Origin of the sequence: Duncaniella sp. (assembly GCF_029056165.1) — a bacterium.
Lineage (GTDB): Bacteria > Bacteroidota > Bacteroidia > Bacteroidales > Muribaculaceae > Duncaniella.
This window is the reverse complement of record NZ_JAIDBW010000042.1, coordinates 1-57671: the sequence shown is the minus strand read 5'-3', so window position 1 is coordinate 57671 and position 57671 is coordinate 1. Positions and strand designations below refer to the sequence as shown.

At 49.0% G+C, this 57671-nt stretch carries 41 protein-coding genes and 2 tRNA genes (1 of these 43 running past the window's edge); 23 read left to right on the top strand and 20 right to left on the bottom strand.

The genetic code is table 11. The features are described from left to right. Window positions 1–214, top strand: the 3' portion of a protein-coding gene (locus K2G41_RS10130) for a succinate CoA transferase (protein WP_300117821.1). It extends 1286 nt beyond the left edge of the window; only the last 214 of its 1500 coding nucleotides appear in the window; the start codon falls outside the window, past its left edge; the stop codon is at window positions 212–214. A gap of 199 nt (window positions 215–413) precedes the next feature. Here K2G41_RS10130 and K2G41_RS10125 read toward each other — a convergent pair whose 3' ends face one another. Then, complete coding sequence (locus tag K2G41_RS10125; RefSeq protein WP_300117835.1) at window positions 414–2744, bottom strand: transglycosylase domain-containing protein; 2331 nt, start codon at window positions 2742–2744, stop codon at window positions 414–416. 594 nt (window positions 2745–3338) lie between these two features. Here K2G41_RS10125 and aspT point away from each other — a divergent pair. The 4 genes from aspT to K2G41_RS10105 all read left to right on the top strand — a co-directional run bounded on the left by aspT (window position 3339) and on the right by K2G41_RS10105 (window position 8935). Continuing rightward, complete coding sequence (aspT, locus tag K2G41_RS10120; protein WP_300117819.1) at window positions 3339–5039, top strand: aspartate-alanine antiporter; 1701 nt, start codon at window positions 3339–3341, stop codon at window positions 5037–5039. Window positions 5040–5188: 149 nt separating this feature from the next. Beyond that, on the top strand, window positions 5189–6793 hold the full coding sequence (locus K2G41_RS10115; RefSeq protein ID WP_300117817.1) for a sigma-70 family RNA polymerase sigma factor: 1605 nt from the start codon (window positions 5189–5191) through the stop codon (window positions 6791–6793). Between the two features lie 73 nt (window positions 6794–6866). Further along, a complete protein-coding gene (locus K2G41_RS10110; RefSeq protein ID WP_300117816.1) occupies window positions 6867–7673 on the top strand; it encodes a DUF4377 domain-containing protein in 807 nt (268 codons plus the stop codon). Window positions 7674–7690: 17 nt separating this feature from the next. Further along, window positions 7691–8935, top strand: a complete 1245-nt coding sequence (locus K2G41_RS10105; RefSeq protein ID WP_300117814.1) for a serpin family protein — start codon at window positions 7691–7693, stop codon at window positions 8933–8935. A gap of 139 nt (window positions 8936–9074) precedes the next feature. Here the strand turns inward: K2G41_RS10105 and galK are convergent, their stop codons facing one another. From galK to K2G41_RS10090, 3 genes are read right to left on the bottom strand one after another with little or no spacing between them, the layout of a single operon-like run. Further along, complete coding sequence (galK, locus tag K2G41_RS10100) at window positions 9075–10217, bottom strand: galactokinase (protein ID WP_300117812.1); 1143 nt, start codon at window positions 10215–10217, stop codon at window positions 9075–9077. 50 nt (window positions 10218–10267) lie between these two features. Then, a complete protein-coding gene (locus K2G41_RS10095; protein ID WP_300117810.1) occupies window positions 10268–11173 on the bottom strand; it encodes a sugar phosphate nucleotidyltransferase in 906 nt (301 codons plus the stop codon). Window positions 11174–11215: 42 nt separating this feature from the next. After that, on the bottom strand, window positions 11216–12256 hold the full coding sequence (locus K2G41_RS10090) for an aldose epimerase family protein (protein ID WP_300117808.1): 1041 nt from the start codon (window positions 12254–12256) through the stop codon (window positions 11216–11218). Between the two features lie 563 nt (window positions 12257–12819). Here K2G41_RS10090 and K2G41_RS10085 point away from each other — a divergent pair. Beyond that, window positions 12820–13905 (top strand): hypothetical protein, encoded by a 1086-nt coding sequence (locus K2G41_RS10085; protein ID WP_300117806.1) that lies wholly within the window; start codon window positions 12820–12822, stop codon window positions 13903–13905. A gap of 298 nt (window positions 13906–14203) precedes the next feature. On the opposite strand, the gene K2G41_RS10080 is transcribed toward K2G41_RS10085, so the two are convergent. Together K2G41_RS10080 and K2G41_RS10075 are read right to left on the bottom strand one after the other, a co-directional pair. After that, window positions 14204–15382 carry a PatB family C-S lyase gene (locus tag K2G41_RS10080; protein ID WP_300117804.1) on the bottom strand — a complete coding sequence of 393 codons (1179 nt, stop codon included), beginning with the start codon at window positions 15380–15382 and terminating at the stop codon, window positions 14204–14206. A gap of 84 nt (window positions 15383–15466) precedes the next feature. Then, on the bottom strand, window positions 15467–16639 hold the full coding sequence (locus K2G41_RS10075) for an aminotransferase class V-fold PLP-dependent enzyme (RefSeq protein ID WP_300117802.1): 1173 nt from the start codon (window positions 16637–16639) through the stop codon (window positions 15467–15469). A gap of 171 nt (window positions 16640–16810) precedes the next feature. Between K2G41_RS10075 and K2G41_RS10070 the strand changes: the two genes are divergently transcribed. Beyond that, window positions 16811–18430 (top strand): ATP-binding cassette domain-containing protein, encoded by a 1620-nt coding sequence (locus K2G41_RS10070; RefSeq protein ID WP_300117800.1) that lies wholly within the window; start codon window positions 16811–16813, stop codon window positions 18428–18430. Window positions 18431–18827: 397 nt separating this feature from the next. Here K2G41_RS10070 and K2G41_RS10065 read toward each other — a convergent pair whose 3' ends face one another. The 5 genes from K2G41_RS10065 to K2G41_RS10045 form a co-directional block, all read right to left on the bottom strand. Next, complete coding sequence (locus tag K2G41_RS10065) at window positions 18828–21566, bottom strand: helix-turn-helix domain-containing protein (protein WP_300117798.1); 2739 nt, start codon at window positions 21564–21566, stop codon at window positions 18828–18830. 116 nt (window positions 21567–21682) lie between these two features. Then, a complete protein-coding gene (locus K2G41_RS10060; RefSeq protein ID WP_300117796.1) occupies window positions 21683–25555 on the bottom strand; it encodes a pectinesterase family protein in 3873 nt (1290 codons plus the stop codon). Between the two features lie 50 nt (window positions 25556–25605). Next, complete coding sequence (locus K2G41_RS10055; protein WP_300117794.1) at window positions 25606–27516, bottom strand: GDSL-type esterase/lipase family protein; 1911 nt, start codon at window positions 27514–27516, stop codon at window positions 25606–25608. Between the two features lie 194 nt (window positions 27517–27710). Then, on the bottom strand, window positions 27711–28634 hold the full coding sequence (locus K2G41_RS10050) for an MlaD family protein (RefSeq protein ID WP_300117792.1): 924 nt from the start codon (window positions 28632–28634) through the stop codon (window positions 27711–27713). A 92-nt stretch (window positions 28635–28726) separates the two neighbouring features. Then, window positions 28727–29866, bottom strand: coding sequence for an N-acetylmuramoyl-L-alanine amidase (locus tag K2G41_RS10045; RefSeq protein ID WP_300117790.1), 1140 nt, complete (start codon window positions 29864–29866; stop codon window positions 28727–28729). Between the two features lie 135 nt (window positions 29867–30001). Between K2G41_RS10045 and K2G41_RS10040 the strand changes: the two genes are divergently transcribed. Both K2G41_RS10040 and K2G41_RS10035 read left to right on the top strand, forming a co-directional pair. Continuing rightward, window positions 30002–30988, top strand: coding sequence for a hypothetical protein (locus K2G41_RS10040; protein WP_300117788.1), 987 nt, complete (start codon window positions 30002–30004; stop codon window positions 30986–30988). Between the two features lie 41 nt (window positions 30989–31029). Next, on the top strand, window positions 31030–33522 hold the full coding sequence (locus K2G41_RS10035; RefSeq protein WP_300117786.1) for an ATP-binding cassette domain-containing protein: 2493 nt from the start codon (window positions 31030–31032) through the stop codon (window positions 33520–33522). A 156-nt stretch (window positions 33523–33678) separates the two neighbouring features. Here K2G41_RS10035 and K2G41_RS10030 read toward each other — a convergent pair whose 3' ends face one another. Beyond that, window positions 33679–34302, bottom strand: a complete 624-nt coding sequence (locus tag K2G41_RS10030; protein WP_300117784.1) for a porin family protein — start codon at window positions 34300–34302, stop codon at window positions 33679–33681. 234 nt (window positions 34303–34536) lie between these two features. Here K2G41_RS10030 and K2G41_RS10025 point away from each other — a divergent pair, with 234 nt between their 5' ends. After that, window positions 34537–35733 (top strand): C1 family peptidase, encoded by a 1197-nt coding sequence (locus K2G41_RS10025; RefSeq protein ID WP_300117782.1) that lies wholly within the window; start codon window positions 34537–34539, stop codon window positions 35731–35733. 226 nt (window positions 35734–35959) lie between these two features. On the opposite strand, the gene K2G41_RS10020 is transcribed toward K2G41_RS10025, so the two are convergent. After that, the gene (locus tag K2G41_RS10020) at window positions 35960–36955 is read right to left on the bottom strand and encodes a DMT family transporter (protein WP_300117779.1); all 996 of its coding nucleotides are present in this window, start codon (window positions 36953–36955) and stop codon (window positions 35960–35962) included. 261 nt (window positions 36956–37216) lie between these two features. On the opposite strand from K2G41_RS10020, the gene K2G41_RS10015 reads away from it, so the two are divergent. Further along, window positions 37217–38299, top strand: a complete 1083-nt coding sequence (locus K2G41_RS10015; protein WP_300117777.1) for a hypothetical protein — start codon at window positions 37217–37219, stop codon at window positions 38297–38299. Between the two features lie 25 nt (window positions 38300–38324). Here K2G41_RS10015 and K2G41_RS10010 read toward each other — a convergent pair whose 3' ends face one another. After that, window positions 38325–38915: a Maf family nucleotide pyrophosphatase gene (locus tag K2G41_RS10010; RefSeq protein WP_300117775.1), complete on the bottom strand. Its 591-nt coding sequence runs from the start codon at window positions 38913–38915 to the stop codon at window positions 38325–38327. A gap of 125 nt (window positions 38916–39040) precedes the next feature. Between K2G41_RS10010 and K2G41_RS10005 the strand changes: the two genes are divergently transcribed. The 8 genes from K2G41_RS10005 (at window position 39041) to K2G41_RS09970 (ending at window position 44068) form a co-directional block, all read left to right on the top strand. Next, window positions 39041–39424 carry an MmcQ/YjbR family DNA-binding protein gene (locus tag K2G41_RS10005; protein WP_300117773.1) on the top strand — a complete coding sequence of 128 codons (384 nt, stop codon included), beginning with the start codon at window positions 39041–39043 and terminating at the stop codon, window positions 39422–39424. Window positions 39425–39524: 100 nt separating this feature from the next. Then, window positions 39525–39695, top strand: a complete 171-nt coding sequence (locus K2G41_RS10000) for a hypothetical protein (RefSeq protein WP_300117771.1) — start codon at window positions 39525–39527, stop codon at window positions 39693–39695. A 1-nt stretch (window position 39696) separates the two neighbouring features. Then, window positions 39697–40209 (top strand): GNAT family N-acetyltransferase, encoded by a 513-nt coding sequence (locus K2G41_RS09995; protein WP_300117770.1) that lies wholly within the window; start codon window positions 39697–39699, stop codon window positions 40207–40209. 70 nt (window positions 40210–40279) lie between these two features. Continuing rightward, on the top strand, window positions 40280–41272 hold the full coding sequence (locus K2G41_RS09990; RefSeq protein ID WP_300117768.1) for a hypothetical protein: 993 nt from the start codon (window positions 40280–40282) through the stop codon (window positions 41270–41272). A 146-nt stretch (window positions 41273–41418) separates the two neighbouring features. After that, window positions 41419–41919, top strand: a complete 501-nt coding sequence (locus tag K2G41_RS09985; protein WP_300117766.1) for a sigma-70 family RNA polymerase sigma factor — start codon at window positions 41419–41421, stop codon at window positions 41917–41919. 2 nt (window positions 41920–41921) lie between these two features. Then, on the top strand, window positions 41922–42461 hold the full coding sequence (locus K2G41_RS09980; protein WP_300117764.1) for a hypothetical protein: 540 nt from the start codon (window positions 41922–41924) through the stop codon (window positions 42459–42461). A 57-nt stretch (window positions 42462–42518) separates the two neighbouring features. Next, on the top strand, window positions 42519–42956 hold the full coding sequence (locus K2G41_RS09975) for a DUF6108 family protein (RefSeq protein ID WP_300117762.1): 438 nt from the start codon (window positions 42519–42521) through the stop codon (window positions 42954–42956). 68 nt (window positions 42957–43024) lie between these two features. Beyond that, a complete protein-coding gene (locus tag K2G41_RS09970; RefSeq protein WP_300117760.1) occupies window positions 43025–44068 on the top strand; it encodes a hypothetical protein in 1044 nt (347 codons plus the stop codon). A 222-nt stretch (window positions 44069–44290) separates the two neighbouring features. Here the strand turns inward: K2G41_RS09970 and K2G41_RS09965 are convergent, their stop codons facing one another. The 5 genes from K2G41_RS09965 to lepA all read right to left on the bottom strand — a co-directional run bounded on the left by K2G41_RS09965 (window position 44291) and on the right by lepA (window position 54491). Then, window positions 44291–45688, bottom strand: coding sequence for a RagB/SusD family nutrient uptake outer membrane protein (locus K2G41_RS09965; RefSeq protein ID WP_300117758.1), 1398 nt, complete (start codon window positions 45686–45688; stop codon window positions 44291–44293). Window positions 45689–45704: 16 nt separating this feature from the next. Further along, window positions 45705–49145, bottom strand: coding sequence for a SusC/RagA family TonB-linked outer membrane protein (locus tag K2G41_RS09960; RefSeq protein WP_300117756.1), 3441 nt, complete (start codon window positions 49143–49145; stop codon window positions 45705–45707). 109 nt (window positions 49146–49254) lie between these two features. Continuing rightward, window positions 49255–50643: a TlpA disulfide reductase family protein gene (locus K2G41_RS09955; protein WP_300117754.1), complete on the bottom strand. Its 1389-nt coding sequence runs from the start codon at window positions 50641–50643 to the stop codon at window positions 49255–49257. A gap of 301 nt (window positions 50644–50944) precedes the next feature. After that, entirely contained in the window at window positions 50945–52612 is a 1668-nt protein-coding gene (locus K2G41_RS09950; protein WP_300117752.1) for an AraC family transcriptional regulator, read from the bottom strand. 91 nt (window positions 52613–52703) lie between these two features. After that, window positions 52704–54491, bottom strand: coding sequence for a translation elongation factor 4 (lepA, locus tag K2G41_RS09945; protein ID WP_300117750.1), 1788 nt, complete (start codon window positions 54489–54491; stop codon window positions 52704–52706). A gap of 237 nt (window positions 54492–54728) precedes the next feature. On the opposite strand from lepA, the gene K2G41_RS09940 reads away from it, so the two are divergent. The 3 genes from K2G41_RS09940 (at window position 54729) to K2G41_RS09930 (ending at window position 56570) form a co-directional block, all read left to right on the top strand. Then, entirely contained in the window at window positions 54729–55541 is an 813-nt protein-coding gene (locus K2G41_RS09940) for a hypothetical protein (RefSeq protein ID WP_300117748.1), read from the top strand. A 54-nt stretch (window positions 55542–55595) separates the two neighbouring features. Beyond that, complete coding sequence (locus K2G41_RS09935) at window positions 55596–56378, top strand: hypothetical protein (protein ID WP_300117746.1); 783 nt, start codon at window positions 55596–55598, stop codon at window positions 56376–56378. A gap of 118 nt (window positions 56379–56496) precedes the next feature. Continuing rightward, window positions 56497–56570 (top strand) — tRNA-His (locus tag K2G41_RS09930). 80 nt (window positions 56571–56650) lie between these two features. Here the strand turns inward: K2G41_RS09930 and gpmA are convergent. Next, on the bottom strand, window positions 56651–57340 hold the full coding sequence (gpmA, locus tag K2G41_RS09925) for a 2,3-diphosphoglycerate-dependent phosphoglycerate mutase (protein ID WP_300117744.1): 690 nt from the start codon (window positions 57338–57340) through the stop codon (window positions 56651–56653). A gap of 254 nt (window positions 57341–57594) precedes the next feature. On the opposite strand from gpmA, the gene K2G41_RS09920 reads away from it, so the two are divergent. After that, window positions 57595–57667, top strand: a tRNA-Gly gene (locus tag K2G41_RS09920). The last annotated feature ends 4 nt before the right edge of the window (window positions 57668–57671 follow it).

Here is a 57671-nt window from a genome sequence, read left to right as displayed (position 1 = left end):
CGCCGATCTCCGTGGTCTTGATCCGGTTGAACGCGCTCACGTCATCATCGACAACTGCGCCCACCCCATCTACCGCGAACTCCTGCGCGATTACCTCAAGTTGAGCACCCGTGGCGGCCAGACTCCCCACACTCTTAACGCGGCCCTCGCCTTCCACACCGAGTTCCTCTCGTCAGGCGATATGCGCAACGTAGATTGGTCGAAATTTGCCTGATACCCTGCCGATCCGAAAAGCCTACAATCCGGACGGCCGGTCTGAAAGGCTGCTAATTTAGAATAGCCGGGGGGCGTAGAACCCCGGTCCATACGTCCCCAAATTAGGATCATCCATCAGGCTGACACACATATAAAATTTACGGGCTTCGGAACAACAACATTCCGAAGCCCGTAAATTTTATCATAAATTGCCTATATCAATCAAACACACCCTCCATTGTCGTATCCTCGGCATTAGTGTCCGCATTTACTTCCTCCTCATACTGACCGTAGAATTCCTTTTCACAGAGATTCACATCCGAAGGGAAGTCAAAGCGTGTGCTTTGCGAGTAATCCAACGACTTATCACCATAAACCTTTTGCATGAAACGTCCATAGATTGGTAGGGCCATTGATGCACCCTGACCATAGGCCATGGTATTGAAGTGGATGAAACGCTCATCGCCGCCGACCCACGTACCGGCCACGAGATTAGGCGTAAATCCCATGAACCAACCGTCGGCATTATAGTTGGTCGTACCGGTCTTACCACCCATTTCAGCAGTAATTCCGTAGCGCGAGCGCACTCGGTAAGCCGTACCTTCATTGACCACGTTGAGCAGCATCGAGAGGATGCGGTAATAAGCCTTTTCGCTGATTACCTCCGTGTGGCGCGGTGAGAATTCCGATATGATACTACCGTTATTGTCTGCAATCGCTGTGACAAACATCGGATCGACACGCATACCGTTGTTGGCAAACGCCGAATAGGCTGTCACCATCTCCTTGACCGAGACATCTGCCGGACCGAGACAGAGCGACATCACCGGAGGCAGTTCAGCAGTGATTCCGAAATTATGCATGGTCCTGACAAGAGAAGGAGGCGACAGCTGCGAGATCAGGCGGGCCGAGATCCAGTTGTTTGAATTGGTAAGAGCCCATTTCAAATCCACCATCTCTCCGACACGCGCCGACCCGGCATTTCGTGGAGCCCACACATTGCCGGCTTCATCCGTAAGCACAGGTTGAGTGTTAGAAAATTCGTCGCATGGCGTATAACCCTCCTCCATAGCGTAGGTGTAGAGGAACGGTTTCACTGTCGAACCGATCTGTCGGCGACCGGTCGATACCATGTCATACTGGAAATAAGAGAAGTTCGGACCCCCGACGTATGCCTTGATGTGACCGTTGAGTGGATCCATGGCCATGAACCCCGTACGTAGGAAATGCTTGTGATAAAGCACCGAGTCAAGCGGAGTCATGACAGTATCGACTGATCCGTTATAAGTGAATACCTTCATTTCACGCGGAGTATTGAACGCACGGTCAATCTCCTCACGCGAAGCTCCGGCTTTAGTCATCGTGCGATAACGGTCTGTGTTCTTCATCGCATTCCTCACAAGGTGATTCCTGCGTATTTCCGAAAGTTCCGCACGGTCCGATGTATAAGGCGCACCCTTCGTCCCGCGTTTCTCACGGAAGAATGCCGGCTGGAGATAACCGCCGAGATGTTCGGCCACAGCCTCCTCAGCATATTCCTGCATACGTGAATCGATCGTTGTATAGAGTTTCAGACCGTCAGTATAGATATCATATTTCGACCCGTCAGGCTTTGGGTTCTTCTCGATCCAGCCGTAAAGCGGATTGGTCTCCCAAGCTATAGAGTCATCAACGAACTTCTGATTTTCCCACCCTCGGTAATTCTCGCGTTCAGGCTTCTGCGCACGGAGCATACGGCGAAGTTCCTCACGGAAATACGGCGCGATACCATCCTTTGCATCCACGCGGTTAAACGTAAGGTTCAGCGGGAGGGCAGAGAGCGAGTCGAGTTCTGCCTGCGTGATCTTTCCGGCTTTCTCCATCTGCGAGAGCACCACATTGCGTCTCTGACGGGTTCGCTCATTCTGACGCACCGGATTATAGTAGGCCGGATTCTTCACCATACCAACAAGCGTAGCCGCTTCTTCAATGGTAAGATCCTTAGGAGCTTTATTGAAATAAACATGCGCAGCCGACTTGATGCCTACAGCATTGTAGAGGAAGTCAAACTGGTTGAGATACATTTTGATGATCTCTTCCTTGGAATAGTAACGTTCGAGCTTCACGGCAATCATCCACTCGATGGGCTTCTGCATGGCACGTGAGATCAACCCCGAACTGTTGGGCGAATAGAGCTGCTTTGCGAGCTGCTGTGTCAGCGTCGAACCACCACCTGCATTCTTATTGCCGAGAAGGACGGTCTTGAACAGCACACGTCCGAGACCGATCATATCGATACCCGAATGGTCCTCGAAGCGCACATCCTCGGTCGAGATAAGAGCATCTATCACGTGCGGTGACACTTCATCGAAGTCAGCATACACGCGATTGCCCGTACCGACAAAGTATCGGCCGATCTCCTTGCCATCTGACGAATACAACACGGAGGCAAAGCGGTCAGTAGGGTTCTTCAGCTCCTCGACAGGAGGCATGTAGCCTATCACACCATTATATATAAAGAAAAGGAAGAGGAAAATTCCGACTATTACCGATGCGAATATTATCCACATCGTTGCGATCAGTCCGCGATGACGACGGGGATTCTTCCCCTGCTTACCTTGCCCCTTGCCTTTGGCCGGACGCTGAGACTGATTCTGCTGCGGTCGGGATTGCTGAGATTGGCCTGACTGAAACTGCCCCGGCTGCTGATTGTATGGCTGCTGAGGTTGTTGGGGATTATGCGACTGCCCGCCGTTGATATTCCGATAATTGTTTTCTTGCTGTTGCATTGACGGATTGATTGGGAGAGATAAACAGATTATTGAATGAGAGATAAATATTATCAGCGTATTTCAAACTGCAAATTTACGCATTTTCCCTGAAAAAATAAAATTGACATTCGCCACCTTTTCCTTTTCCGCGCTTCATCACACATTAAGGACTCATCTGCCATGGTTAGTAACGATTTTTAACAATGAACTGATCTAAATTTATTACAAATTGATCTTTTATTGCATCAAATGCTTTAACATTCCGTAATAAGTTTAGATTAGCTCAATAACCGTCTTTTCTTTAAAACAATACGTCTCGTCCTCACGTTTTTATTAGAAATACATCTATTTATTAGAAATACAACTCTCGTTTCATCGCTAACACTTGTATCTATGCTGGATTATTTCGGTGACATATTACGCAACTACCCTACCCTTGCCGTGTTTCTCACCGTAGGGTTGGGATTCCTATTGGGTCGTCTCCGGATCGGCTCATTTTCGCTCGGTAGCGTCACGGCAGTCCTGCTCATCGGTGTTGTCATCGGACAGTTCCAGATATCCGTCTCCGGCCCGTTGAAGACAGTCTTTTTCATGATGTTTCTCTTTTCGATCGGCTATAGTGTCGGACCGGAATTCTTCAAATCGCTGCGCGGAACGGGTCTGAAACAAGCGTTTTTTGCCGTCCTGATGAGTTTCAGCTGCTTTGCTGTCACAGTTGCCATCGCCTACATTTTCGCCTATAATAAGGGCGAGACTGTCGGACTCTTTTCCGGATCGCAGACATGCTCCTCACTCATCGGTGTCGGAGGTGAAGCGATATCCAAACTCCCGCTTGATGCCATAACTAAAAATGCCCAGCTCGCAATCATACCGGTCTGTTACGCCGTCACATACATTTTCGGCACACTCGGCACTGTGATCATACTCGGAAATATAGGCCCGCGACTGCTCGGAGGACTCGAAAAAGTGAAACTCAGTGCTGCCGAACTTGAAAAGAGTCTTTCTACGGACTCATGGCGGTCTGATCCAGCCAAACTCAATGCTCACCGTGGCGTTTCATTCCGGGCCTACAGAGTTAAGAACCAACTGTTCAAGGATGGGGTGAGTGTAGCGGATGCCGAAGCCCATCTCGCATCGCAGAATATCCACATCTACATCGGCCGTGTTCAGCACGATGACATTATCTTTACCCCCAAACCGACAGATATCATCTACCTCAACGATCAGATAGTGGTCTGCGGAACGCGTAATTTCATGGTCAAAGTAGGTACTCACATCGGCAGGGAAATCGACAATGGCAACCTTCTTACCTATCCGGTCGATCGTATTCCCGTACTTGTTACCTCCAAAAACATCATTGGTCTCTCTATCAATGAACTGATGGAAAATCCGTTCATGCACGGAGTATCTATCCGTCGTATTACCCGTGATGGAAAAGACATCAAAGTAAAAGGCACTACCGCCATTGAACGGCGCGACACCGTCACTCTCATCGGCGCACCCGATCGCGTGGCTCAAGCGTGCAAGGAGATCGGTCATGCCGACCGTCCGACAATTTCAAGTGACCTCATGTTTCTCGGACTCGCCATCTTCATCGGCGGATTCCTCGGCGCACTCACCTTTTGGATCGATGGTGTCCCCTTGAGTTTCGGGACGAGCGGTGGCGCACTCGTAGCCGGAATATTCTTCGGCTGGCTCCGCACCAAACATCCGACGTTCGGTCAGATACCAAAGCCTGCATTGTGGATCATGAACAATCTCGGTCTCAATGTATTTATCGCTGTAGTAGGTATCGAGGCCGCTCCGTCATTTGTCTCCGGACTGCGCGAAGTTGGCTGGATGCTATTCGTAGCGGGGGCCATCGGGACAATGATCCCGCTCTTTTTCGGGTTATGGCTCGGTCATAGGGTGTTCAAATTCAACCCTGCAATCACCCTCGGCTGCTGTGCCGGCACGCGTACATGCACCGCATCACTCGGTGCGGTGCAGGATGCCATCGGGAGCACAGTTCCTGCCATCGGCTATACTATTACCTATGCTGTCAGCAACATCCTCCTTGTCGTATGGGGTATGGTGACTGTCATGCTTGTCTGAAACCATATAGGACTGACCAATCCAAGAGAAATTTCTTGGAAAAAATTCTCTTTCCCCATGCAGTCTTTTGACTGTTAGCCACTCATTACCATTGAGCGATGGACACAGCAACGATAATAGAGCATTGTGCGGCAGGACATAGGGATGCTATGTCCTCGCTTTATCGTGCCTATTCCCCGCGTATGCTCCGTCTAATCCTGCGCTATGTCAACGATCCCGCAGCTGCTGAAGATATCCTTCACGACGGTTTCATCATCATCCTCTCCCACATTTCCGAAGTACGCAATCCCGAACGGCTTGAATACTGGATGGGCACCATAATGAAAAATCTTGCTATCCAGTATCTGAGCCGCATTGAAATAGCAACAATTCTCGAAGAGGAGGATGAGCCTATCGATACCCCCGATCTGAACGACATCCTTTCCTACGAGGAACTTGAAATTATCATCAACAAACTACCTGAGGGCTACCGGACGATCTTCAAACTCGCGGTTTTTGAAAACAAATCGCACAAGGAAATCGGACGTATGCTCGGCATCGCTCCCCACTCCTCATCATCGCAACTCGCCCGCGCGAAAGCAATGCTCCGCAAACTCATAGCCGAGCGTCAGGCCACCCTCGGAATAGGCATATTGCTGATCGCTGCGACAATACCTCTCTTCTTTACGGAACGTTTGACTGAATCCATGCCGATTGCTATGGCGGTAAAGGAGAGTATCCTGATGGAAACCAAAACCGAAATCAAGAGTGATGGTGAGAGTAAGAACGTGAAAGCGATTTCAGACAGCACTAATTTCTATGCTTACAATGTTACTGCCATAAAACCGCAGACCACATGCCGTATAACGCCGGTGAATGTGGTTATTGATACTACCGGTCAAGATAATGTGCAGATAGAGTCCAATACTGAATCCACCACCGGATATCACGAATATGAAGTCAATGATGGTGAGACTGACATTTCATCTGTCGAACCCTCCGATAATGATATTATGAACGCAAATAATCCCGATGATGGTAATGTCGTCGTAGCAGTGACTGACCATGTAAATGAAGTCGTCGAGCCTGCAACCATAACCACAAAATCATCACGACGATGGAGCATCGGCGTGAATTATGATGTCAGGTCTCTACGTCCGGATAATAATGGAAATCATGATGGATTGAGCAGCAGTTCTCCAAGTGATGATATGACTGATAATGAGGAGAATAAGTCCAATACTCCTCCTGAGGATACCAAATCGGGGTCAGTTGACTCACAGACAAATGAAACACGCCACTCTATGCCAATCACACTTGGTGTGACTCTGAATCATCAGTTGAATCGATGTATAGGAATCGAGACCGGCCTCAATTTTACATACGCGAGAAGCGAAGTAATTGAACGGACTAACGATAGAATCACATCCGAAAGAGACATTAAGACATATTATATCGGAATACCGCTAAAGTTAAATTTCAGGATAGCTACATACTATCCCATATCGTTCTATGGCAGTTGTGGTGTCGGCCTCGACATACCGATATACCACTACGACCGTGTAGATTATGGAGGGGGAGTTTATTCTGAACCTTCAATACAGTTCTCGGTATCGGGAGGACTCGGTCTGGAATATCGTCTGTCACCAACCGTGAGCATCTATGCCGAGCCATCGGTAAAATACTATCCCGGCAACGGTTCGTCATATTCCAACTTCCGCAGCGAGCATCCTTGGGATATCAGCGTCCCTGTCGGATTCCGTTTTAATTTGTAGTTTTTTGTTGCAGCGATGCAGTCTTTGGCCATTTCCCTTATCATTAGGATAAAACCTGAAACATCCTGCAAATATGAAATTGACATCCACTATCACTTTTCTCTTTCTGGCAGCTTCTACCATGACCTCCTGCCTGAACGACGATGAACCGAAGGACAAGGTTCGTACTACTGATGTTACCGTCCTCTCCGAAACACATATCACGTTCCCATTCATGGACAGCCACCGGCAGATGCCTGTGGAAATGCTCGTGATTGTTGATGATAATGGCCAACAGGATCTTGTCCATCCGACAGAAATTAAAGGTTTCGACTGGGAACGTGGCTACAGCTACCGTCTGAGCGTCGATAAGACTACACTTGCGAATCCACCTATGGATGCAGGCAATGTCACCTACCGTCTCCGCAAGATACATTCCAAACAGAAGGACAATTCCTTCAACCCATCCGACATAAAAGTTTCAACCGAAACTGATGTCGCGTATGCACCTGAAGCACCGGCGGAAATATATGTCCCGGACTGGAGCGGCTTTTCTATAGATGATTCAGGGGAGATCTCCGGAGTCATCCATAATACACTGACTCAAGAACTTTTCCACGAAACCATATTCTTCATATATTCCCTTCCCAAATCCTCTTCGTTATATTGCCGGTGGAACTATCTCGCTGAAAAAATTTATGTCAGCTCTCCATTTTCCACGCAACTGCGACAGATAACCTATCATCCCTCCCTACAGATCTCCGAAATAATTCCGGAGTCGGAACAAAAACGGATCGTAAAAGAGTTTCCTCACGGTGAAACCATCTGTTATGACCTCTACTTCTATAATGCTGAAAACCTCGCCATCCAAAAATACTCAATCTCCCTCACGCGAATCTAAATTACTTTAATCAACTTATGAAAACAGGAATATTTTCTAAAATCGCCACGAGTCTTATACTTGGGATGCTATCACCATTCATCATCGTATCATGCAGCAGTGATGACGATGGAAACGGCAATAACCTACGCAAGAAGATTGCGTTGACACCCGAAGAAGCCATGATAGCGTCCGACGGCCAATCGATGGCCTTGAATATGCTGAAATACTTTGCCGTAAATTCTGAAAACGACAACTTCATGGTGTCGCCTCTAAGTGCACAATTTTGTCTCGGTATGCTTGCAAACGGTGCCAGTGGTAATACGCTGAAGGAATTTGTGACCGCGCTCAACGTCACATCGCTCAGCGAACTCAACTCGCTTAATCAACGCCTTTCAACCGAGCTTCCAAAAGTCGATAAAAAGACCACCTTCCGGAATGCCAATTCTATGTGGCTGAACAAGGATTTCCAAGTACTACCCGATTATTCCTTGATTCTTTCCAAAGTCTATAATGCTGATGCGACATCGCTTGATCTCACCACAATGTCGGCTGTCAATAAAATCAACCGCTGGTGTTCGGATAAGACCAACGGCATGATTTCTAAGATCTTTTCTGAGCCATTAAGCGATCAGGTAGATATGCTGCTGATTAACGCTTTGTATTTCAAAGGTGAATGGAGCAAGCCATTTGAAAAGGGAAACACATCTGACAAGGAGTTCACCAATGCCGACGGTTCAAAGGTTAAAGTACCGATGATGCAAGATTCCCAGACAATCAGATGCTTGAGATCTACGGATCACTATATGTTCTCGCTCAATTATGGCAACGAAGCCTACCGTATGATAGTAATCCTTCCTTACGAAGGCTATAATCTTGGGGGAGTCCTCGAATCATTCAGCAAGGATGACTGGGCTAAATGGAAGAGGGAAGGCCAAGTTATGGAGTGCTCATTGTGGATGCCTAAATTCAAGATTGATACTGATCTCAGACTGAATGATTTTCTTCTGCATCTTGGAATCAAGGATGCGTTTAATCCCACAAATGCAGATTTCAGCAACTTGTCACAAAAAAATGTCCTTTTGTCTGATGTCTGGCAGCTGACAAGCATAGAGGTTGATGAGAAAGGCACAGAAGCAGCTGCCGTAACTATCGGTGGGATTATGGACTCACTTCCCATAGGGCCCGATATGGAAATTCATGTCGATCGTCCCTTTGCATTTTTGATTGAAGAAACATCGACAGGAGCAGTTCTGTTTGCCGGACGGATCAACAAAATGTGATTGGACTATTACGAACAATGTACGAAGAGAAATAATGGTGATCTAAACTAATGATAAATATAAATGGCAGAGCCGCCACGGAAAAAATTTTTTCCGTGGCGGCTCTGTTATTTTCCGTCTGTTTCAGTGTCAGCGCGGATTATTCCTCGATCTTACGCGCTCCGTCGGAGATAATCACGTCGTAGATCTTGGGCTCATGGCCGTAACGCTCGTTGAACTTCTCGGTCACTGTCTTGATGAACGAGTCATGGAGCGAATCAGGAACAAGGTTGATGGTACAGCCGCCGAAACCGCCGCCCATGATACGTGAACCGGTCACACCGCATTCCTTGGCCACATCGTTGAGGAAGTCAAGCTCCTCGCATGAAACCTCATAGTCCTTCGAAAGACCTTCGTGAGTCTCATACATCAGACGACCTACGGTCTCGATGTCGCCACGATTGAGGGCGTCGCAAACACCGAGCACACGATCCTTCTCACCGATGACGAACTTGGCGCGCATATAGTCCTCGGCAGATATGTCGGACTTCACAGCATCAAGCATAGCCATGTCGGCATCGCGGAGAGTCTCGATGCCGAGACGCTTGGCGACACGTTCACATGACTCACGACGCTTGTTGTAAGGCGAATCAACGAGTTCATGCTTAACTACCGAATCCACGAGCACGAGTTTATAACCGTCGATCTTGAAGGGGAAATACTCGTATTCGAGCGAACGGCAGTCAAGACGGATAAGGCAATCTTTCTTGCCGAATACAGATGCAAACTGGTCCATAATGCCGCAGTTCACTCCGCAGTAGTTGTGCTCGGTCGATTGACCGATCTTGGCAAGCTCGAACTTGTCGATCGAATTACCGTTGAAGAGGTCATTGAGCGCGAAAGCGAAACATGATTCAAGAGCAGCCGACGATGACAGACCTGCGCCGAGGGGCACATTGCCTGCAAAAACTGCATCGAACCCCTTAACAGTGCCACCACGCTTGATGATCTCGCGGCAGACACCGAACACGTAGCGTGCCCACTGCTCTTTGGGAGCATCGGCCTCGTTAAGACCGAAGCTTGTGCTTGCGTCCATATCCACCGAGTAAAGATTTACCTTATCGGTATCGTTGGGACGGATCTCAGCCATGATCACTTTGTCAATCGCACCGGGAAAAACGAAACCGCCATTATAGTCAGTGTGTTCGCCGATAAGATTGATGCGTCCTGCCGAGGCATATACAGTGCCCTCGCCGCCGAAGTGAGCAGCGAAAGCCTCGTTGATTTTTTTCTTTAATTCCATGAGTATTTTATTGGAGGGTAAGAATTTATTTAAAGTATGAAAATGCTTTTTTAGAACATTTTATCGGGATAGACACCATCGGCATGGAGCTGGGCGAACTTCTCGACCACTCCGGGACGGTCGGCTGCGTAGGTCACGCCAAACCAACGTGAATCAGTGTCGAGGACCTTGACGGTAGCTTCGCCTGAGTGGATGAGGGTATCGATCACGAGAGGGATGAAAAATTCAGCCTTCGGAGTGTTGAGATCCTTGTCAAGGAAGTTGCGGAACTCGCGCTCTGAATAGTCGAAATAGTCGGGAGTGAAACCCCAGAGGTTCATTGACACCGGAGTCATGGGATCGAGCGTCTGCTCAACGCCGTTTTCATCCGTAAACACGATGTCACCGTTGGGAGCGTAAGAGATAGCCGTACGTTCAACCACACCGGTCAGATTACCGTCATCGCCCTTCGAGCATACGCCACGAGCCACAGATCCGTTCTCGGTCATTGTATTGCCCACGCGGAAACCGACCATCGAATAGTCACCCTTGCGGTCACGCGGACGCATCAGATCCTCGGCCATAACGCGGAATGCATCGCGACCATAGAAATCATCGGCATTGATCACAGCAAAAGGTTCTTTGATGACCTCGCTTCCCATCATCACCGCATGGTTTGTGCCCCAAGGTTTGGTGCGGTCAGCCGGGCAAGTGTAACCCTCAGGAAGTTTATCGGTGGATTGGAACACGACCTCCACAGGAATGTGTCCCTCATATTTTGAAAGAATCTTTTCACGGAAATCCTTCTCGAAATCTTTGCGGATCACGAAAACTACCTTGCCGAAACCGGCCTGAATTGCATCATAGATAGAATAGTCCATGATGGTCTGACCCTGAGGGCCTAACGGATCGAGCTGCTTGAGACCGCCGTAACGGCTACCCATACCGGCAGCGAGTACGAAAAGTGTTGGTTTCATTATAATTGATACTTTATACTTGATTCTATTAACTCTAAAATTTCAAACACCGAAATTAAATACGATCGTCTCGTCATACTTATCGCCGGGCCGGAGCACTGGCGACGGAAATTCCGGTTTGTTGGGAGCATCGGGGAAACCCTGACACTCTATGGCGACACCGTCATAGTCGTTATACGTTCCGCCTGAAATGCTTTCAGGACATCCTGCAAGCCAGTTACCGGTATAGACCTGCATACCGGGCTGAGTAGTCGAGATGACGAGCGTGCGGCCTGACTTGGCGGAACGCAGTTCGGCCACTTCTTTCAGCTGACCTTTCTCATAGCCGTCGATCACCCAACAGTGGTCATAACCCTTGCCGACCTTGAGAGGATGGAAGTCAGCAGCGATATCGCGCCCGATGGATTTGAACTCCGTGAAGTCCATGGGTGTACCTGCCACGGGTGCAAGCTCACCTGTCGGGATCTGAGTGTCGTCGGTCGGGAGATAGCGCGAAGCCTTCATGCACAGTTCATGGTCGAGCACACTGCCTGAATTTTCACCGTCAAGGTTGAAATAAGCATGATTTGTCAGATTGACCACGGTGGCCGCGTCAGTTTCTGCGGTGATGTGTAGGCTAAGCTCATTGTCATCGCTCCAAGTATATTCAGCCTTTACAGTTAGATTACCCGGATAACCCTCCTCACTGTCAGCCGCACAGTAGGTGAAAGTCACTTTGTTACCTTCGGCACTGCTGTCCCAGATACGGTTCATGAAACCGGTGGGGCCGCCGTGGAGGGCATTCGGACCGTTGTTTATAGCAAGATCATATTCCTTACCGTCAAGCGTGAACTTACCGAGGGCGATACGGTTAGCGAAACGACCCGGAATCTTGCCCGCACAGGGTCCGTCACCTATATATGAGGCAGTATCTTTGTAGCCGAGAGTTACGTTGTCGAGTTTGCCGTCACGGTCAGGGACACGGACAGCCACGATTCCCGCACCGAGACTAGAAAGAGTGACCGATGCGCCGGAAGCATTGGTGAGCGTATAGAGTGTGATATCTCCTGCAGGAGATGCTGAAGTCTGAGTCTGGATTTCCATGTCTGTTCTTTGAATTGATGAGCCTTTCAGGGCAAAAATGATTTACACAGGTAAGATAAGCAAGAGCCGACATCTTGATCTCCGTCTGCTTTCGCTTCTGCAAATATAATCAATGTAAACCGTTCCACCAACCTCTTTCAATCCAAAAACTCAATTATGGGTCGATTTGGGACAGTTTTACATAACTTTGACACGATTCTTTTATTTTTAACTTGACTCTCCCCCGGAGAAATCATCAAATCAATAATCATCAAATTGTATGGACGCTGCATATAGCGCATACAGGTTTGTTTGTAGGGACGCTGCGTGCAGCGTATGCCGGATTGAATAGTATAGCCTAAATCTTTCAGGCACATCCATTCTTCTGTTTCAGATGGATAGATTCCTGCATTTCAGGCCAATGTATTTCATCTGGCATACGCTGCACGCAGCGTCCCTACAAACAAATCCCCTATGCGCTGGAAACTTTGATCTATATTTTCATCAATTTTCTACAAAAAATACAATTTATCACAAAACAATATTTATATTTGCAAAATCATAATTTTATAATTATAAACACCATGAAACAATTAGTGCTCATAATTTTGTCCTGCTGCCTTGCTCTCAATACATTTTCAGCTAACAAGAGTGCTACCATCAAGAAAGTGTGGATTGAACACGGAGTTACAATCAACAATAAGAAAGCAATGAAAGTCCATTGCAACTTCACAGTTCAAGGCATGAAGGGACTGAAGGGATCTATGGGGATATGGCTTAAAAATTCAAAAGGCCAGTGGCATAAAGTTAATGGGAATGCAACTTCCTCTTCATCGACTCCATATTTTTCATACGCCTTTACTCCGGGTTACGATGATACACGTTATGATGATTATTGGTATGCCCCATACGTGGCGGATCTTAACCTTGATGAGGGTAGGAATGAGTATGAAGTTATTGTCACTCTACATGATAATCAAGGAAAGATTCTTGCGGAGAGCGCAGGTCATAATATCGTTGCAACAGGATCGGCAAAGAAAAACTCTCCGACGCCAAACAATGGCTCTAATGCCGTTAAGACGTGGCGTGAAGAATTAGGCTACGGCGGATTCGTAATCTGTAATCAATATCCCTCAGGAATGATACAGAGAACCCGTTATCGCTCCTGTCCTAACTGTCATGCAAGTGGTAACTGTGGAGGCTGTTATGGAAGTGGAAGATGCGGAATATGTCATGGACAAGGAGGAATCGTGACGGCGGGATACGGAACATATATACCATGCATGGCTTGCGGACAGAGCGGACGCTGCTCCCTATGCAAAGGATCAGGAAAATGTTTCTGCACGACTATGGATAATAATCCTTACCCCGGCTATGTGATAGGTTCTACTTCAACGATAATGCCGGATGGTACTACTCAAAGGGAAACTGCCGATTATAATAATTATAACAGTCAGTCAAACTCTAAATCGTCAACGAAACGATCATCGTCAACCTGTCCTGATTGTGACGGGACGCGATTATGGCATAAGGGGACGTCACCCGAATATGCTCAACCACGATCGGAACTTGTTGGGTATTTCAATTCAGCCGGCAACAAATGTCCTCATTGCGGTAATTACACAAAACATTGGCATAGTAAGTGCATAACATGTAAACCGCACCTATAAAGGATCCACCTCATGTTTTACCTTCAGCATGAAATTCCCCAATAATATCTGTAGGGACGCTGCGTGCAGCGTATGCCGGATTGAATAGTATAGCCTAAATCTTTCAGGCACATCCATTCTTCTATTTCAGATGGATGGATTCCTGCATTTCAGGCCGATGTATTTCATCTGGCATACGCTGCACGCAGCGTCCCTACAAACAAACCTGTATGTGCTATATGCAGCGTCCCTACAAGTATATTTCGATAAGGAATTGTTATTTTTCGATAAGAAGTTGTATCCGAATTAACCTGCCCGTCTATTTCTTATCAATGGCATCGCGCAGGCGGTCGAGGGCTTCTTTCAGGACTGAGCGTGGCGACCCGACATTGAGGCGCATGAAGCCTTTGCCTTCCTTGCCGAACATCTCACCGTCGTTGAGCGCGAGACCGGCTTTCTCCACAAATAGCTCCACCAGCTCCTCATGATTCAGACCGAGACCACGGCAGTCGAGCCACACGAGGAACGATGCCTGCGGACGCAGTGGCTTTATGGCAGGAATATGCTCACGGCAATAGTCGATGACAAAGTCAATGTTAGCCTGCACGTAGTCGAGCATCTCCCTGCGCCACTCCTCACCTTTACGGAAAGCAGCAATCGTGGCGATTGGGGCGAAAATCGTCGGATCGTTAAGCTCATTGGCCATCAGCCAGCCGTAGAATTTATCGCGCAACTTCTCATCCGGCACAATAGCATAGGAGCTTACGATGCCGGCAATGTTGAATGTCTTTGACGGCGCACCGAAAGTGATACTGCAAGCAGCGGCTTCGTCCGAGACGGACGCAAACGGAATGTGCTTGTTGTCCCACAGAGCCATGTCGCTATGGATCTCATCGGAAATGACGATTATCCCGCGCTTATGACAGAACTCGGCAAGACGGCGCAGTGTCTCCCTGTCCCAAGTGATACCAGCCGGATTGTGGGGGTTGGAAAGTATGAGCAGACGGCACTTGTCATCGGCGACCTTTTCGAGATTTTCGAAATCCATGCTATAACTTCCGTCCTCATTCTCGCGCAGAGGATTATAGACCACCTCTCGCTTGTTTCCCTCCGGAGTCAGGCGGAAAGGATGATAGACCGGAGGCTGTATGATCACCTTTTCGTCCTCCTTGACAAAGACATTGATCACCATGCCTATGCCCTTCACGATACCCGGAATAAAGGTGAGCCACTCACGCTTGGTCTCCCAACCGTGGTGCTCACGGATCCAGTCCATCACCGCAGGCCAGTAGTCAGCCGGCTCGACAGTATAGCCGAACAGCGAGTGATCGAGACGCTTGCGCAACGCCTCTGTAATGAAATCGGGAGTCTCGAAGTCCATATCGGCCACCCAAAGCGGTATGAGGTCAGCCCTGCCATAGCGTTCGGCGAGCACATCAAGTTTCAGCGCACCCGTCCCACGGCGGTCTATCACTTTATCAAAATTATATTTTCCCATTGATATTGCGGATTAAGAATGGTAAATTGCAAATGGATAATACTTAACGGAAATGACGGAATATTATGAATTATGCATCAAGAATCAACCCAACGCCTGCCTTATATCCTCGAAAAGATCTTCCACATCCTCCAGTCCGATGGACAGACGGATGGTTGTATCAAGAATATCCATGCTCTTGCGCTGTTCGTCGGTAAACGGACCGAAGATCGTACTTGCAGGATGGATGGCAAGAGACTTGCTATCGAAAAGATTTGTCGCACGACGGAAAAGCTTCAGACGGTTAATGAAATCATAGCATGCCTCGCAGTCAGCCAGATCTATAGTGATCATAGCTCCGGCCGTAGGACCGAACTGACGCCTTGCGAGATCATGGTAAGGATTATCCTTCAGCCCGACATAGTTCACTTTCTTAATGGCAGGAAGCGTCAGTAGCTTCTCGGCGAGCGCAGCAGCATTGGCAGCTTGAATACGGTAACGCGCGTCAAGCGTTTCGAGACCGAGAGTCTGCATATAGGCCACATGAGGAGTCATGTACGCACCTAAATTGAGGAGCATCTCCGTGCGCATCCGCTTGGCGAAACCATCCACCGTTCCGTAGTCGATCACCAGACCGCCGATCGTGGTCGCACCGCCTGAAAGATATTTCGTACTCGACACGACCTCAATATCAACACCGAATTTCGAAGCCTCAAACTCCGTGAACGGAATGGCGGTACTGTCGGCGATCAGAGGTATGCCGTGACGGTGGGCTATCTCCGCGAGCGCGCTCAGATCAGCAACCTCCATCTGCGGGTTTGTGATGACCTCAAGATATATGCAGCACGAATCAACATCCACAGCCCTCTCCACTTCATCGAGATCCGTGAGATCACACAGTTTGACTCCGACACCGAAGCGGGCAAGGGTCGAGGTGATGAGTGCATAAGTATTGCCGAACATGTGACGTGAGGTGACAATGTTCTTTCCCGCACCGGCTATAGCCATAAGCGTATTGCTGATTGCAGCCATGCCCGAACTGAAAGCGATCACCTCATTCGCTCCGGTGAGATCCTTGACCTTGTTCTCGAAATAAGTGACGGTGGGATTCATCACACGCGAATAGTCCGGCGAATCCGTGCGGCCACAGAAAGCGTCGGCCATCTCCGTAGCGTTGTCAAACTCGTATGCAGCCGTATGATAGACAGGCATACTCAGTGCACTGTAGGCATCGCGGCGTTGAAACTCGCCGTGTATAGCCCTTGTCTGCTTCTTCATTTTAATAATTTTAGATGCTTTTCTTAAAAACAGTCGCAAAGATAGACAAAAAACAATACGGTTGTATTCATTCAGTATGCTTTTGATGACAAGAAGTCCATAGTTGCGTGTTTCATTGGATTATACGAAGATTTTTTGTAACTTTGCACCCCGAAAATCAAATTTGATAAAATGATAGCTGTTAACAACTTAGGAATGCAATTCGGCAAGCGGGTGCTCTTTCAGGACGTGAACCTCAAGTTCACACCCGGCAATTGCTATGGTATCATCGGCGCGAACGGTGCAGGAAAATCTACTCTCATGCGAATCCTCAGCGACCAGCTCTCCCCTACCCACGGCACAGTGTCGCAGGGTCCCGGCGAGCGCATGAGCGTGCTCGAACAGGACCACTTCAAGTTCGACGACTGCACGGTGATGGAAACCGTGCTCCGCGGCCACACCGTCCTCTGGGACATCATGCAGGAGAAGGACGCTCTCTATGCCAAGGAAGACTTCACCGACGAGGATGGTATCCGCGCCTCCGAACTGGAGGAAAAATTCGCGGAGCTTGAAGGATGGAACGCCGAAAGCGATGCCGCTGCCCTCCTCAGCGGACTTGGCATAAAGGAGGACAAGCACTACACCCTGATGCGCGACATGAGCGGTAACGAGAAGGTACGTGTGCTGCTTGCCAAAGCTCTTTTCGGCAATCCTGACAACCTTCTGCTCGACGAGCCTACCAATGACCTCGATCTCGAAACAGTAGCATGGCTTGAAGATTACCTTTCAAAATTCGAGAATACGGTGCTCGTGGTCAGTCACGACCGTCACTTCCTCGACTCTGTGTGTACGCATACCCTCGACATCGACTACAATAAGCTCACTCTTTTTGCCGGAAACTACAGTTTCTGGTATGAATCCTCGCAGCTCGCTCTCCGTCAGCAGCAGCAGGCCAACAAGAAGGCCGAGGAAAAGCGCAAGGAACTCCTCGAATTCATCCAGCGGTTCAGCGCGAACGTGGCCAAGTCAAAACAGACTACCTCACGCAAGAAGATGCTCGAAAAACTCAACGTCGAGGAGATCCAGCCCTCTTCACGCCGTTATCCCGGTATCATCTTCACCCCCCAGCGCGAACCGGGCAACAAGATTCTTGAAGTCAAGGGTCTCACCGCATCCGTCGATGGCGAACTTCTTTTCAAGGATGTCAACTTTCAGGTTGAGAAGGGTGACAAAATCGCATTCCTCAGCCATGATCCCCGCGCCATGACCGCCCTCTTCGAGATAATCACAGGCAACCGCAAGGCCGACGAAGGAACTTACGAGTGGGGTCAGACCATCACCACCGCTTATCTTCCCCTCGATAATTCAGCCTTCTTCAACTGTGACCTGAATCTCGTTGACTGGCTTTCGCAGTACTCCAACGACAGCTCCGAGATCTATCTCAAAGGCTTCCTCGGCAAGATGCTTTTTTCAGGTGAGGAGGTGCTCAAAAAGGCTTCAGTACTCTCCGGAGGTGAGAAAATGCGCTGTATGATCGCACGCATGATGATGACCGATGCCAATACGCTCGTACTGGATTCACCGACCAACCATCTTGACCTCGAATCCATTCAGGCATTCAACAACACTCTTCAGGCTTTCAAGGGCAACATCCTTCTTTCGAGCCATGACCACGAGTTCATTCAGACTGTCTGCAACCGCATCATCGAGCTTACTCCCAACGGCACAATCGACAAACTCATGGACTATGATGACTACATCACTGATGAGAAAGTCGCCGCTACACGCGAGAAGCTTTATGCCAAAGCCTGATCAACGAACACCTATCGATCACAAAATCCCGGCCTGAACAAATTCATTCAGGTGATCGGGAAGAAATACGTCACGACGATACAATCCTCAGTACGAGGATGCATCAAAATAAATACATTCCCGGTTGTAGGGTCTGCACTTGTGCTGACCGAAATTCAAGCATTATTGGAAATCAGCCAATTAATCGCATGGAATTCGGATGCCACAAGTGCAGGCCCTACAACCGTAATTGCTGCGTTCCTCATCACGCTTTCATTTCTCATAGCATTCTCATTCCGCATAGAGTTTTTTTCCACAAAAATACTATCACATCCACCCCAAAAAGATGCGATAATAAAAAATCAACAATAAAAATTTGTCAATTCACTACGATAAAACAACACCGAGCCGTAAAATTTCAAATATCTCTACCTTGCTCCTTGCGATAAGCTGTAGGCGAAAGGGAATAGGCTGATTTGAAGCATTTTCCAAAATAATTAAGATCAGAAAAACCGCAATCAAAAGCGATCTCCTTGACCGGCAGATCCGTAGCGATGAGCATTGCGGCCGCCCGCTTCATACGGCTTTCTTTCAGAAAATCGGCCGGCGTCACGCCAAGCAGCGATTTCATCTTCCGGTTAAGACCGCTGCGGCTTGTTGCTACCGCAGCCGCCATATCGTCAATCGTCACATCTGCATCGCTTATGTGAGAGTTGACAAACTCCATCACCTTTTGCATGAAAGCATCATCAGCCTCCGAAAGCCGCGTAGGAGCGGTAGCATACCCAACTGTGCCACGTGTCGCCGTCATTTCTTCAGAGACGGGTTTCTCTTCGCCACTCCCTTCATGGAATGAATCGAGGAGCTTCAGATAAGCTTCAAGTGTCTCGCGCTGTTTTCGTCTTATACTCCTGATATACATAATTGTATATCCTATCGCTGAAATGATGCAGATAGCAGTCAGAACATATAGACATAGAGCAAACGGTGTCTCCCAAAACGTCGGTTTTACTATGATGGTCAATTTTCGGCCATTGTTCTGCCAACGCCCGAAACTGTCGGTCGATCTAACTTCAAGACTATAGTCACCCGGCTTCATGTCGAGCAGCGTGACCGAACGACTCTTACCTACCTCCGTCCAGTCATCACTGTCAAGGCGGAATGCATAGAGGATATCACCGGCATTATTGAAATCAAGAGCGGCAAAGCGCAGAGTCAGATTTCTCTCCGACGGCGACAACACTATACTGTCCGTAATAAAGGACAGCAGTGAATCACCCCGATTTTCAATAGACGCAGATGTGAACATCAAGGGCACTGCCACACTGTCGTTCATACCTGCCGTCAGATCTGCGACAATTGCCCCGTTATCCGTACCGAGCAACCACTCTCCTGACGAAAGGCGCAACGGACGCGCATCACTGAAAGCCAGATCATCATGCCAGAACGAAGAACGATAGGCCACAGCCACGCTGTCAGTCGGATCGAGCATAAACAGCAGACGGTTGCTCGTCACGACAAGGCTGCCGTCGGTCGGATCAACCGCCACGGCATGAACTATGTCTGACGGCATTCCGGAACGTGAATTAAAACGCGTGAAATCCGTATGCCCCTCAGCAAGTGATCCGAGATCGAATACGGCATTGACTCCATCACTCTCCGTGGCCACAAACAAACGGCCATCCTTGTCCGTCACTGCATCCATCACCGCGATATTACCGAGCGAATTACTCCTTCCCGGCTCACTTACGTGAAGCCGCGGAGCAAAACTGTCAAGCATTCCCTGTCCGGGGACACGTCCCGCAAGCAGACCTCCGGTTGTCGATACGATCAGCAGACTGTCACCGGCAAATGTAATGTGACGTGCGCGCAGTGCGCCCTGCGGAAAGTTCTTTTTACTCCCCATACGCACCACTGCCGGCCTGACATCCGCAGGCCGCTCTATGCAGTCAAGACCTCCTCCGAGTGTGGCCACCCATACGCGTCCGTAACGATCCACGGCTATGTCATACACATCGTCGCACGAAAGCGTGGCATCATTCCCATCCTCTTTCCGCAACCTATCCACATCAAAGCCATCCCCCTGATCGTCAGGTGTAAGCCGGAATATACCGTCAGGCTTAGTGCCGAGCCAGATGCTTCCGTCGGCCAGATGAGTTATGCAATAGACTGCCGCACCGAAAGCAACGAACGAATCATGCAGCTTTCCGTCCGCACCGAGATAGCGAGGTGACTTCGCAGCATCATCATAAACCGCCACAGCCCGGTTTCCACTTTCCGATAACCATAAACGACCTTTTTCGTCACGTGCCGAGCAACGAACCACAGACGGATCGCCCGACGAAGCAAGCCGTCGGTAAGGGTGCATACCCATCGACAGGCGGTAGGCACCCAGCGAACTGCGCAACCACACGTCGCCGCTACGGTCAGTAGTCGTATAGTACAAAGGATTGTTACGGGTATCTATCCGGGTCACATTCCTGAAAGCTTTATCATCCGCTTCCGAACACATCACATTTCCATCACGACTGATCAACCAACGCGAACCGTCGTCGTGACGTCGGGAATAGATAAGATCGCTGTGCTTGTAGCCACCGGCATCGCCGAGCTTACGGTTGGACGGAGAAGTGTAGCTTAAGGCAGGTAATTCCGAAACCATCCTCGCACCCCCGACCGGATCATCATCGGGCATCACTATGTACGTTTCTCCACCCTTGCAGCCTACCACCGTCTCACCGGATTCAGATGTGAGTATGCGGTCAATGCGTACCTCTGTCCGGAATTTATCTTCAAGAGCGGAATTGATGTCAGTGTATCTGTATGTCTGCGTATCGAACAGTAACAGACGGTCATCCACCCTACACCACAGATCACCCGTGGATGAGAGGCGTATGTTACTTATGCGGTCAGAGTAGGATCTGGCAGCATCATCGTCGAGAGGCTTGATTTTGTAAAAATCATATCCGTCGAAACGGTTCAGACCATTCCATGTAGCCATCCATATCACGCCATCCCTATCCTGCACGATCTGCTTGACCAGCCTCTGCGAGAGACCGTCGGATTCATCATAGTGCCGGACAGTACAATAAGGTTCGTTTCCGACCATCACAAAAGCCGAAAACACCAGTATCATTATATGGATAATGCCACGCTTCACATCTGCAAATATACGCAATATGACTCTTAAAGCAAAACCGAAAGACCTAAAAAACGGACACTCCCCCTTCTCAGGGAAAGTGTCCGCAGCGGACTATTTATTATGACTTGTATTTATCAGTTCATGAGTTTCTCTACACGGACATTTCCATTGGCATCACGCATCTTGATGATGTTGACACCGCGCACAGGGGCAGAATGACGGTAACCGTTGACATCATAGATGCCGATTATGGTGCTTCCGTCGGCCGCTTCGATGGCTGAAATTCCGCTCTCCTCACCGACAATTGCCTTCGGACTTAGACCGCCGAACTCGTTGACTGCACGCACAGCATAGCCTTCGGCAGAACCTGAAGCTGTGGCGAAATGAGGTTCGGTAACGAAGCCTGCCACCTCATCGTTGTGGAGAACGACGTAGCAGATTGCGTAGGGTACTGCCTCCCATGTGATAATACCGTCGGCAAACTTGGGAGCAGGTGTCGCACATGTCTCTGTCTTGATGACAGGTTCCCAATTGTCGCTGCCTGAAAGGACGTTGCGCACTGTATATTGGGCAGCTTCCTCATCAGTAAGGAAGTTCTTGGCCTTGCCATAGACCTTCTCACCATCCACTGTCTTGTAATATGTATCGCGGCGGTGCGAGAGATCTACAGGATTTCCATTGCCGTCAACAGTATTGTAGTCGGCCCAGAGAACGGGGAGACCACCCATTGTCTCATACCATCCGGTGGCGGGGATTGTCACCTCGGCGCGTGTGTTGAGGAAGACTGTTTTGGGAGAGTTGTGCCATGGACGGCCGAGCCATACATCGGTTTCCGAAGGTACGCCCGGAGCTGTGATGGTACAGTTGTTGAACACATATCCCCACTTCACATCGGCCGCATGTGATGGAGCGACGATGAAACCACCGCTCTTGCGGTTGATATAGAGAGTGGTATTCTCCACATAGAGATCACCGCTGTTGTAGATAAAATCCACTGCACCCTCGATGAATGAGTTGCGGACGTAGGCACGATAGGACGAGTTGGAAGTCGTGATCCATGTGTCCTGATATGAGAGCATGGCGACATTGTTGAAGATAGCACGGTCACCTGAGGTGTTTAGTGCGAGTGCCTGCGGGCCGGCCTGCTGCTTGTGACCGTAGGAGTTCTCAAGAGTGATATTCTCGAAGAAGCAGTCATCGGAGTTGACAACCACGGTTGCACCTACGCTCACATGAAGCGCGTTTTCACCTCCGCAGAGCTTATCGTCAAGAATAATGGTTTTGTCGCGGTCCTGACCGATGATGTGCATGAAAGGTTTCGACTTGGGTATATCGACATGCTCGTTATACTCACCGTTTTTCACGAAGATAAGCCAAGGCTTCACGCGACCTGCCGGTGCGCCGTCTATCGCAGCCTGAACGGAAGTATAATCGCCTGATCCGTCCTTAGCAACTATCGCGTCAAAGAGGCGTGCTTCGGGCTGAGTGCGCTCCATTGTGGTGAACGTAAGTGTAGTTCCGGCGAATGAATTGCCGCTGCGATCCACGATAGCACCTTCGGGGACAGTGAATGTATATGTCGTGCCGTAATTGAGACCGGAGTAATTATAGATGATGCTCTTACCGCTTTCGATAGGTTTGAGTGTCTCGCCGTCAAGCGTAGCTGAAGCGTTTCCTACCTTGACCTTCTCGTCAAATGTAAGGATGATCGAACCGGTAGCGGATATGTTGTCCGCCTTGTCGGCAGGCAGTGAGGTGACGAGCACAGGTGCAGTGCTGTCGTTGGCTGTCTCCTTATCGGCGAGGACAAAGAGTTCGGCTATGCAAAGACCGTCATAATCGCTTTCATTGCCAACGAGGGGTGAAGATGTGTCAGGCATGAAGCGTACCCATACTTTCGGCTGATTGTCAGCATCGGCAGGAAGCTTGAATTCATTGAGAGTCCAGCCTGTCTGCAGCTCGTAAGTTCCGACTGTCTTATATTCCTTGCCGTCGATACTGTACTGCATATTGTTGATGGAATATGAATTGTAGGAGACACCGAGCGCAGCGGAAACGACGATGTTTGAGTAGCCTACGGATGAGAATGAAACTTCAAAGTAGTTACCCTCCGAGCGGAGTTTCCAGATGCGTGCACCCCATTTTCCGTTTTCAGCACCGTTATTTATACCGCGCGTCAGCCATGAGGTGGTCTTACCCTCCGCGTTGTGGAGGCTGAGGAGACCGGCGTTGTCGCTTTCATCCTTGTAATCGGCGGCACGTTCAGATGAGGGCTGATCGTTGTAGAAATCCCAACCGACGATGTAGTCAGCGGCAGAGAATGTCGCGGTAAGATTCTTTTCACCATCGACGGTGATGTCGCGTGTCGGCGAAGTAGTATTGTCATCCCAATTAGTGAAGGTAAGGATACGGTTGTTGGATATCGTGAGACGCACCTCTGTACCCTCCTCGTAATAATGCACACCATCTTCAACATGACCTTCGGGTTGGAAAGTCACAAGGTTGGGATTGGCACCACCTTCGAGCTTGAGGTTGAGCGCATAGACATTGTTTACGTCATAGTTGGCAATCAGTTCAGTGTCGGCGGTGATTTCGAAACGATAGGGATTATCGGTCGAAACGACATTGCCCGCTGCATCGGTCCACGATGTGAAGTGGTAGCCGAAATTCTCCGAAGCTGAAACAGTCAGCAGTGTGCCGCTGTCAAATTCATTTCCTGCGGGAGCGCATGAGAGTGAACCTGCACCCTCGACAGCCGATTTGAGGACAAAGGAATAGACGGGGATAGCCTCAACCTGACCGTCTGCCACACCGTAGAGCGTCAGGTTGGCGAAACCATACTCCTTGTTAGAAGCGAGTTTGTTGATATAGAGAATGATTGTCAAAGCCTCGGATGAAGCGTCGAAACCTTCAATTTTCTCTTCGAAACGGGTGAAGTTTATGCCGTCACCGTTATTGTTTCGTGCCGGGACGAGTGCGTCGTTAATCATTTCACTCTTGTCACCGCGACGGACTGCAAGGCCGATGTTACCGCCTCCCGTGCCATGCTTGCTGGCTTCGAAGCTGAACATTGTCGGACGGAATGTGACACCGCTCTTGGGAATCACCGTCATTATGAGGGCATCGTCTTCTATGAAATCAGACCCGTTGTTGGCGGATGGTTTGAAAAGAGTCTGTGTGGCACCTCCTGCGGGCGAACCGATTTTGGTGAGAGTGAGACCCGGACCGACAGCAAGTTCGCATACAGAGAACAGACCCTGAATGCTCTGTGCAGCCGCGAGTTCAGGAGTCGTTGAACCGAGCGGCCATGAAAAGTTGATATCTGCGTTTTCGGCTGAGGGAAGTGCCTCCATCTCGCTGCCTGTGACGGTGAGCGATGTGAGATTCCAGTTTGTAGTGCCGGAGGTAGGGAAAAGACGTATGATTACATTCTCCTTGTTATTGGCGGAGATATCGACATGACTGTTGACGTAGGTGAACCATGTGCCGGACGTTGGTTTTGTACCCGCATTTACCCAAGTGTTGCCGCCGTCGGTCGAGACAACCATAGCGACCGGTGTCTCCGTGTTGTTTCCGGGAGCGATGGCATAGTCTATAGCGATGTCGCGGTAGCCCGTAGTAGGAAACGAAGCCTGATAATAAACCTTATGCTGAGCGGGATCAGTATAGTCAGTGACACTGCTGTTATCGACAGTGTTCTCAATGCGGAAAACCTGAGTTTCCCAGCCGGTGCATATCTGCCAGTAGCGGCCTTCGGAATATGCAGTCATTTCACCCTTACCTTCCTCGGCTTGGATGTGGGGAATGGCACTGGCAAACCACTGGGCATCTGTGTTGGCTACGGCTACTGATGCGTCGGGGACGTAGGTGTAGTCATTTTCATTCTGTGTGACCTTATAGCCTGTGTCAAAGGTCCACGAAGCAAGCGTCACGCTTTGTGCGGAGACCTGTACAGTCCCGGCGAGTGCGATGGCGGTGAGCAGAGATGTAAGATTATTCTTCATCATTAAATATGTTGGTATTAAAATTATGGTTTTCAGTATTTCGAATGATTTTCTCAGTTTCGGCAGATCATCTTGCGCGTCTTGATCGAACCATCGGCAAAGGTGTCACGGACAATGTAGAATCCGGATGTGGGATTGTCGATACGGATACCCTGAACTGTATAATATGAAGTTTCGGCAGGGGTCTCGGATATCACATTTTCAAGAGCTGAATTATCGGCTGAGAAGGTGTAACCGTGGATCTTTACGTCAGAAATGCAAAGAGTCTTTCCGGTAGCCTCGCCGTTATACCACGGATAGAAACGCAGACGCAGTGACTTGCCACTATCAAGAGTGATCACAGGAGTTACTTTACCGTCAAGCATGGTGTTGGCAGGCATCTTCTCTTTTGAATAAATCAGACGTGGATTGGCGAAATCATCGTCAGTGGAATAATAGACGTGGACACACATGCCATTGCCTCCGCAACCACACATGTAATAGCTGATCTCATCAATTTTAAGAGTGGTTTCGGGCATTGCGGTCAGACCGAACTCAACGTAGCGCGTACTGACCTCATCGATCTCACCGCCGGGCCACTTGTCACCCTCGATGAGATTGCGCTGTGTCTTGCGTGTAGCCTCAAAGCCGGTCTCCTCCGGCCAGATAGTATTGGCATTTGGATTGGCATAACGCTGCACATACATTCCCTGCCAGTTTTCGGGTATTACTGTCGCGGGCCCTGAAAGTTCGTAGCTGTCATCCTTCTCCAAACGCCAGTAGGCACAGACTTCCGCACCTCCGCTAAGCTCCACACCTGTTCCGCTAACGGGAATGGTCAGAGTCTTGTCACCGGCAGTGACGGTGATCACGCCTTCGTTCACACCTTCATTCACGAGGGGGACGCGGGCATAGAAACGGTTGATCAGAGTAGCGGCGTCATAGTCAAGGGTAGCGGATGAAGCCCATGTGATCTTATCGGTTGACACTTCTACTGCCCCGGTGGAGGTAATGGAAACCTGCCCCTTGGACGGTACGAGATCAAAACCTGTAAGCATAAATTCACCTGAAAGCGACTGACCATTGTAACCTTCGCCGAGATTACCGGAAGCAGGAGTCACGCCAAGTTCGGAAGTGAGGTTCACATATTCGCTCAACACCCCAGCGTCCTTGCAAAGTGATGCAAACTTGCGTGCGATGAGAGCCGCGCCTGTAGCACTGAGATGGGTCGAACCGTCGCCATCGCCGAGGAGCTCATGGCAGGGGGCGTCGCCATAGCTAACGTAGAGATCAGCCGTACCGGTGGTAAGATCTATGAATGGAACATTCATCTCCTCCGCTACTGATTTCATCTGATAGACATAGTCCATCGAGTGATCATCGGCCGGAACTGATTGCTTTTCGAGAACACCGTTGTCCGTTAACTTCGAGAAGCTGTCGCCGAGGTCGTGACGGCCGTTGCGGCGGATAGTATTACCGGAAAAATACATTCGGCAAATAGGACCGCAGAAGATAGGAGTACAACCGGCTTCGCGGGTCTCATCGACATACTTGCGGAGATATTCCTTATAGGTGGTGGTAGGAGTTGTTCCCCGATAATCGGTTGAAGTTGCTTTCTCGGTGTCGCCTATGGAGGTATAGTAGGCTTTCAGTTCGTCACCGTCCATTCCGGAGGTCTTTTCATCATTGTGAGCAAACTGGATCACCACATAATCGCCGGGCTGCATCTGTGTCTTGACCGAAGTCCAGAATGCGGCCTCTTTGTAGAAACTCTTACTCGAAGCTCCTGCCTTACCTCGGTTGTTGACCTCGATACCGGTGAGGAACTGCTGGAGATACTGACACCATCCGCGTGTCACTGTGGCCGATTCATCATAATTGGCCATAGTGCTGTCACCGATAGTGTGGACTTTTTTTGCCGCGTCAGCTGCAAGCGGACTTACGAGAAGGGCCGCAGCGGCAATGAATGCACTGAATCTTTTCATGGTGGGATAATGAATTGCTTTGGATTTTATTTGATAATCTGTCAGCAAAATTAACCCATAGCCGGCGGTCAGAGGGGTAAAATCGAATCAAACAGGTGGTAAAAAAGCGTCAGAATGCTGATTCTGACGCTTTTTCACCCATATTTTGTATTTTAGTCTTATTTCCCTATCACCTGTGCATTCAGAGGATGAGATTAGAAAATCTTGATTGACGGAATGTAACGTTTAGGTTGCTTCTTGATGTCGAGGAGCAGACTATCGACATCTGCGGCACAGTTGTTAAGATTGTTGTAGAGCGAGGGATCATTGAGAAGCAGACCGAGCGATGAATTGGTGGAATTAAGCTGTTCGGTAGCCTGATCAAGATTTGCAGTGATGCGATTGATGTTGCGCATGGTCGAGTCAAGGGGCATTTCCTTCAAGTCCTCGGACAGAACTGCAAGGGCAGCGGAAATACGGGTTAGATTGGCCGACACTTCCTGAACGTTGGTCATGGTTCCGTTAGCACCTTTAATGAGTGCGGGCACTCCGCGCATAGCTACATCAAGCTGCTTAGTCGAAGTTTCGAGATTGGCCATGATGTTGTCAAGACGTTTCACCGAATTGACCAGAGCCGGATCAGCTGCGATCGCCGTAAGAGCCACGATGAGCGAGTCGATGTGCGGGGCTATAGTCATGACGGAAGGAAGGAGCTCATTGCCGAGCTTATCAACCATTCCTCCCTTAGTTTCACCTTCGAGACGCGCACCGATCTCACAAAACTCGTTGGAGGAAGCCATTATCAGTTCCACACTCGATGTGCCGAGCATATCGGTGACGATCTCCGCCTTTGTCCCGACAGGGATTTTGAGCTGCTTGTCGAGACTGAGCTCCACAAGAACATGACCCGGATTGTCATACTCATAGTTGATCTCACGGACGAGGCCGACCTTGAAACCGTTGAGCGTCACTGGAGCTGACTGAGTCAGGCCGGCGACATTGGTGTATGAAGCATAATAATAGTTAGCTGACTTAAAGACATTTATACCTTTAAGATAGTCGATACCGAAAAAGAGAATCAGCAGCGCGATCAGCACGCTCGCTCCGATAATCAGTTCCTTTGAAAATTTCTTTTTCATAATTAAATCATTCTATGACTTTATGGATGATCCGTATGATCGACGGATTCAGGAGATGATTAGAGTTGGAAACGTTTTTGGAGGGGGATTTATCATTTGACACGCTTGCCATCACGCATTCTTATGACGAACGCGTCAGGAAACTGTTTCTTCACTTTTTTAAGATCCGAAGCAGCTGCTGCGGATGACGGATAGCTGCCGTATGTATATTTATATGTTCCGCCGTCCTTGTAATAATCGACCGGCGAAAGTCCTTTCAGACGTGAATCATTCTTCTTGAGTACGGACGGAGTCGTGAGAAACTGGATTTTATAGACAAGTTCACCTTTTGGGGTAATCGTGGTCGCCGGTGAGGTCTCATTTACGTCAGACACCGCAGCACGCGCTGCAACTGACTCCTCAGCCTCACGGACATCCTCGGTGGTGGGATAGCCTTTCTTACCTACGGTCTTCGACGAGTTCCGGCGGAAACGCTCTATGCCCTGATAGATGGCGAGGGCAAGTTTGTCCTGTCCCTCCTCCGAAGCCATGAATTTCTCCATGGCAGGATTACATATATAGTCAAGTTCCACGAGTATGGCGGGCATACTTGTCCCGACAAGCACCCAGAAGGGAGCTTGGCGGACACCCTTGTTGGCACGTCCGGCAGTACGCACAAGCGCGTTCTGGACAGCCTCGGCAAGCTGAATACTCTGATCCATGTTGGAGTGCTGCATCATCTCGAATGCAATGTAGCTTTCGGCTGACGACGGATCGAAACCTTCGTATGTGGTCGAGTAATCGGCTTCGAGTTTCATCACGGCATTCTCACGCATGGCGACACTGAGATTGGTATCACTCTTTTTCAGACCGAGAGTATAGACGGCCGCACCGTTGATCGAGGAGTGGAGAGGTGATTTCTTATCGATGGAATTGGCATGGATGGAGACAAATATGTCGGCATTCTTGCGCTTGGCTATGTTGGGACGTTCCTTGAGGGTTATGAAATAATCGCCGTCGCGCGTCATCTCGGCCTTCGCATCCTTCATCTTTGAGTTGATGAGCTTCTGGAGTTTCTTACCGACGGCAAGATTGATGGTCTTTTCATTGGTCCTCTGACCGAGTGCTCCTGCATCCTTACCACCATGTCCGGGGTCAATCATGACCACAAATTCCTTGTCGGCCGCAGCGCGGGTGACGACAGGGAAAAACAAAACGATTACAAGTAGTTTTATGATTCGTGTCAGTGACATGCAGATGAATTCTTAGCCAATTTTGGGCAAAGTTACTAAAACTATCCCTAAAAGCCACTTCTTGGACTGAAATTTGTGCACAAATGCCAAAAAATAGCTACTTTTGAACAATAATATACCTAAACCCGGTTCACTATGACTATATTTCATCCCCTCTTCAGATCAATGCGGCAATGTGGCGTGGAACTATGTGTGGCGATAGCCCTGACCGCATTCTGCGGACTCTCCACAGGTTGCAGTCAGGCGGACGATAGCAAGCCTGTCAGACTGCTGCGTCTCGACAAGACTCTGCTTGGCGACGGAGGGGTGACTGACGGAATGCGTAATGAGGCCGAGACACTTTTTGCCGTGTCGGGCTACGGCGAGCTAAATGATTCAAGTCTTGCAGCCTATCGGTCGAATCCGGCAATCCGTTTTCATGAACATGCCGTGGATTCAGTGTGGGGCAATACCGACCGTCTCTCACGGGGTCTCGGAAAGATGAAGGAGAATTTCAGCCGTCTTTTCCCCGGCAGGAATTTCCCAGAGGCCGTCACCATCATATCGCCGTTCAATCAATCGGTTTTCACCGCCGATTCAATGCTTTATATCGGTCTGAACCATTATTTAGGAGAGGATTATCAACCATACGCCTACTTTCCGGACTATATCCGCGTAAGGAAAACCCCTCAACGACTCCTGCCCGACGTGGCGGAAACGCTTCTGCGCCGCGATTTCCCGTATGCACCACGCGAGGAGTACCCTACGGTGCTTTCAAGGCTCCTCTACGAGGGTGCTTTGATCGAAGCTGAGATGCAGCTTGCAGGAGTAAGCGAACAGCAGGCTCTCGGCTATGACGACACTCAGATGAAATGGCTGACCGACCATGAGCGACAGCTGTGGGAGACGATGGTGGGCCGGAAATACCTTTTCAGTACCGACGAACAGCTTGCCGCTTCACTGACCGGACTCGCACCGTTCACCTCCGTGATCGGACAGGATGTTCCCGGTGCGGCGGGACGTTTCATCGGTCACCGTATCATCAATTCGTATCTTGACAACCGCGCGGTCAGCATAGCCGATATGCTGTCGCCTGATTTCTATGAATCTCAGGAAGTGCTCGGCGATTCAAAGTATAACTGATCTGACGGATGGCAAGAGCATATTCAAAAACGAATCAATCCATGCAACAGGAAGAAATTGAAATAAAGGGCGCGAAAGTCCACAATCTGAAAAATATCAGTGTCAACGTCCCCCTCAACAAGATTGTCGGCATCGCAGGAGTTTCCGGTTCAGGCAAATCATCCCTCGCATTAGGCGTGATCTATGCCGAGGGGTCACGCCGCTACCTTGAAGCCCTATCGACCTACACGCGCCGCCGTATCAGTCAGGCACCGAAAGCACAGGTGGATGAGATCCTCCACGTCCCGGCTGCGATTGCTCTGCGCCAACGCCCCGGAGTGCCCGGTGTAAGGAGCACTTTCGGAACGGGTACAGAGCTGCTCAACTCCCTCCGACTGATGTTCTCACGTCTCGCAAGCCACAAATGTCCGAAATGCGGTCATTATCACGCCCCCTCGCTCGATGTAGCCGCCGAAAAGGAACTCGTATGCAGTAACTGCGGCCATCATTTCTACGGTCCGGGAGCGGAGGATCTTGCCTTCAACAGTGCGGGAGCTTGCGAAAAATGCGGAGGCACGGGCATGGTCATGACTGTTGACCGTGCGACACTCGTGCCTGACGAGACTCTGACCATCGACCAGAATGCCGTAGCTCCGTGGAACAGCCTTATGTGGTCACTGATGAAGGATGTGTGCCGTGCAATGGGTGTCAGGACGGATGTCCCTTTCAATCAGCTCACACCGGAGGAACGCGACATCGTGTTCAATGGTCCGGCGGTCAAAAAGACCATACTTTACAAGTCAAAGAACAGCAATACTTCCGGCGAACTCGACTTCACATATTACAACGCTGTCTATACTGTGGAGAATGCTTTGGCCAAAGTGACAGACGAAAAGGGTATGAAGCGAGTGGAAAAGTTTCTGAAAAGCGAAGTCTGCCCGGCATGTGAGGGCACGCGTCTGTCAGAAGCCGCACGCGCACCGCGTATCATGGACGTGAATCTCGGCGATGTCTGCAAGCTCACTCTTGAAGAATGTATCGACTGGGTGAAAAAAGTACCGGCCTCACTCCCGGAGGAAATGCGTCCGATGGCCAAAAGCATCTGCGAGACTTTCCTGCTCACGGCCCGACGGCTCATTGATCTCGGACTGGGCTATCTCTCCCTTGACCGTGCGGCCTCTACCCTATCCACCGGCGAACGCCAACGAATGCAGTTAGCGCGCGTAGTGCGCAACCGCACTACAGGCGTAATGTATGTCCTCGATGAACCGTCAATCGGCCTACATCCGTCCAACATCATCGGGCTTATCGGAGTGATGCATGATCTGGTTGACGATGGCAACTCGATTGTGCTTGTGGATCATGACACCCAGATCCTCTCCGTCGCGGACGATATAATTGAAATGGGTCCCGGAGCAGGTTCGCAGGGTGGTGAGGTGATCGCTGAAGGCACTATCCCGCAAATCATCGCCAATCCGGCGTCCAAAATAGGACCATTCCTCGCTGAATCCGCCACCCGACGTGTCAGGGAGGAGGTCGAAGCGGAAAAAATGTTTGACGAAGGTGTTGTCAGGATGACGACGACTCAGATCCACACCGTGCGCCCGCTTCAGGTAGAGATTCCGAAAGGACGCCTGACGGTGGTGACAGGTGTGTCAGGCTCAGGCAAGACGACGATGGTGCTTGAGAGTCTTATTCCGGCGGTTAAGGCCATTATTGACGGACAGCCTCTCCCATCCCATGTCACCGCTGTCGAAGCTGACGGCATACGCCACATCGAACTGATCGACTCGACACCGATCGGAGCTAACGTGCGCTCGACCGTAGCAACCTATGCCGGTGTGCATGACGAACTGCGCAAGATCTATGCCCGATCGACCGATGCAAAGGCTCTCGGACTGAAGGCCGGCGATTTCTCCTACAATACGGGAAGTCTCCGCTGTCCGGTCTGCGACGGCACAGGCACTGTGAGTCTCGACGTGCAGTTCCTGCCGGATGTGGATATACCGTGTCCGGAATGCAAGGGCTCTCGCTACAGCAAGGAGACCTATACCATACATTGCACGAATAAGGATGGTAAGACGTTCTCGCTCCCTGACCTGATGTCGGCCGACATCAATGAAGCGATAGATGATTGCGCCGACTACAAGAATGTGAAACCGAGGCTCACGACTCTCCGCGATCTCGGTCTCGGATATCTGACTCTCGGCGAAGCGACTACAAGTCTGTCGGGCGGCGAGGCCCAGCGACTGAAACTCGCCTCGGAGATGGGACGGCAACAGAACGATACGATATTTGTATTCGACGAACCGACAATCGGACTACATCCGCTCGACGTCAGGACTCTGCTCGGTGTGATCCAGCACCTTATAAGTCTTGGAGCTACCGTTGTGGTCATCGAACATGACCTTGACGTGATCCGCAACGCCGACTATATTATCGACATGGGACCGGGTGGTGGCGAAGCAGGCGGTAGGATTGTCGCAACCGGCACTCCACATCAGATTGCCGCCAATCCGTCGAGCATCACCGGTCGCTATATCGGCGAAATCTGACAGACAAACATCCAATTATCCCTATCATTGCAAACGAATAGGGATAGCAACATTCAGCCTCACATAAGGTAAGTACTAACGGCCATGCATAAGCATAACGGCCATGCAGTCATCTCTGCATGGCCGTTATGCTTATGATAAAAAACGTGATTACGATTAGAAGTAATAGGTGACGCGGATGTCCCATGTACGGTTGCGTGCGCTGTAGTCGGTGAGGACTTTCGCTTTGAGAGCGTAGGTCATTCCCCATGTGTAGGATGCAGCGAGCTGCCAGCGTTTCAGTATCTCGACACCACCGCCGACAGTCAGGCCAAGCTCACCGCCGGAAAATTTCAAGGCATCACACTTGCTGTGACCGGCCTGAATATTGAATATGGGGCCACCATAGACGAAGGGCGCAAGGTAGTCCTCGAATCCCTGAAGACGGGTGTATTTGAAGCGCAGGTTGAAGGGGATCTGGATATTGTGGATGTAGATACGCTCTTTTGCTGAATAACCCTGCAATGCCCACATCGGGAAATCACCGAGATTGAGAGTAGCTCCAAGCTGCTCATAGTGCAGTCCGAGGTTTATACCGAAACCGATACCGGGAAACATCATTTCGCCTTGAATACCGGCTGCTTCGCCGAGAGCCTGATCAACGGTGAGAATGTCCTGCTTGAATTTTAAGGTATTGAAATTCACACCTGCAGTGGCACCCCAACGCAACTGGGCGTTAGCCACCCCTGCACAGCAAAACGCAATGACTACTATGATGAATGAGAGAATTTTTCTGTTCATTAGAGTTGTTGTTTTAGTAGAACGAGCACACAAAGTTACAACTTTTTCTTTAAAATCCTTGAATTGCCACAAATTTATAATAACTTTGCAGAGGATAAACGTGGGATGAATCCGTGATTCATACTGCGGCCAGCCCAGTTGTCAACAGACCTTAAATCATCACACTCTCTTCTTAAACCAGTAATAAAAAACCGAATAATTAATAAAAATCAACAATCATATCACTTCAAAACAATGAAGAAATATATTTTAGGTGCAATGGCTCTCTGCGTCGTGTTAGGTGCACAGGCCAAGGACAAAAAAACAGAGGATGACAAGACCGGCGGATTCAAATTCACCGATGTCAAGACTGTAAAGACAACTCCCGTAAAGGATCAGAACAAGTCAGGAACATGCTGGAGCTTTTCCGGAATTTCATTCCTTGAGGACGAGATCCTGCGCAAGACCGGCAAGGAGGTCGATCTCAGCGAAATGTTTGTTGTGCGCCACTGCTACAACGACAAGGCCGATAAGTATATCCGCATGAACGGAACCATCAATTTCGCCCAAGGCGGCAGCACACTCGATGTGCCCTACGTGATGGTCAATTACGGTCTTGTGCCTGAAGAGGCTTACAAAGGTATCGAATACGGTGCTGAGAAGCACGAACATGCGGAGCTCAGCGATGCATTCACTGCGTTTGTAAAGTCGATCAACGCCAACAAGCAAAAGTCACCCGCTTGGAAGAAGGCTTTCAACGGTATGCTTGACGCATATTTCGGTGAGCTCCCCGCGACATTCGAGTATGAAGGCAAGACCTATACCCCCCAGAGCTATGCCGAATCACTCGGACTGAAGGCCGAGGACTATATCCCTGTCACTTCTTTCACCCACCATCCTTTCTATCAGCCTTTCGCTGTCGAGGTGGCCGACAACTGGCTTTGGGAAAAGTATCACAACGTGCCCATGGAAGAAATGAAAGCCATCGTCGATAATGCCATCGACAACGGTTACTCTGTCGCTTGGGCTGCTGACGTGAGCGAGCCCGGTTTCAAGTGGGTCAATGGCTATGCAGTGATCCCCAAGAAAAAGACTGCCGATGACCTGAGCGGAACAGAACTCGCACGTTGGGTCAAACTTAGTGACCGCGAGCGTGAGGCCGAAGCTAATAAGATCGATGGTCCTACAGAAGAAATCACCGTCACTCAGGAGCTCCGTCAGGAAATGTTTGACAAGCAGGAGACCACCGATGACCACGGTATGGTGATCGTAGGTAAGGCCGTTGACCAGAAAGGTAACAAGTATTACAAGGTGAAGAACTCATGGGACACCAATCAGGTCTATGATGGTTTCTTCTACGTGTCAGAGCCCTACTTCCTCGCCAAGACACTTGACATCCTCGTTAACCGCGAGGCAATTCCCGCAGAAATCGCACAGAAAATGAAGATCTGATTGAGTTGCAGAAATTCAATCAGTGACCATACGACTATTCCAATACCTACATAATTGATTATAAGCAATTTGTAGCAACTATAATTGATTATATAATTGTAGGGACGCGGCGTGCCGCGTATGCCAAATGAAATACATCTGCCTGAATCTCTGGCTATAACTATTTCATACGGCATACGCGGCACGCCGCGTCCCTACAAATTCAATGGATTATTGATCTGAAGGGTTATCTGGATGCGTCGGTTTTCTTTGTTGAATCTGTTGCTACTGATGCCGAGGCGTGGAGTCGTTGGAGACGTTTGGCTTTTGTGGTGATGAGCATTCCGATGATGATCACGATCATAGCCACAATCTGAATAAAACGTATGTGGGCAACTCCCATGATGACTGACGCTATCATGGCGACCACCGGAAGGAAGTATTGATAAATCGATACCAATTCGCTGCCAATGAGTTTCTCGGCAGGATTTATGAGAAAATAGGCGAGGAAAGTAGGACAGATGAGTATAAAGGCTATGCATGCCCAAGGTTGCCACTCGACTGTATGGAATATCTCAGCCTTGGGGAGCGAAGGGAGCAGGAAGAGCATCGGCAGACAGGACATGAGGAAGACCCAACGGAGCATGGAGACAGGACGGTAACGCTGCATAGGTTTTTCAAGGATTACGAGATAGAACGCGTAGCAAAGAGTCGATGCGAGGGCAAGACATTCACCGAGAATGTTGTCGCTGCCTTTTTCACCGGCATGTTGGGTAACGATTACGAGAAACGCACCGACGAAACCGACGACAATTCCGAGTATTTCAAGCCAAGATGTGCGCTTATGCTGAAAAATAATGCCTATGAGAATCACGAAGATCGGAGGGAAGGTCATGATGATGGAGACATCGATAGGGTTGGCATAGCGGAGCGATAGATTGAACAGGTACATGAACAGAAAGAGCCCGACGGCACCACCGAGGAAGATACGGAGATAATCGTCGCGCTGAATGCGGTCATTTTTCATAAACATTGATGCAATCCACATGAGGATACACCCGCCTCCAAGACGGAAGATCGTTACATCGACCGAACTCATCCATTCGGGGATAAGTATTTTGACTACCGGGATATTTACGCCGAAAAAGATTGTGGCGATGAGCATGAAAAGATTGCCTTTGATAAGGTCACCTATGCTGCGGGGTTGCAGCTGCGGAGCAGGTTGTGGTTTTATATCGGCCATAGTGAGAGTATGTGTGTTTTTAATAATGTGTTTTTATAATTCTGATCCTGTATTTTTAAGATATGCATTAACAGCATCGGTAGATACATATATATTAACACGGCCAGCAGCAGTTATGTTTGAAGTTTCTATATTGAGGTGGTAAGAATGAAAACGGCAAAAATTCTTATCTTTGCACAGCAATCGGCAGACTGAAAGATACCGCCAGGCGTCATCTCTTTAAATATCTAATTTACATATCACATCCTACCAATAAATTAAATGAAAATCCATCTTTTCAATCCTGAAAATGATCTGGCACTCGGTCTCGGATGCCGACACTACACTCCCCCGCCCCATGCGGCCGCCATACACCGTGCGGGTGCATTGCTACCAATGTGGTGGGCGGAAAGAGATGATCTGATCTTAGCTCCGGCAACACTCAGCGAGGAAGCCGGGAGATTGGCAGAATGTTTCGGACTTAACGGTACGGTGTGTCAAGATGCAACGACTTTCGAAGGGATCGAAGAAGCCGCCCCTTGGGGATGGAGTGCGGATGCCAAAAGGCAATTTCTACGGGCGGGAGTCAGAGATAGTATCCTTCCTACTGACGAAGCAACCATGAGGATGCGCGAGTTGAGCCACAGACGGATGTCAGTCGAAATCGTAAGTCGGCTTTCGGGAGAGTATCCCATCGCCATCGAGACAACTGATCCTGATCGTGTGGTTGAACTCGAACGACTTAATCCGGGCTGTTTCATAAAATCGCCGTGGTCAGGAAGTGGACGCGGGGTGTTCTGTGCCCGTTCGCTCGACGATGGTGCGCTCCGGCGGAGAGCAGAAGGTATCATTCACCGTCAGGGGAGCGTGATGGTGGAACGCGGACTTGATAAAGTGATGGATTTCGCCGTGCTTTTCCACAGCGATGGAAAATGCGTGAGGTTCATAGGACTTTCGGTCTTTGCCACAGAAGCACGCGGAATGTATAGCGGAAATATAGTCGCTCCACAAAGTTTGCTTTGGGAGGAGATAAGGAGATATATAGCTCCGGAAGCCCTGCGTGAACTGATCAGTGATGAAGAAACAATCCTCGGCAATCTGATCGGCAATGATTACCGAGGATGGATGGGTGTGGATATGATGATCTACCGCGACACGACAGGTGAAAATAAAATAATGCCATGCGTGGAACTCAATCTACGCATGACAATGGGAGTCGTGGCTCTGAAGATTGCAGAACGTCTCGGAGTGAATGACCGCCGTTTTCTTGCATGGGAACATAACACCACCGGAGGTGAAGGACTGATCCTGCTCCCTCCCAGCGATGGGTTTACACTGCGCTTGTCGGCCATAAAGGAGCGATAGGAACAGTGACGGGTATTTATTAGAGTCAGATGGTTTTCAGCAGAGAGTAGAGCCGCTGAACGGGAAGTCCCATCACATTGTAGAAACTGCCGTTTATGCCTTTGATGCCGGCTGCTCCGATCCACTCCTGAATGCCGTATGCACCGGCCTTGTCGAGGGGACGATAGCTTTGGACATAGTAAGCGATCTCGTCGTCAGTCAGAGGGGCAAACTCCACTTCGGATTCTGCACTGAACGTTGTGATCATCGAGGCCGTGCGAACCGTCACTCCGGTTATCACGGTCTGTTTATGACCCTGCAGACGCGAAAGCATGGCACAGGCATCGGCTTCGTCAAACGGTTTTCCAAGAACCTTCCCGTCAATGATCACAACCGTGTCGGCGGTGATGACGAGCTTGTTGTCACCTGCCTCCAACGGATAGGCTTCGGCTTTCAGGCGTGAGAGATACGAGGCTACTTCAGAAACCGGAAGGTCTGTTGGAATGGTTTCATCTACCGGGTGTGAAGTATCGACACGGAAATCAATGTCAAGCATACCGAGAAGTTCGCGTCGGCGCGGGGAGCCGCTGGCGAGTATGACGTCATAGCCACGGAGATTTTCAAGAGGTCGGAACATTTTTAGTACGGAGTTTTTTGTATGAAGTATATCGAGAGAGTACAAAATTAGGCAAAAATGAAGTTTTTCGCTAATTTAGCGGAGTCAAAAATTCTTTGGTCTGTTACCATAAATTAATTACAAATATGAACGTCGAGGAGTTCAGGGAGTTTTGCCTGTCGTTTGAGGGCGTGACGGAGAAAATGCCGTTCGGCAAATTTTCTCCTCGTTATGCTTCAATACTTGCATTCTATGTGAAGGGACACTTGTTCTGCTTCATTGATATTGATGATTTCAGCTATGTCGATGTTAAGTCATCTCCGGAAAAGATTGAAGAGTGGCGACGCGATTATTCATCGGTCGGAAATCCCGTGAACCAGAGTCTGCGTCATTGGATCAAATTGTATTTCGACGGCGATATCCCGATGAATCTGATCACTGATGCCGTCAGTGAGGCATACGAAATCATAAAGGCAAAATATACTCCGAAAAAAACCGGAAGGAAAATAAATAATAAAAATCAGAGATAGAAAATGAGAAACCGACAGTTGATTTGGTAATCATTTGTGACATATAATTTGTTTATACCGTAAATAGTTGTTATCTTTGTAATTATAAAAAGGATTAAAAATGGCAAGACCTATTAAAGAAACCCCGATCCTGACCGGTGAGGATGCAATACGATTTGAAAGATTAAGACTTGAAGTTGAAAGCTTGTCTAAAGAACAACGAGCTGAAAATTCAAGAAAATTGAGAGAAGCGATCGAAGAAGCTAAGAAAAGAATTACAATCTGCATCTAAAATGAGACTTGTAAGACTTTCTTCTATCTTTGACGTATTAAAATTTGATTGTGGAGATTCTGACCTTAACGACTTCCTTATTGAGGATGCAATGAATTTTTCACAAAAACGAATAGCAAATACCTTTATTCTTGAGGATAACGGTCGGGTTGCTGCATACTTTTGCATTCTAAATGATAAAATTAGTCAACAAGATGTTACAAACAGTCAATGGAAAAAGATTAAAAAATCTTTTCCTACTGGAAAGCATTTCAACAGTTATCCTGCCATAAAGATTGGTCGGTTTGCGGTTTCCTTAGAATATAGCGGTAAAAAATTTGGTACAGACTTAATGAATTTACTAAAGGGAATGCTGAATAACAATCCTAATTATTCTGCATTTCGCTATCTGACAGTTGACGCGTATTTATCTGCAATAGAATTTTACAAAAAGAATCAATTCAAATTACTCTCAGAGAAAGAAACTAATGATCATACACGACTGATGTTTTTCGACATGATGGAACTGGAATAACATGTGGATCATTCTAAAATAAGGTTAAACTGCGGGGGATACGGGATATTTTTGATATATTTGCAGACGTATGAAATCTGTGTTCTCTCATCTCATCAACAAGGCTTCGCGCTACCGACTCCTTGTCAGTACATCTAATTACCTGACAATATCACATCCATACTTTGGAAAGTCTTTGATTGTCGGATCTTTATTCGTGCTCTTTTCGGGTGCGGATGCTTCTGCACAAACAAAATCCATAGAGGCGACACCCACGCAGACATCGGCGAAGACGGATTCTACAAGGGTGATAAATCAAGATGTGCCGACATCCACACGTAATGAACATCCCGTAATTTCGGATAATGATACAAATGGAGGCTTGAGGCAGCAGCCCGACAGTACGCGGTCAGTTGATGCGGTACAGACTCCCCTAAGCAATACTACTCCCCTATTTCCGCAGGCCTATCCGGCAGATCTGCAACCGTTCACCGTCAGTATCCCTACGGACGGCAGGATAGCTCTATGGAGGAGCGGCGGGATCTTCGGAGATGTGGGTCAGATGTCACTGCCGGGCCTTATGGGAGTGGAGAGCGGTTCCCTGTTCCTTGTGCAGCAGGCCGGACGCTTCACATTTACCGCCCACGGTGATGCCGTGAAATATGGTTACTTCGGCGGGTTGCAGACATCCTACGGTTTCGGCGGGTCAATCAGCTATGATTTCAGTGAACGCGTCGGGGTGACAATCTTCGGGAGTTACTACACCCCTCTGCACCGTGGCATGACACCCGCAATGCAGGGCTACACGTCGATACCGAATTTCGGCGGTTATGTGAATTACCGCTTCTCGGATCACTGGGGAGTGAAAGTGGGCGGGCAAGCTTTCCGCTCATCGGTCAGCAACCGTATGGAAGCCCAACCGATAGTGATACCCTATTACAGGCTATCGAAAAATGCCGAACTGGGTATAGATGTCGGCGGAATATTATACAATATAGTGAAGAAAAATCGCAACGGATCAATGGGAGGAAGCATGAATCCGACTATCCCGCCGCCCGTGATGGGTCCACCTCCGGTAAGATAAAGGGCTTGATCCCAAGCCCTTGCAAAATGATGATGAATTTTTTTATTTTTTTCTGTTACAAATCCGGGGGGGTCGCGTTTGAAATAATAGAACTGAGAATTCATATCAGTTCATGAACAATGATTTTTTCAATTCATCATCGACAAGTGAGCACAGATATCCTTACATCGACATTCATCAACTTCCGGGCCATGCTCCGCAGCGTGGCTGCAGGGATTGTAGGCGCGGGTGAGGCAGACGACGTGATCCACGATGCTTTCTGCCGCCTTTGGGCAGGTCACAAAGCCGTCGAGGATGAAAAGGAGGCGATAAAACTGACATATACGGCTGTCAGAAACTCGGCTATCGACTCATTGCGCCGCACAAAGGCCAGAGCGACCGTGAGCATTGACGAATCTCCCCAGATCGCTGACTCTGACGAGGACCTCACACGCCGAAGCGAGCAGCAGGAAACCTATGACGCAGTGATCCGTCTCAGCCGCCGGGCACTCAATCAGCGTCAGGCCGAAGTGTTCGAGCTTCACGATGTACGCGGACTCGGATATGACGAGATTGCAGAAATGCTCGGAATGACACCTGAAAATGTCCGCGTGACGTTGAGCCGCTCACGAAAAATCATACGAGATCTTTACCGTAAACAGAACTAATCATGATACACCGCAACCCAACCCTCCCCGAAATCCTCGAATGGATCGAACGCTATTTCGAGTGTCAGCTCTCCGATGAGGAGGAGGCACAGCTACGCGTCATCATTGCCGGCACGTCACTCTCCCATCCCTTGATTGACGAAGCACGCGCTCTCATGGGCTTCCGCTCTCCGGTTTCAGGCCGATCAGAGAAAAACAAGGCGAAACCCAATTTCAAATTACCGATATCGCGCCTGCGTCCTGCTCTCGGAATAGCTGCTGCAACAGCAGTCATTCTGACCATAGGTATCCACCTGATCGGTAACCGTAGCGGCGTAATGACTGACAACGACACGACATGTATGGCATACGCGAACGGACAGTGCATAACCGACGAAGCCGACGTGATACGTCTGCTGACATCCGATCTTCAGGAGTTCAACGATGAAGCGGACGGACTGGAGCAATCACTGTATGACGAGCTTGATGCAATAGCTCCGATCATCGATGAGGCGGAACTGCCCGCCATTCCTCCGGAGATAGCCGAGGAGTTCAAAATATGAAAATATTCTCACTCACATTTCAATAACATGAAACGATTATTAGTATTAACGATCACAATGCTTGCAATCAGGCTCTGCGGATCGGCCCAGACAGGTCTGGAGATCAACAAGCTTTTCGGAGGTAAGTACAGCTCTGACCCGACGGTGACGGAGACAATCATGAGCGGTGATCAGCGTTATCTGCGCTCACACCATCTATCGACATTCGCCACATTCAAAGGGAGTGCACAGAAGTATGAGGACATAGTGCTTCCGCTCGTGAAAGCCGACGGAGCTGACGCGACAGGCCGCGACGTGCGCTACAAAAACGGAAAAATGAGCTATGCATTCTTCGTATTGCCCCCGATCGAGAGAGACGGACGCAAACTCAACCGCTATCTCTACTACCTGCTGACATCGCGTGCTAAAAACCCGTCGGTAATGGTGATATACTTTGACGGAGAGATCTCCACCACCAAGGCCGAAAGTCTTATCAGGGATCTTACCAATCGCTGACCCGACATCATAAGGAAAGCAACTATAAAAATATCTTTTATTCCAACATCAATTCATCCATTAAGAATATGCTTCGTAAATTATTCCTCCCGCTCACTCTCCTCGCTCCCCTCTTCATCAGCGCAGCTGTCAACGACAAAGATAGCTCAAACCTCAACCTTACCTGCGATACTCTGCTCAAGGCCACGTCCGCACGCTCGCTTTCGATAGTCTCGACAGCAAAAAATGCCAACATTACCATCAGTAATATCAACGGCGGAGCTGAGACATTCTATTACCAGACCGGAAATGCCAAAAAGCGAGGATTCATCATGCAGACTCAGATCAACTGTCAGGACATAAGCTCCATCGTGGTCACTGAAACACCTGAGAAAATACAGATCGATTATGTGAACGCGGAAGGTGAGAAGAGAGATTACACGTACCAGTTCCCCGATCCTGACAACCGCATGGTAAAGTCCTATACCGGCACTCATGAAAGCGATTTCGGTATCACTATCTCACGCAAAAAAACGACTAAATGGGAAATGGTGTCAGAGGGTTTCGGTTTCGGCTGGGTAACTCCGATCAAAAGCACGCCCGACATGAATATCTCTATGTGGAGGAGCAACGAGTTTACATGGAACATCGTCTCCGGTGTAAAAATGACTCACCGATCACAGTCACTTGTCATGGGTCTCGGTCTGCACTGGCAGGAACTCACCACGCGATGCAGCCACCATTTCCAGAAGAATCCCGGCGGCCGGCTCACCCTTGAAGAATATGCCGACGGAGAGAGAGACCGCGTATCGAAAATCAACTTCTTCAGTCTTCAGATCCCTGTGCTCTATGGAATCCGTTTCGGTCACCGTCACAACTGCGGTTTCAAGTTAGGCCCGGTGGTCAATTTCAATACAGGCGCACACTTAACAACAAAATATAAATCCGGTGACAACCACTACAAGATCACGACAAAGGGAATCGGCCAGCGCGCGGTGACAGTGGATGGAATGGCTATGTTCAATTTTCAGGCAATCGGCCTCTATGCCCGCTATGCGCCGATGAAGCGTTTCAACTCCCGCACAGGTCTTGACTTCGGAACATTCTCGACCGGCATCATGCTCGGATTCTGAAAAATAAGCATAAGATCTTAGTACAGACAAATGACAAAGCAAGACCGGGACCGCTGCATCGCGCAGTGATCCCGGTCTCACATTTTATATTCATTTCGAAGCTTTTACATTGAAATGGGTCAAGCGACCAATGAATATCCACGCAAACAGAAAAATATCAAATGTCGTGGAAAAGGTTGAAAAAGTATATATTATTTCTATTACTGCCAAAAGAGAATTGAATCAATAGTTCTGAGTCAGCGACGAGTTATAGAGTGTGGCTGTCAGCGGGAAGGGGAAAACCCAGATGGCTGATTCAGGTGTGATGACATAGGGGCCGTTGTCGTCATACTGATGAATCATATTGCCTGAATAAGCTGACTCCGTGTTCCATCGCTTACGGTCAAAGAAATTGTAGCAGGTTGCCAGCATCTCGATGCGTTTCGAATCCTGAAGCACCTTCATCGCCTGCGCCTCGGTAGTGATTGAAGTGTTTTCGGCAAGAGGAGCGTAGTTGTTGATGCGATAGCGTTTGACACGGTCAATCATCTCAAGACCATCCTTAATCTTGCCGCCGCGGATGAGACACTCGGCTGCATTGTAGAGCATATTTTCCGTGCGGAGACCCCAACTGTTGTAGTGTATGTCAGAAGCGGCACACATATAGCAGCCTGCGGGTCCATAGCCGTAGTTATCGCTCCAGCCCGCACCCTCTCCGAGAAGCATCACGAAGTCATTCGGTTCGAGAAGATCATTGGTTTCCTTGGTCAGCGATATACCGTAATATTCACCTAAATTACTGTTATTACTGCGGATGAGGAGATAATTGTTGTCGGCAAGATAGTCGAGCTTCCACAGACCGGTCTGCATGACGGTCGAGCGGTCCTCGACAACCGAATGGATGGCGAGCGCCTTCTGTGCGTAGGTCAGGGCTTCATCATAGCGTTTCATCTGGAAGAGCACGGCCGAACGGACTGCATTACCCCAATCAGCACCTCCACGCATTTTCGCGCTCATATTCTGAGGACTGAGGAGGGCTATCACCTCATCGGAACAATCTTCGAGGATACGCTCATAAACCTGAGCTATGGAGAGCTTGGTCTTCTGTTCGTTGACATTGGTATTGTCAACGTAAGGCACACCACCAAGAGTCTCCGCTGTAGCTGAGTCATACTGACGGGCATAGATGTTGACCAACAGGAAGTGGAACCATGCACGCAACACGCGTGCTTCGGCGATAACCCGCTGCTTCTTCGCGTCCGTGCCGGATGATTCGGGAGCCTTAGAGATGACGACGTTCATATAATTGATGTATTTATAAAATCTCTCATAGCGACTGTCATCCGTGGCGAGTGCCGCACGATCAACGTTCTCATCGCCGGTCATAATCGCATAGTTGAGCGTATTGGGAGCGGCGAGAGTTTGTGTAGGTGTCTCCCATGTAGCAGGGAGGATGGAATTGGCTACTCCTTCGAGATGATTCACATCTCCAACGACAAATTGCTGATTCAGGAGAGTTTCAAGATCGTCGATATTATCGAGGGTGGATTGACCCTTGGGTACGATGTCAAGTTTGTCGTCACACGATGACATGAACAACATCATCATAGCGACTGAAATTGTGCTTAATATTTTTTTCATGATGGATTGACAGACGTTAGAGTGAGAAATAGAGACTCATTGTGTAGCTTCGCGGAGCCTTGTTGATATTATATCCGGCACTTACCGCCTCCGGGTCAAGGCTAAGTCCGTTGCGCGCCCAAGTTGCAAGATTGTTGATCTGGAAACGAAGACGGAGATCGTCCATACCTATCTTACGACAGATCTTTTTGTCAAAGTTATAGGAGAGAACGATGTTGCGCACCTTGAGGTAGTCGGCATGATGCACGTTGGTGTTACGGTATTTAGCATAGCTCATGTAGTTGTAAGTGCTATAGTAGAAGGCACCGTTAGCAGGACGAGAAGTATCGCCTTCCCAGTACTTGAGAGCAGATACGGGAACATCGCCTCCCATACCCCAAGTGGTATAATAGCCTCCGGATGAACCACCGACATACCATTCTTCCTCTCCGGCACGCATATAGTGGCCGCCATAGAAGGCCATCATTGCCGAAAGAGTAAAACCACGCCATGTGAGCTGCGGGGTGAGTGATGCAGTTACGGTTGGGGTAGCCGAACCGCAATAAACGGCATCCTCAATCTTGAAGTCGGAGTTACCGATAGATGTAGTGTGGACCTCACCATCCTTGTCACGCCAGCCCATATAGTACTGACCGTTGTCCTCGACGAAGCCTGCGAAGTCAAACGAGAAGATCGAATTCAGAGGATAACCCTCATGGAGTGTGAACGAAAGCTGTTCGGCACCGCTCTGGGGATAGTGAGAGAGCTTGAGGACCTTATTCTTGTTGAACGCAAGATTGAATCCGAGATCAAAACCGAAATCGTTGCGGGAGTTGGGACGGACAATGCGGCCGTCGAGCTGAATTTCGAGACCACGGTTGCGAACCTTACCGCTGTTGATTGTCAGTGACGACCAACCTGTTGTCGCATCGAGGTCAGTGACAGTCAGCACATCGGAACTGCGTTTGTTGTAGAAATCAACAGAACCGTTGAGACGGTAGCCAAAGAGCGCGAAATCGAAACCGGCATTGAACGTAGCGGTTTTCTCCCAGCGAAGCTGATCGTTAGGCGGCGAAACAAGAGAACCGGTCTTGTCACCTGTAAATGAATTGACACTCATCTTGGCTACGAGATAGGAGCTGACTGACGAGTCGATGTTACCTGTCAGACCGTAGCTGAAGCGGGGTTTGAAGGCATTGAGCCAAGTGACATCGCGGAGGAACTGCTCGTTATGTGCATTCCAGCTACCGCCGACCGACCAGAGGGGACGTCCACGGAATTTGGGATCAGTACCGAAAAGGTCACACTTGTCAACACGATAGCTACCCGACACAGCGTAGCGCGAATCATAAATATAGTTTGCGTTGAAATAAACGGAATAGTAACGGTGGAGCAGGTCGGAAGTCGCGAATGTCTTGGGAGCCATGCCTTGGACATAGTGGTCGCCGAACACACCGGTTGTAGGCTTATTGATGTAGGCCCAGTCCGTCATTATGTTGAGGTTGGTCTGAGTAGCATCATCGTAACCATACATGAGGTCGCTGTGCGTGTTGGTACGGGTCTGGCGGTATTCAAAACCGGCAAGAGCATCGATCTGATGACGTTCAAAGAATGTGCGGTTATAGTTTGTCTGTGCACGGAAAGTGTAGTACTTGCTTTCACGTGTAGTCGTGGTGAGGATGCCCCCCTCAGGGATATGGTGTTCGGTAGGCAGATGACGAGTGACGAGTTCTTGAAGAATCATGTTGCCGTCAGCATCTGTACCAAACTGATATTTCGACCAGTCAAAGAATGGATCAAAGAAAGCATCCATCGGGTCACGGTCAGAGTCCTCCCAGACGCTCACAGTACCGCCGGTCGTGTAGCCACTGTAAAGCATACGCGCAGTGTAGCTATCCCCCTCGTTGAGAGTGCGGTTGCGCTGATAGATGTCCTCATACTGGAACTGGGCCGTAGCAGTCCAACCGGGCAGAAGCTTGAAGAGAGTATTGATGTATGTACGTGTGTTGGTGTAACGCGTATTGGAGAAGTTGCGGTTCATCTCCTGAGCGAGATTGAAAGTACAGTCCTTAAGTTCGAGATCAGGATTGCTGAATGCCTCGTGGCCCGGGTAGATATCCGCTTCAAGACCGGCGTATGAGCCATCGGCATTATACATTGTCTGATAAGGAAGGAAAGAGTTGATGTCGCCGTAATAACCAAGACTGTGAGTCCTTGAGCGACGGTTAAGGACGTTGAGGCCGACCGTTACGTCGAGCCACTTGGAAGCTTTAATCTCGCCGCGGTATTTAAAGGTGAGTGAATTGGCATTTTCTTTCTGTATGCCGAGATTGTCATGAGTATAGTTGGCTACGAGGCTTGAATTGACTATACGGCCTTGTGTGCGAAGCGAGAGGTTATAGGTCTGCTCAATCTGACTGCGGTCATGAACATCCTGATATTCCTTACGATAGTCATTAGAAGCCCATGAGTCAAGGGTGGCGTTCATCTCATCATCGCTAAGCAGTCCGAGCTGATTCTGGGCAAACAGACGGCTCGCAGGCGAGATTCCGGACATACGTCCCATGCTGTAGGAAGTAAGGAGTGACGAAAGCTGTGTACCCTTCTCCTCAGCGAGCATTGCTGCCCAGTTGTATCTTTCGAGCTGAATGAGCTGTGCGGCCGACATCCAGTCGTAGTTGTCATATTTCTGCTTCTCGTGGATAGTGAGGTCAGCATTGAAATCAATGGTAAGACGCTCGGCTTTCGCACGCTTGGTCGTGATGACAAGCACACCGTTGGCTGCCCGTGCACCGTAGATAGAAGCGGCGGCCGCATCCTTGAGAAGAGTGATGTTCTCAATGTCGTAAGGATTGATAGTTGACATACCACCCTCGATCGGAAGACCATCCACTACCACAAGGGGCTTTGTAGCAGCCTGAAATGTTCCGACACCACGGACGGTAAACGCATCCTCATCCTTGCTGTCGGACTTGGTGTTTTTCACAAGACCGGGCATCGAACCTTCGAGTTTATCACTGAGATTAGTGACCGAACGGCGGTCGAGATCCTCGGATGAAAGTATCTGGTAAGAACCTGTGGCGTTCTCGCGCTTGATGTTCTGGTAACCGGTCACCACGACCTCGTCCATCATATTATCCGAACGGGTCATTACTATCCTAAGGAACTTACCACCTCCTTTAATAGGCAATGTCGTTGTTTTCATTCCTATATAAGAGAATATGAGTTCGGGATTCTTACCGGTGACGAGGATCGAGAACTGCCCGTCCATATCTGTGGCCACGCCATGGTCAGTGCCTTTGAGCATGACGGTCACACCTACGAGAGGTTCGCCGTCCTCATCAAACACCTGACCGACTACGGTCTTGCTGTCTATTTCCTTCAGAGTCTCGGTAAGAGAGCCCGATGACTTTTTCGTCTGTCCTGAAGCGCAAGGACTCAAGGCAAGGAAACAAAGTAAAAAATAAATTAATCGCATACGAAATGAATATTGATTGGAGTAAAAGAAAAGCGATGTGTCGGCAATGATTAATGTCAGAGCCGACACTCACTCCAAAGGTTTATTTATAGTAATCTGTTAGGTCAACTTATTCGGCATTAAGAGCCGCATTGAGTTCCTCGACCATCTTGGGGTCAGAAGGACGGGTAGCGTTTACAAGTATAAACTTACCATCACGGCCAATCAGGAAGAAGCGGGGAATACCGTTGGCATGCATGGCTTTCATGAATTGATTACCGCTCTTCTCATCGAAGATGTATTGAGGCCACGAGGGATTATCCTTGGCAAGTTTCTTCAGCCATGCTTCCTTGTCCTGATCGCAGGAGATGGAGATGAATTTCACATTGTCATTACCCTTATACTGCTCTACGATCTTTTCAAGGAAGGGAATCTCACGGCAGCATGGGCCGCACCATGTAGCCCAAAGGTCAATATATACAATCTTGCCGTCAAAAAGGCTTGTCAGATTATGCTTGGTTCCGTCGGGTGAAATTACAATAGGATCAGAGGGAAGTACATCACCGTCGGCAACAACTTTCTTTGACTCAGCTATCTGCTGACGGAGCTGCGCCTCGACCGCAGGAGCCTTGTCAAACTGGGGCTTCACGGTAGCAAAGAACTTTTCAATCTCCTCATCCGAAGGATTATAGAAAAGCATCATGCTCGTCGCCATCGAATAAAGATTATTTTTATTTGCTTGATTGGTAAGTACTTCGTCAATAGCCTTAATCTGCGCGGCTGTGAATCCGATGCTATCCTTCATGCTGATCATCTTAGCGTTAAGAGCGGAATCAGAGCGTACCCACATAGAAAGAAGGCCTGACAAACGCGCCTCGTCTGAGTTAGGATCAATTTTGCTGACAATCTCATTCATTTCGGCAGTATGGTCATTCTTGTTGAGATAGTGGTCAGAAGAGAGAATACTGAGAAGCACATAGTCATAACCCGCATTGTTGAGCGAAGTATAGTAGTCACGCTCTGAGGCGGGAACTGAAGGAAGAGCGGCGCGAGCCTTGTCAGCACCCTCATCCAGCATATTCTTGAAAGCGTTGAAATCATAACCGGCTTCGATCTGGTCAGGCTTAACCTTAAACTTCATGTAATTGTAAGCCGAATGATAGGCGGAGAGAAAATCACTAACAGCAGCATTATCACCCTCGAAAGTAATTTTGTCACCGTTTATAGTAGCCTCAAGAGCCTCGCCATTTGCTACACGTGCTCCGAACACGTCCGCACCACTTGCGATAGCAAGGTCAACTTTCTCAACCGGAAGTTCAGTATTGAAAATAAAAGTACCGGTGGAATCCACATCAATTTCCTCGACTGTAGATACACCATCCACATCGTAATAGACAGTTATCGATGAGGGAGCCTCACCCTCGAAATGACCTTTGAGCATAGGAGCATCGGTCTTTGATTTGCCACAACTTGCAGCCATGAGGGCAACGGCAAAAAGGGGTACAATTCTTTTTAGCATTGTGATGATATGATTAGATTATTATTAAATTCCGGAGAAATAAAAACAGACGGAAGATGGTGAAATGTGTGTTAACAATTCTCCACAAAGCTATAATGATAACTATAAATTTACAAATTTATTGATTTCGGAAGCGTAAAATTGAAGAAAATGGAAGCGAATTTAACACAAAATCTTAAAATTTACAGTAAAACTGCTATTTTTTTAGCACATTGCTATCAAAAATGATGTTACAAAGCCAATACGCTTTCGGAGACATATCGACAGAAAATTTACCAAGGTCATCTCTCCTTTAAGAGTCCTATTTGCTCATTTCCTTGAGCTGTGTACGGTAACGTGCGGGAGTCATTCCTGTCACTGACTGGAACGTGGAATAGAAGGTAGAGATAGAACTGAAACCGACATCACCACAGATCTGTTTGAGTGGAATAGCTGCTTCAATATCTGAGATAAGTGCGATGGCTTCACGAATACGATAGTCGTTGACGATCTGCGTGAATGTCTTGCCGGATTCATTTATGGCACGCGAGACATAGGTTCTGTTCGATCCAAGCTTATCGGCGACTGAGCTAACTGTCAGGTTGGGATCCTTGAAAAGTTTCTCTTCCGTCATAAGGAGAGTAAAGCGCGACATAATATCATCGGCCTTTTCCCCGGAGAGAGGCTTGGATGTCTTCGGAATCGAAGTCTTTTCAATCTTTGACTTTTCTATCTGTTCGAGCAGGAGCTGCTCGCGTGCAAGATATTCACCGTTTTGTCTAACAATGGCACGGTAAAGTCGCTTTTTACGATAATAATGTGTCAGAACAACGGACACAAATCCCACCAATATTATAAGGATACCAATAAGAATCCACGTACGCAGACGCGAAGCTTTTAGTTCTCGCTCGTTCTCACGGATTCGCCGATCCTGCTCATCTATCTCATATTTAATGTGATCCTCCATAAGAGCCCGCTCTCTGCTCACACGATAGGTACTATCCATGAATGAGGCATAGCGCGTAAAGTATTCGAGAGCTTTGGAATGATTACCTAACTGACGGTTCGATTCCGCTATCTCCTTCATAAGGTCACCGACATAGGATGTGAGCCGGAAACCATCTGCATAGGCTATACCCTCCTGCGCTATCTCCAGTGCCTTTGCCGGATGTCCGATCTCATTAAGGATCTTGGCGTAGGTAAGATATGTCCTCATTATCACGGAGCGGGATGGATCATAGAAATCACAGTTGAAGGCATGTTCACAGAGCCGGAGAGCCTTCTCGACATCGCCGTATCTGTAGGCATACATAGCTTGTACGAGCACCAGCTCAACGCTACGCGTATATCCAAGCTTCGCCGCGTATGCTTCTGCCTCTTTCAGAATCTCAGCAGCGTCATTAAGCTGACCCTGTATCATATACGCGTCGGCGAGTGTATTGGCAGTGTAGAAGAGTGGAATCTCATCATCAAGCTTCTTTGCAAGTTCGTATGCCTGAAGTGCATAGTCAAGACCCTCGGAATCATTACGGTCATTGTAAAGCTCAGCTAAATTACATAGGATGATAGCCGCACGATAATCGTCACCCGCAAGACGTGCTTCTTCCAACCCTTGATAGCAATGGCTGATAGCAGCGTAAGTGTCTTTGACAAGCGTAGAGTAATACAAAATGAAACCATTATGGATCATTGCAAGAGCTTTGTGATCCTCTATACTCTGGGCTATCACCCTCGCATATTCAAGCATACGGTAGGTATTCTCATTGTCACCACGAGCCATGAGCACCTGAATATTTATCATCGCACCATTGAGGCCGGCAAAATCTCTATCGCTGGTTTGTTCGGCGATTTGAATAAGTCTGGCAGCATATTCTGCCGCACCGTCATAGTCCCCGATAAGTAGGTAAGCATTGGCGACGTCACGAATAGCGACCTTATCGTCCGGAGCTGATTTTAGATGTTCAAGCCGCTGCTTGAGTAGTGCATGCATGTCGGATGCTGCCTCTATCCTCAAAGAAAAGGCAAGCATCAACAACACAAAGACACATATCTGTCGCATAGGCTTGAACCTGAAATTGGGATCAGTCAAGCTTCAGCACGGCGAGGAAAGCTTTCTGCGGGACTTCGACCGAGCCGATCTGCTTCATGCGCTTCTTGCCTTTCTTCTGCTTTTCGAGAAGTTTGCGCTTACGCGAGATGTCGCCGCCGTAACACTTGGCTGTCACGTCCTTACGGACTGCCTTGATGGTCTCGCGTGCGATGATCTTGGCACCGATAGCTGCCTGAATGGCGATGTCGAACTGCTGACGAGGGATGAGTTCCTTGAGCTTCTCACACATGCGGCGTCCGAATGTGACGGCGTTATCGACATGCGTAAGGGTCGAGAGCGCATCGACACTCTCACCGTTGAGGAGGATGTCGAGCTTGACGAGCTTCGACTCACGGAAGTCATGGAGATGATAGTCAAACGAAGCGTAGCCTTTGGAGATACTTTTAAGTTTATCGTAAAAGTCGATCACGATTTCACCGAGCGGCATGTCGAAGATCAGTTCCATGCGGTTGCCGGAGATGTATTCCTGCTTGACGAGTTCACCGCGCTTGCTGAGACAGAGGGTCATTATCGGTCCGATATAGTCAGCTGCAGTGATGATTGAGGCGCGTATGTAGGGCTCTTCGATATGATCGATCAGCGTTGGGTCAGGGAGTCCCGAAGGATTGTGGACCTCAGTCATGGTGCCATGCTTGTCGAAGACGCGGTAGGACACGTTGGGGACGGTAGTGATCACGTCCATATCGAACTCTCGTCCGAGTCGTTCCTGAATGATCTCCATGTGGAGGAGTCCGAGGAAGCCGCAACGGAATCCGAAACCAAGAGCCATCGATGATTCGGGCTGGAAAGTAAGTGAAGCGTCGTTGAGCTGAAGTTTTTCAAGCGACGCGCGGAGATTTTCGAAATCCTCGGTCTCTATGGGATAGACACCAGCAAAGACCATCGGCTTGACTTCCTCGAAACCGTCGATAGCGGACTCGCAGGGAGTGTTGACGTGTGTGATGGTGTCGCCCACCTTCACCTCACGCGAGGTCTTGATACCGGAGATGATGTAGCCGACATTGCCGGCCGAAAGTTCCTGACAAGGCTGCATGTCGAGTTTGAGCACTCCGATCTCATCGGCGTTGTATTCCTTGCCGGTAGCGACGAATTTCACGAAGTCATTTTTACGGATGGTACCGTTGACGATCTTGAAATAGGCAATGATACCGCGGAAGGGGTTGAAAACGGAGTCGAAAATAAGAGCCTGCAGAGGGGCTTTCGGATCACCTTCGGGAGCGGGTACGCGCTCTACTATGGCTTTGAGAATTTCAGGCACACCTATGCCGGTCTTTCCGCTGGCACGGATCACCTCTTCGGGATCACATCCGAGAAGATCCACGATCTGATCCTCGACCTCATCCGGTTTCGCACTGTCGAGATCGACCTTGTTGATCACAGGTATGATCTCAAGATTATTGTCGATGGCCATGTAGAGGTTGGATATGGTCTGTGCCTGTATGCCCTGCGAGGCATCGACAATGAGCAGCGCACCCTCACAGGCCGCGATGGAGCGCGAAACTTCATACGAAAAATCGACGTGTCCCGGAGTGTCGATGAGATTGAGGATGTAGTCTTGGCCGTCAAGACGGTAATTCATCTGGATGGCGTGACTCTTGATAGTGATACCTCTCTCGCGTTCGAGATCCATGTCGTCGAGCACCTGTGCCTGCAGGTCCTTTCCGGCTACGGTGTTCGTGTACTCAAGAAGACGGTCGGCAAGAGTGCTCTTGCCGTGGTCAATATGGGCTATTATACAAAAATTGCGGATATTCTTCATACTGGCTGCAAAGTTAACAATAATTTTCCGCCTATTATATATAGTAGGGATTTTTTTGGGCCGCGCAGACTACTATGACAGCCGCCTGCAACCATAAATTCAATATTTTGTCACGAAGCCATATCATCCCTATCAGGACATCCCCTTTGCATGTATCAAAATTTAAAGTAATTTTGTAGATAGCAATATGCGATAATAAAATCAAATACCCCCCCTTTCATCCCTAATTTACAATAAATGAAACTCAACCTCATAGCATCCCTGACCGTTGCCCTGTCACTCGCCTCATCCCCTACCCTTCATGGTGCCAAACCGTGGAAAGCAGCAAAACATGAAACCGTATCGGCGGAGCGATCCTTTCAGCCTACGGTCTATGGAAATCCTTTCAGCGGATCGGACCGCAGCATTCTCGACGTTGTCTCCGAAGTTTCAGCTCTTAACGGCATCAAGCTACCGGTTACCGCAGACGGCCGGCTGGCCGAACATGAACTTCAGTTGACATTCGGCGAAAAAGGTCTGCTGTTAATAGCCGCACCAGACCTGAAATCAGTCGAAGCACTCGGAACAAACGGCGGAAAGATTATCGCCACACCGCTGCTGAAAAATGCCGTCTCCGTGACTGAACTTCCGGCACTTAACATCTATGGTATCCGATACGATAAAGGGACGTATCCATTGTCCATTCCCGCAGGAGCTGAGCCGGTGATCATCATGGGTGCGACCTGCGCCTCGCAGAAATTTTCGGGGGAGGATATGCAGCTTAAAAGCGGTGTCGATTATCCCGCGTTTGCCATCGAAGGCTTTTCGGAAAAGCCGGCCCTGTTCACTATAATCGGTGGCCCGGACAAACCGGTAATCGACGAGGGAATGCCGGGAACAGAAAGTATTTTCGGCGGCTTTGAGGGCGGACAGATGATCAAAGTCGGTGATACTTATCATATATTCCCGACTGAACGAGCCGGTGAAGATGGCCAACCCGCGAAATATGACCGTATCAAGACACGCATTGGCCACTGGACAAGCAAAGATGCCGTCAACTGGGATCGGTAGTCAACTCTGTATCAGTCGAGCGGTGTATATGCGGTATCGTCATTCGACAATTCGATGAACGACCGCCGGGCTGCCATCTGGTCATATATGCCGATATTCAACGAAGATAAGAACCGTTGGCAGGGTCACTATCTCGCCTACACCTGCGACAGCGTTGTCGCACCGAACCACTCATTCGGCCGCATCTGGAGATGCGAGTCGGAGGTAGAAGGAGTCGAGGGGATCGACGGGCCTTATCGTGACTGCGGTATCGTCATCGAGCCGGGACTCGACTCTCAATTATGGGAAGGCCGACAAGGCGTGGCATCATTTTTCCCTTACCGTGTAGGTGACAAGTGGCTTGCATTCATCAGCGGCGCATATCCTTACGAGAGTACGGCGGACTATCCGTTTGGCGGAAAGCCGACCCACTGGTATGTAGGGCTGGCTGAGGCCGACAGTCTTGAAGGCCCGTGGTCACGAATGAAAGAAATCAATCCCATAACATCCATACACCCGCGATTTGTTGAAAACCCTATCGTCTCGCAGCTTCCAGACGGGACATATATCGCTGTGTTCGATGGCGGTCCTGAGTGGCTGAATCTCCCCAATATGCTTGCCTATACCCTGTCGAAGGACGGGATCAACTGGAGTGAGGCTCGCTACCTGCCGATAGATACAAAGGTCGAAAGATGGTGGCACACAATGCGAACTCCACTCGGATTGATCCCTGAAGGTGATGACGTATATACAGTAGTGTATGCAGCCATCAATAATGACAAGCGATTCCACCCCATGGGAATGGTCAAGTTAAAGCTTGACCGTAAGGCACTTGACTCCTTAAAGTTTGCGGACTAACCATCAACTGATTTACAATCCGACTATAATTCGTAATATTTTTTTCAAAAAAGTTCAGAATAAATTTGGTGGTTTCAAAAAAACGCCCTACCTTTGCAGCGCAAAACCAAAAAACATGGTGAGCATAGCTCAGTTGGTTAGAGCGTCGGATTGTGGTTCCGAAGGTCGTGGGTTCGACCCCCACTGTTCACCCTAAAGCAATTTTGTAGAAGAAATGAGGTTCGGAAAAATCCGAACCTCATTTCTTTTATACATATCTCTATCGAATAATCTTATTTCAGATACTTATCGGAAACGACTTCGAGACGATCGGTCAGCTCAAGCACACGGGGCACACCGGTAGGTATCTCCTCACCCACTATCTCCTCCGGAGTCTTTTTCAGAAGCATCATCACCAATGCACGGAGTGAATTTCCGTGAGCGGCGACAAACACCGTATCATAAACGGCAAGAGCCGGGGCAATCTTTTCCTCCCAGCATGGACGCACACGTTCGACTGTATCGGCAAGCGACTCGGTCAGCGGGAGCGAATCAGCACCAAGCATCACATAACGCGGATCACGGCCGGGAAAACGCTCGTCGTCCGCAGTTAGAGCCGGAGGAGCGACATCGTAGCTCCTACGCCACACGTGGACTTGCTCGTCGCCATACTTTGCAGCGGTGTCTGCCTTGTTGAGTCCCTGCAGTGCTCCGTAGTGACGTTCGTTGAGATGCCAGTCCTTGACGACCGGAAGCCACAGGCGATCCATAGAGTCAAGAGCAAGGTCAAGAGTGCGGATTGCCCTGCGCAGATAGGAAGTGAAACAATAGCGCGGTTCAAGTCCGGCGGCAGCGATCAGACGTCCGGCCTCACGGGCCTCCTCCTCTCCTTTAGGCGAAAGATTGACATCAGTCCATCCCGTGAAACGGTTCTCAAGATTCCATTCGCTCTGTCCATGACGAAGAAGTATCAGTTTTTTCATACCATATATTAAGTTAGAGGTTCTCTGTAATAATGTTTATATAAAGAAAAACGTTGCCGAGCGAATATTGGTTCAGTGGTCTTACAGTATCAAAAACCCTAATTTTGTTAACACTCATTCACTAATAAGCCCATTTTATGCATATATTGTGTTAACATCGGTTAAATACGCCGGAAATATTTGCACAGTAATCAGAAAGTGCATACCTTTGCAACGCAAAACGGAAATGACACCGTTTAAAGCTTACCAAAAACGCGAAAATAGCTCAGTTGGTAGAGCACAACCTTGCCAAGGTTGGGGTCGCGGGTTCGAGTCCCGTTTTTCGCTCTAA

Bases quoted from the DNA above. Each gene is read 5' to 3' on its own strand.
- K2G41_RS10125 (WP_300117835.1), bottom strand. From the start codon at position 2,744: ATGTGGATAATATTCGCATCGGTAATAGTCGGAATTTTCCTCTTCCTT.
- aspT (WP_300117819.1), top strand. From the start codon at position 3,339: ATGCTGGATTATTTCGGTGACATATTACGCAACTACCCTACCCTTGCC.
- K2G41_RS10115 (WP_300117817.1), top strand. From the start codon at position 5,189: ATGTCCTCGCTTTATCGTGCCTATTCCCCGCGTATGCTCCGTCTAATC.
- K2G41_RS10110 (WP_300117816.1), top strand. From the start codon at position 6,867: ATGAAATTGACATCCACTATCACTTTTCTCTTTCTGGCAGCTTCTACC.
- K2G41_RS10105 (WP_300117814.1), top strand. From the start codon at position 7,691: ATGAAAACAGGAATATTTTCTAAAATCGCCACGAGTCTTATACTTGGG.
- galK (WP_300117812.1), bottom strand. From the start codon at position 10,217: ATGGAATTAAAGAAAAAAATCAACGAGGCTTTCGCTGCTCACTTCGGC.
- K2G41_RS10095 (WP_300117810.1), bottom strand. From the start codon at position 11,173: ATGAAACCAACACTTTTCGTACTCGCTGCCGGTATGGGTAGCCGTTAC.
- K2G41_RS10090 (WP_300117808.1), bottom strand. From the start codon at position 12,256: ATGGAAATCCAGACTCAGACTTCAGCATCTCCTGCAGGAGATATCACA.
- K2G41_RS10085 (WP_300117806.1), top strand. From the start codon at position 12,820: ATGAAACAATTAGTGCTCATAATTTTGTCCTGCTGCCTTGCTCTCAAT.
- K2G41_RS10080 (WP_300117804.1), bottom strand. From the start codon at position 15,382: ATGGGAAAATATAATTTTGATAAAGTGATAGACCGCCGTGGGACGGGT.
- K2G41_RS10075 (WP_300117802.1), bottom strand. From the start codon at position 16,639: ATGAAGAAGCAGACAAGGGCTATACACGGCGAGTTTCAACGCCGCGAT.
- K2G41_RS10070 (WP_300117800.1), top strand. From the start codon at position 16,811: ATGATAGCTGTTAACAACTTAGGAATGCAATTCGGCAAGCGGGTGCTC.
- K2G41_RS10060 (WP_300117796.1), bottom strand. From the start codon at position 25,555: ATGATGAAGAATAATCTTACATCTCTGCTCACCGCCATCGCACTCGCC.
- K2G41_RS10055 (WP_300117794.1), bottom strand. From the start codon at position 27,516: ATGAAAAGATTCAGTGCATTCATTGCCGCTGCGGCCCTTCTCGTAAGT.
- K2G41_RS10050 (WP_300117792.1), bottom strand. From the start codon at position 28,634: ATGAAAAAGAAATTTTCAAAGGAACTGATTATCGGAGCGAGCGTGCTG.
- K2G41_RS10045 (WP_300117790.1), bottom strand. From the start codon at position 29,866: ATGTCACTGACACGAATCATAAAACTACTTGTAATCGTTTTGTTTTTC.
- K2G41_RS10040 (WP_300117788.1), top strand. From the start codon at position 30,002: ATGACTATATTTCATCCCCTCTTCAGATCAATGCGGCAATGTGGCGTG.
- K2G41_RS10035 (WP_300117786.1), top strand. From the start codon at position 31,030: ATGCAACAGGAAGAAATTGAAATAAAGGGCGCGAAAGTCCACAATCTG.
- K2G41_RS10030 (WP_300117784.1), bottom strand. From the start codon at position 34,302: ATGAACAGAAAAATTCTCTCATTCATCATAGTAGTCATTGCGTTTTGC.
- K2G41_RS10025 (WP_300117782.1), top strand. From the start codon at position 34,537: ATGAAGAAATATATTTTAGGTGCAATGGCTCTCTGCGTCGTGTTAGGT.
- K2G41_RS10020 (WP_300117779.1), bottom strand. From the start codon at position 36,955: ATGGCCGATATAAAACCACAACCTGCTCCGCAGCTGCAACCCCGCAGC.
- K2G41_RS10015 (WP_300117777.1), top strand. From the start codon at position 37,217: ATGAAAATCCATCTTTTCAATCCTGAAAATGATCTGGCACTCGGTCTC.
- K2G41_RS10010 (WP_300117775.1), bottom strand. From the start codon at position 38,915: ATGTTCCGACCTCTTGAAAATCTCCGTGGCTATGACGTCATACTCGCC.
- K2G41_RS10005 (WP_300117773.1), top strand. From the start codon at position 39,041: ATGAACGTCGAGGAGTTCAGGGAGTTTTGCCTGTCGTTTGAGGGCGTG.
- K2G41_RS10000 (WP_300117771.1), top strand. From the start codon at position 39,525: ATGGCAAGACCTATTAAAGAAACCCCGATCCTGACCGGTGAGGATGCA.
- K2G41_RS09995 (WP_300117770.1), top strand. From the start codon at position 39,697: ATGAGACTTGTAAGACTTTCTTCTATCTTTGACGTATTAAAATTTGAT.
- K2G41_RS09990 (WP_300117768.1), top strand. From the start codon at position 40,280: ATGAAATCTGTGTTCTCTCATCTCATCAACAAGGCTTCGCGCTACCGA.
- K2G41_RS09980 (WP_300117764.1), top strand. From the start codon at position 41,922: ATGATACACCGCAACCCAACCCTCCCCGAAATCCTCGAATGGATCGAA.
- K2G41_RS09975 (WP_300117762.1), top strand. From the start codon at position 42,519: ATGCTTGCAATCAGGCTCTGCGGATCGGCCCAGACAGGTCTGGAGATC.
- K2G41_RS09970 (WP_300117760.1), top strand. From the start codon at position 43,025: ATGCTTCGTAAATTATTCCTCCCGCTCACTCTCCTCGCTCCCCTCTTC.
- K2G41_RS09965 (WP_300117758.1), bottom strand. From the start codon at position 45,688: ATGAAAAAAATATTAAGCACAATTTCAGTCGCTATGATGATGTTGTTC.
- K2G41_RS09960 (WP_300117756.1), bottom strand. From the start codon at position 49,145: ATGCGATTAATTTATTTTTTACTTTGTTTCCTTGCCTTGAGTCCTTGC.
- K2G41_RS09955 (WP_300117754.1), bottom strand. From the start codon at position 50,643: ATGCTAAAAAGAATTGTACCCCTTTTTGCCGTTGCCCTCATGGCTGCA.
- K2G41_RS09950 (WP_300117752.1), bottom strand. From the start codon at position 52,612: ATGCATGCACTACTCAAGCAGCGGCTTGAACATCTAAAATCAGCTCCG.
- lepA (WP_300117750.1), bottom strand. From the start codon at position 54,491: ATGAAGAATATCCGCAATTTTTGTATAATAGCCCATATTGACCACGGC.
- K2G41_RS09940 (WP_300117748.1), top strand. From the start codon at position 54,729: ATGAAACTCAACCTCATAGCATCCCTGACCGTTGCCCTGTCACTCGCC.
- K2G41_RS09935 (WP_300117746.1), top strand. From the start codon at position 55,596: ATGAACGACCGCCGGGCTGCCATCTGGTCATATATGCCGATATTCAAC.
- gpmA (WP_300117744.1), bottom strand. From the start codon at position 57,340: ATGAAAAAACTGATACTTCTTCGTCATGGACAGAGCGAATGGAATCTT.